This window comes from Nocardioides terrae (genome assembly GCF_900112345.1).
Taxonomy (GTDB): domain Bacteria; phylum Actinomycetota; class Actinomycetes; order Propionibacteriales; family Nocardioidaceae; genus Nocardioides; species Nocardioides terrae.
The window spans coordinates 171,957-228,873 of the sequence record NZ_FOLB01000008.1; the positions used below are offsets into that span (position 1 = coordinate 171,957).

Consider the following 56,917-nt stretch of genomic DNA (forward strand, 5'->3'; position numbering starts at 1 on the left):
GGGAAGGCGTAGAACGCGCCCTCGGGGGTCGGGCAGACCACGCCGTCGATCTCGTTGAGCATCGAGACGATCGTCCGGCGCCGCCGGTCGAAGGCGGTGCGCATCTCGTCGACGGCCGACAGGTCGCCCTCGAGTGCGGCGATCGCGGCGCGCTGGGAGACGTTGGCGACGTTGGAGGTCGCGTGCGACTGCAGGTTGGTCGCGGCCTTGACGATGTCGGCCGGGCCGATCATCCAGCCGACCCGCCAGCCGGTCATCGCGTAGGTCTTCGCGACGCCGTTGAGGACGACGGTGTAGTCGGCGATCTCCGGGCACAGCGTCGCGATCGAGCCGGTCTGGACGCCGTCGTAGAGCAGGTGCTCGTAGATCTCGTCGGTGACCACCCACAGGCCGTGCTCGGCGACCCAGGTGCCGATCGCGCGGATCTCCTCGGTGGTGTAGACCGCGCCCGTCGGGTTGGAGGGCGAGACGAAGAGCAGGATCTTGGTGCGCTCGGTGCGCGCTGCCTCGAGCTGCTCGACGGTGACCTTGTAGTCCTGGGTCTCGTCGGCGAAGACCTCGACGGCGACACCGCCGGCCAGCTGGATGCACTCCGGGTACGTCGTCCAGTACGGCGCCGGCAGCAGCACCTCGTCGCCCGGGTCGAGCATCGCCGCGAACGACTCGTAGACCGCCTGCTTGCCGCCGTTGGTCACCAGCACGTTGGCCGGGGTGACCTCCCAGCCGGAGTCGCGCTTCGTCTTCGCGACGATGGCCGCCTTCAGCTCGGGCAGGCCGCCGGCCGGGGTGTAGCGGTGGTTCTTCGGGTCGTGCGCCGCCGCTGCGGCCGCCTCCACGATGTAGTCCGGGGTCGGGAAGTCCGGCTCGCCGGCGCCGAAGCCGATCACCGGGCGGCCCTCCGCCTTGAGCGCCTTCGCCTTCGCGTCCACCTTCAGGGTCGCCGACTCGGCGATGGCACCGATCCGCTGGGACACACGACGGTCACGAGGGGAGGTCATGAGGGCAACTCTATCGGCCGTCCCGGGGCTCCCGGCCACCCGTTTCGAGCCGTGACGGCCCGGGTGGATCCCGGCCTGAGCCGTTGTCGGAGACCCGATTGGTGCTGTGCCCGACGGACCCGTAGACTCCCTGGACTGGTGGATCTCCCACATGCTGTCGCGCGCCTCCAACCGTGCGGGACGAGCGGGAGGCCATCGGAGGGCACTAGCTCAACTGGCAGAGCATCGGTCTCCAAAACCGAAGGTTGGGGGTTCAAGTCCCTCGTGCCCTGCAGGACGGAATGACGAGGAGAGGCATGTCCGAGAGCACCACGGCTCCGGCCCCGAAGAAGCGGGACCGGTCCGAGAAGCGCACAGGCCCCTTCCTGTTCTACCGACAGGTCGTCGCCGAGCTGCGCAAGGTCGTCTGGCCGACGCAGCAGCAGCTCACGACCTACTTCATCGTCGTGCTCGTGTTCGTGCTGATCATGATGGCGATCGTCTCGCTCCTGGACCTCGGTCTGGGCAAGGCGTTCTTCACCATCTTCGGCGGACGAGCCTGACGGTCCGGATCACCAGCAGTTTGGAGCGAAGCGTGTCTGAGCAGGAGTTCGAGGCGGTCACCGCCGAGGCCACCGAGGTCGACGAGACCGTGGCCGACGAGGTGGTCGACGTCGAGGCGTCCGCCGAGCCCGATGCCGAGCCCGGTACCGAGCTTGCGGAGGAGCCTGCCGAGGACGCTGCCGCCGAGCCCGACGAGGACGACCCGCTCGAGGCCTTCCGCCGCGAGCTGTGGGCCAAGCCGGGCGACTGGTACGTCGTGCACACCTACTCCGGCATGGAGAACCGGGTGAAGTCCAACCTCGAGCAGCGCAAGGTCGCGCTCAACATGGAGGACTACATCCACGAGATCGTCGTACCGACCGAAGAGGTCGCCGAGATCAAGAACGGCCAGCGCAAGCTCGTCAAGCGCACCGTCCTGCCCGGCTACGTCCTCGTCCGGATGGACCTCACCGACGAGTCGTGGGCGGCCGTGCGCCACACCCCCAGCGTCACCGGCTTCGTCGGCCACCAGCACCAGCCGGTGCCGCTGTCGATGTCCGAGGTCGAGAACATGCTGGCGCCCGCCGTGGTCGCCGCCGCGGAGGCCGAGGCCGCCGCCGCCGGCACGCAGACCTCCGGTGGCCGCTCGGCCACCACCCCGGCGAAGAAGCCGATCGAGGTCGCCGACTTCTCCGAGGGCGACTCGGTCATGGTGGTCGACGGTCCGTTCGCGACGCTGCACGCCACGATCACCGAGCTCAACGCTGAGTCGCAGCGCGTCAAGGCGCTCGTCGAGATCTTCGGCCGGGAGACCCCGGTCGAGCTCAGCTTCTCGCAGATCCAGAAGGTCTGAGGCGCGCCGGAGCCTGCTCCGGCACGGGACCGAAGAGGTCGTATCGGGACCCTGCTTCCCTGGATTTCGCAGTCCGCGGGGATCCGCGGACAATAGTCAGGTTGCAAGTGGCAGAGGGCGTCCTACGTCTTCGTCATGACCACGAGAAAGAAAGAGATAGAGCATGCCTCCCAAGAAGAAGATCGCCGCGCTGGTCAAGGTCCAGCTCCAGGCCGGCTCCGCGACCCCGGCCCCGCCGGTCGGTACCGCGCTCGGTCCGCACGGCGTCAACATCATGGACTTCTGCAAGGCCTACAACGCCCAGACCGAGTCCATGCGCGGCAACGTCGTCCCCGTCGAGATCACGATCTACGAGGACCGCACGTTCACCTTCATCACGAAGACCCCGCCGGCCGCTGAGCTCATCAAGAAGGCCGCCGGCCTCGCCAAGGGCTCCTCGGTCCCGCACAAGGACAAGGTCGGCAAGCTGACCAAGGACCAGGTGCGCGAGATCGCGACCACCAAGCTTCCCGACCTCAACGCCAACGACATCGAGGCCGCGATGAAGATCGTCGAGGGCACCGCCCGCTCCATGGGCATCACCACCGACTGAAACGTGGGAGAGCCGCGCTGGCTCGCTGACCACATCTCCTCTTAGACCGAAGGAACCACCATGCAGCGCAGCAAGACCTACCGCGCGGCCGCCGAGGCGTTCGACAAGAACGAGCTCTACGCGCCGCTCGCCGCGATCAAGATCGCGAAGGACAACTCCAAGAAGAAGTTCGACGAGACCGTCGACGTCGTCATGCGTCTGGGTGTCGACCCGCGCAAGGCCGACCAGATGGTCCGCGGCACCGTCAACCTGCCGCACGGCACGGGCAAGACCGCCCGTGTGCTCGTGTTCGCGCAGGCCGACAAGGCCGATGCCGCCCGCGAGGCCGGCGCCGACTTCGTCGGTGCTGACGACCTCATCGAGAAGGTCGCCGGCGGCTGGCTCGACTTCGACGCCGTGGTCGCGACCCCGGACATGATGGGCAAGGTCGGTCGACTCGGCCGCGTGCTCGGTCCGCGCTCGCTCATGCCGAACCCGAAGACCGGCACCGTGACGCCGGACGTGGCCAAGGCCGTGTCCGACATCAAGGGCGGCAAGATCGAGTTCCGCGTGGACCGTCACGCGAACCTCCACTTCATCATCGGCAAGGCCTCCTTCTCCGAGGTCCAGCTCGCGGAGAACTACGCCGCGGCGCTCGAGGAGGTCCTCCGTCTGAAGCCGGCCAGCTCCAAGGGCCGCTACGTCAAGAAGATCACCGTCTCCACGACGATGGGCCCGGGCGTCCAGGTCGACCCGAACCGCACCAAGAACGTCGCGGCTGAGGACGAGGCCTGATCGTCACCTGACGAACAGCAGAACCGGCCGCCACCCCACGGGGTGGCGGCCGGTTCCGCGTTTCCAGGGCTTCCGGGGTTTCGGAGCCGTCAGGCGACGTCCGGCCCCTGGGCGCGGACCTCCTGGACGTGGGCGAGCGACTCCTTGAGGTCCGTCAGCCACTCGTCGCTGTTGCGCTGCACCAGCCGGACGCACCAGCCCAGCGCCTCGCTGCGGCTGCGGGCCACGCCGCCGTCGATGAGCAGGTCGAGCACCTGCCGCTCGCGCTGCCGCAGGCGCGTCATCACGGGCGCCGAGACGTTCGTGAAGACGAAGCGCCGTCCCTCGCACTCGACGCCCCACGAGACCTTCCGCTCGAAGCGGTGCTCCGCCTCGCGGGCCACCGCCATCCTGTCCTCGCGGGTGCGCTCACGGAATTCGCTGACCCTGCCCTCGACGGCGGCGGCCCGCTCGGCCTCCGACGCCTCGGACGTGTCCGTCGGGCCGGGGATCCGACCGACGACCGTGATCTCCTCGCGGTCGACCGCGACGTCGACCAGCTCCTCGAAGAGCCCTTCGGGGAGGCGCCCGGAGAACCAGCCCCGGACGGCTTCCAACTCGGATGTAATCATGTAATCAAACGTACGCCGGCGGTCAAGGCACGTCGAGTGATGGTCTCGATACGCTCGCTGGCGCTCGCTACTCGACCACCGAAGTATCGCCGGAATCGCTGGTCGAGTAGCCCGAGCCGCTAGGCGACGGCGTATCGAGACCACCGATGGTCTCGATACGCTCGCTGGCGCTCGCTACTCGACCACCGACGTGTCGCCGGAATCGCTGGTCGAGTAGCCCGAGCCGCTAGGCGAGGGCGTATCGAGACCACGATGGTCTCGGTACGCTCGCTGGCGCTCGCTACTCGACCATCGAACGACACCGAGAAGTGCGGCTACTCCAGGACGAGGCGCTCGTCGACCAGCTGCTCGCGGACCAGGCCGCCGTCGGGGTCGAAGCGGTTCTGCTCGAAGTGCTTGCGGAACTCCAGCTCGAGCCCGGCGCGACCGTTGCGGTTCTTCTCGACGCTGAGCACGGTCCACTGACGGAACGTCTCGGCGTTGGCGGCGTAGACGAGGTGCTGGCGCGAGACGATGTCGTACTTGCTGTTGAGGATGAGCAGCACGTCGCACTCGTAGGCGAGCGCCGTCGAGCCGCGCAGGTGGTGGGCGCGCATCCGCTTGCCCGCGAGCAGGCCGCCCTTGTCCGAGGCGCTGATCGCGAACACCGGGACCTGGTGCATGATCGCGAGGTCCTTGAGGTCCTCGACGACCTCCGCCGCGCGCTCGGCCTCGTTGACCGAGTCCGACTTGACCTTCTGCAGGTAGTCGACGATGACGAGCGGGGACTGGCCGGTCTCCCGGCGGACCTGCTCGACCGCCTCGGCGATCACCTTGATGCTGGTGGTGGTGCCCGTCGAGCGGTGCAGGTGGAAGTGCTCCTGGTAGGACAGCACGGTCTGCAGCGCCTCGGTCGCCGTCGGGAGCGTCTGGAGCCGCCCGACGAGCCCGTCCGGGTTCGGGGAGGGGTCCTCGAAGAGGTGCCGGAAGCGGTCCTGGTTGGGCGCGTGGCTCTGGTAGAGCAGCCCGGCCTCGAGCGAGACCAGCCGACTGAGGAGCACCTCGGGGTCGTGCTCGTAGCAGAAGTAGACGACCGCGTGGCCAGCGGCCGCGGCGTTGCGGGCCATCTGGAGCGCCATGGTCGTCTTGCCCTGGCCCTGGGGGCCGGCGAGCAGGATGAGGTTGCCGCCGCGCAGTCCGCCGTCGAGGACGTCGTCGAGGGCGGGGAAGCCGGTCGGCCACAGGTGGGTCGTCCCGGTGCCGAGGCGCGCGCGCTCATCGACGCGCTCGAGCACGTCGGCGAGGGAGTGAAGCTCCGGGTCCACGCAGCCATCAGAGCAAGGTTCGCCGGCCTGGGCCCCCAGAATCGGCAGGACTGCCCGATCGGGCCGGGTCGGACTGCCGAACGGGTGGTCGCGACCTGACCCGAACGGGCCATCCGGGACCGGTCTCGCCGGGATCCCGGGTCGTGGGGCCGTCGGGACCGCCTCGATTTGGGGCGGCCGCCCGGACGGCGTACCGTTCCGTCTGAAACCAGAGACCGCCGGTTGTGACTCCGCCAGGAGTGACCGAAGGTGCCGCGACAGCGGACGGCCAGCGTAGGTGATGAGCAGAGACGGATGTCGACGCCCTGAGCCTGCGCTCAGGGCGTTTGTTGTTCCGGACGATCGCGGTGGTCTCGTTCCACGGAAGAAGGAGACCCATGGCGCGGGCAGACAAGCAGGCCGCCGTCGCCGAGATCGCTGACGAGTTCAGCGTCTCGGTCGGTGCCGTGCTGACCGAGTACCGCGGTCTCACCGTCAAGGAGCTGAAGGACCTCCGACGCTCCCTCGGTGCGAACGCCGACTATGCCGTGGTCAAGAACACGCTGGCCAAGATCGCCGCCAAGAACAGCGGCATCGAGGGCTTCGACGACCTGCTGACCGGCCCGACCGCGATCGCCTTCATCAAGGGCGACGTCGTCGAGACGGCCAAGGGTCTGCGTGACTTTGCCAAGGCGAACCCGAACCTTGTCATCAAGGGCGGGGTCTACGAGGGCAAGACGCTCGACGCTGCCGAGGTGGCCAAGCTGGCCGACCTCGAGTCGCGCGAGGTCCTGCTGGCCAAGCTGGCCGGCGCGATGACCGCGTCGCTCTCGCAGGCGCTCTACGTCTTCAACGCCCTGCCCCAGAAGGCCGCGCAGCTCGCTGCCGCGTTGGCGGAGAAGGCCGCGAACGACCCCACGATCCTCGCAGGTGGTGCTGGTACGCCGGCCGCCGCCGAGGAGGCTGCAACCGAGGCTGCTGCCGAGGTTGAGGTTCCCGAGACCGAGGACTCCGCCGACAGCGGGGCCGCGGTCGAGGAGACCACGACCGAGGCCTGACGGCTGAGGCTCACCACCACCTGAAACCCGGCCGACGGTCTCCGACCGAAAGGCCACACTGAAAGGACAAGCCATCATGGCGAAGCTCACCACCGACGAGCTGCTCGACGCGTTCAAGGAGCTCACCCTCATCGAGCTCTCCGAGTTCGTGAAGGCCTTCGAGGACACCTTCGGCGTCACCGCCGCTGCTCCGGTCGCCGTTGCCGCCGCCCCGGCCGCCGGCGGCGCCGGTGCCGCTGAGGAGGCCGCTGCCCAGGACGAGTTCGACGTCGTCCTCGAGGCCGCTGGTGACAAGAAGATCAACGTCATCAAGGAGGTGCGCGCGCTCACCAACCTCGGCCTGAAGGAGGCCAAGGACCTGGTCGAGGCCGCTCCGAAGACCCTCCTCGAGAAGGTCACCAAGGAGGCCGCTGACAAGGCCAAGGAGTCCCTCGAGGCTGCTGGCGCCACCGTCACGCTCAAGTGATCACCGCGGGGCTCGTCCCCGCGATGCCTCACCGATCCGCCCGGCGTGCGTCGCCGGTCTGATCATCCGCCCAGGGGCGGCCACCTTCGTGGCCGCCCCTGGTGCGATTTTCGGAGCCAACCGCCGGTTCGCCGCGTCCCGGGTTCGGGTACTCCCGCGTCAGGGCGTGTGGTCTTCGCCTCAACCTCCCCGTAACCTCGTCGCCGCGGCCGCGTTGTTACTCGCGAGTGACAAGCCGGTCGGAGCCTGCTTGCGGACCGGCAACGATGGAGGGGAGATCCCAGCCCATGGGCGTGGACATCAAGATCGAGCACCTGACGAAGAGCTTCGGCAAGCAGCTCATCTGGGGTGACGTCTCCCTCACCGTCCCCGCCGGCGAGATCTGCGTGATGCTCGGCCCGTCCGGAACCGGCAAGTCGGTCCTGCTCAAGACCCTCATCGGCCTGCTCAAGCCCGACGAGGGCTCGGTGATCATCGAGGGCACCGATCTCGTCTCCTGCTCGGAGAAGGACCTCTACGAGATCCGCAAGCTCTTCGGGGTGCTGTTCCAGGACGGCGCGATGTTCGGCTCCATGAACCTCTACGACAACGTCGCCTTCCCGCTGCGCGAGCACACGAAGAAGTCCGAGAGCCAGATCCGCGACATCGTCATGGAGAAGATGGACCTCGTCGGCCTCATCGGCGCCGAGGACAAGCTGCCCGGCGAGATCTCCGGCGGCATGCGCAAGCGGGCCGGCCTGGCTCGGGCCCTCGTGCTCGACCCCGAGATCGTGCTCTTCGACGAGCCCGACTCCGGCCTGGACCCGGTCCGCACGGCGTTCCTCAACCAGCTGATCGTCGACCTCAACGCCCAGATCGACGCGACCTTCCTCATCGTCACCCACGACATCAACACCTCGCGGACGGTGCCGGACAACATCGGGCTGCTCTACCACAAGCACCTGGCGATGTTCGGCCCCCGCGAGATGCTCCTCTCCAGCGAGGAGCCGGTCGTCCGTCAGTTCCTCAACGCCCAGCGGGTGGGGCCGATCGGGATGTCGGAGGAGAAGGACGCCGACCAGCTCGCCGCCGAGAAGGACATGGACCTGCCTCCGCTGCCGCCGATCCCGCTCCAGCTCGAGCCGTCCAACGGCATCCCCCGCCGCAGCCAGCGCCCGCCGGGCGAGTGGTGCCGCACCAACGGCGTGACACCGCCCCCGGGATCCTTCCTTCCGGATTCGGTGCTCGCGGGCGGCGTGAAGGCCTAGGACATGTCCTCGTCGTCACTGACCGCGACGAAGGCATTGAAGCCGATCGGGACCGCAGGCAACTTCTTCGCCTTCGCCCTTGACGTCTTCATCGCCTTGTTCCGGCGGCCCTTCCAGCTCCGTGAGTTCATCCAGCAGGCGTGGTTCATCGCCTCGGTGACCATCATCCCGACCGCGCTCGTCGCGATCCCGTTCGGCGCCGTCATCGCCCTCCAGGTCGGTGGCCTGATCAAGCAGTTCGGCGCCCAGTCGTTCGTCGGCTCGGCGAGCGTCCTGGCCGTCGTCCGGGAGGCCGGGCCGATCGCCACCGCCCTGCTCATCGCCGGGGCCGGTGGCTCGGCGATCGCCGCGGACCTCGGCGCCCGCAAGATCCGCGAGGAGCTCGACGCGATGATGGTGCTGGGCATCGATCCGATCCAGCGCCTCGTCGTCCCGCGCGTCCTCGCCTGCATGCTCGTCTCGGTCTTCCTCAACGGGCTGGTCAGCGTCGTCGGCGTCGCCGGTGGCTACGTCTTCAACGTCCTGCTGCAAGGCGGTACGCCGGGCTCCTACCTGGCCAGCTTCACCGCGCTCGCCCAGTTGCCGGACGTGTGGCAGGGCTTGGCGAAGGCGCTGGTGTTCGGGCTGATCGCCGCGGTCGTGGCGTCCTACATGGGCATGAACGCCGGCGGCGGCCCGAAGGGCGTCGGTGACGCCGTCAACCAGTCGGTCGTGGTCACCTTCCTGCTGCTCTTCATCGTCAACTTCGTGATGACCGCGATCTACTTCCAGGTCGTTCCGCCGAAGACAGGATGACCGCGATGTCCAGGCAGTACCTGACCCGGGGGCGGGCGGTCTACGAGCGCCCCCTCAAGACTCTCGACAAGCTCGGTGAGGAGCTGTCGTTCTACGTGCGCGCCCTCGGGTGGGCGCCGCGCACGGTGCGCCGCTACAAGAAGGAGATCCTGCGCCTGCTGGCCGAGGTCGCCCTCGGGACCGGGGCCCTGGCCGTCATCGGCGGCACCGTCGGCGTGATCGCGGCGTTGACCTTCTTCACCGGCACCGAGGTGGGCCTGCAGGGGTACGCCGCGCTCAACCAGCTGGGCACGTCGACCTTCTCCGGCTTCGTGTCGGCCTACTTCAACACCCGCGAGATCGCGCCGCTCGTCTCCTCGATCGCGCTGGCGGCCACCGTCGGCTGCGGCTTCACCGCGCAGCTGGGCGCGATGCGCATCTCCGAGGAGGTCGACGCCCTCGAGGTGATGGCGGTGCCGTCGGTGCCGTTCCTCGTGACGACGCGGATCATCGCGGGGATCATCGCCATCGTCCCGCTCTACGTGATCGGCCTGCTGGCCTCCTACGCGGCGACGCGGTTCACCGTCACCACGGTGTTCGGGCAGAGCGCGGGCACCTACGACCACTACTTCACGACGTTCCTTCCGCCGGGCGACGTGCTGTGGTCCTTCGGCAAGGTGATCGTCTTCGCCGTCGTGATCATCCTGATCCACTGCTACCACGGCTACACCGCCTCGGGCGGCCCTGCGGGCGTCGGCATCGCGGTCGGCCGCGCGGTGCGCACCAGCATCGTCGCCGTCAGCGTGCTCGACCTGTTCCTCTCGATGGCGATCTGGGGCGCCGCCACGACGGTCAGGCTGGCGGGCTAGGCATGGCATCGGTCCTGCGCACGCGCGCGCTCGGCATCTGCTTCCTCGCCCTCGTGGTGGGCGGGGTGTGGATGACCTACGCCGTCTTCACCCAGAAGTTCACCGACTTCGACAGGGTCACCCTCGAGACCACGAGCGTCGGGCTGCAGCTGCCCGACCGCGCCGACGTCAAGGTGCGCGGCGTGATCGTCGGCGAGGTGCTGAAGCAGCAGGCCACCGGCGGCGGCGCGAAGCTGACCCTGGGCATCAAGCCCGACGAGATCGACACCATCCCCGCCAACGTGACCGGCTCGATCCTGCCCAAGACGCTCTTCGGCGAGAAGTACGTCTCCCTGGTGGTGCCCGACGAGCCGAAGCCGACGGCGATCAAGCCGGGGGCGACCATCGCCCGTACGGCGGTCGCGACCGAGCTCGACAGCGTGCTCTCCGACCTCTACCCGCTGCTGCGGGCGGTGCAGCCGGCGGACCTCAACATGACCCTCAACGCGCTGGCGACCGCGCTCGAGGGGCGCGGCGAGGAGCTCGGCAGCACGATCGAGACCGCCGACGCCTACCTCAAGCGGCTCAACCCGCAGATCCCCGCGCTGGTCGAGGACCTCAAGAAGTCGGTCACCGTCGCCGACACCTACAACAGCGTCATCCCGGAGCTGAGCAGCATCCTCCGCAACACGATCACCACGACCGGCACGCTCGAGGACAACAGCGCCCAGCTGCACGCCCTGCTCACCAACGTGACCACGGTGTCCGGCACGGCGCGCGAGTTCCTCGCCACCAACGAGAACAACCTCATCCGCCTCGCCGACATCAACGACGGCCTGCTCAAGACGGCGGCCCGCTACTCCACGGAGTTCCCGTGCCTGCTCGGCGGCCTGGAGAACCTCGGCAAGCGCGAGGCCGACGCGTTCCGGAACTACACCCTCCACATCGTCCTCGAGACGCTGCCGCAGGAGCCGCGGCGCTACACACCCGCCGACCAGCCCCACTACGGCGAGGACCGCGGTCCCGCCTGCGGGCACCTGCCCAGCCCGCCGTGGAGCCAGAAGAACCCGCTCTCGGTGGTGCCGTCGGTGAACGACGGCGTCTCCGGACCCGTCCGCCGCGCCCCGCTCGGCGCGGACTTCTTCCGCAACGGCTTCGGGTACGCCGGCAGCCCGGCCGAGTCCGAGGTCTACGACCAGCTCCTCGCCCCGGGTCTCGGGGTCGCCCCGACCCAGGTCCCCGACCTCGGCGGCCTGCTCGTCGGCCCGATGGCGCGCGGCGCCACCGTCGGCCTCGCCCCCGCCTCCGGCACCGACGCCGGCACCGAGGGGAGCGCGCGATGAAGCTCCTCCTGGACAAGCGGACCCGCGCCGACCTGCTCAAGCTGATCGCCTTCGTGGTGGTCACCACCTTGGCCACCGGCCTGCTGGTGATCACGATCGGCAACATCTCCTTCGGCGGCACTAAGGACTACAAGGCCGTGTTCTCCGACGCGACCGGTGTCAACAAGGGCGACGACGTCCGCATCGCGGGCGTCAAGGTCGGCACCGTCCGCCACGTCGAGATCACCGACCGGACCCGGGCGCTGGTGACCTTCTCGGTCAGCGACGACGAGGCGCTGAGCACGACCACCCACGCGGCGATCCGCTACCGCAACCTCGTCGGACAGCGCTACATCGCCCTCTCGGGCGAGTCCGGTGACGGGGGACAGCTCCACCAGGGCCAGACCATCCCGGTGAGCCAGACCAGCCCGGCGCTGGACCTCACCGTGCTCTTCAACGGGTTCAAGCCGCTCTTCCAGGCGCTGTCGCCCAGCGACATCAACAAGCTCTCCTACGAGATCGTGCAGGTCTTCCAGGGGGAGGGCAGCACGCTCGACAGCCTGCTCGCCCACACCGCCTCGGTGACTCAGACCCTCGCCGACCGCGACGCCGTCATCGACTCGCTGATCGACAACCTCAACCAGGTGCTCGACCACCTCGGTGACCGCGACCAGCAGCTGTCGACGCTGATCACGACCTTCCGGACGTTCGTGCACGGGCTGACCGGCGACCGCAAGGCGATCCTCGACTCGCTCGACCAGATCACCGGGCTCTCGGTGCAGACCGCCGACCTGCTGAAGGGCATCCGGTCGCCGTTCGTGCAGGACATCAAGCAGCTGCGGAAGGTGGCCGGCAACATCGACTCCAACAAGGCGGAGCTCGACCGTGTGATCCAGGTGCTGCCGATCAAGCTCAACAAGGTCGGCAACACCGCGACGTACGGCTCGTTCTTCAACTTCTACCTGTGCAACTTCACCGGGACGGTGAAGCTGCCGGCCGGCCAGGAGCTCCCCGTGAGCTACAAGACCGGCGGAGCGAGGTGCAACCTCTCGTGATCCCCTTCCGTGAGCGCAACCCCGTCAAGATCGGCGCGATCTCCATCGCCGTGCTGGCGTTGGTCATGCTGGCTGCCTTCAAGGCCCAGGACCTGCCGCTGATCGGCGGCGGCGACACCTACTACGCCGACTTCAGCGAGGCCGGTGGCCTCAAGGCCGACGACGAGGTCAGGATCGCGGGCGTCCGCGTCGGCAAGGTGACCGACGTCGGCCTCGACCACGGCCACGTGAAGGTCACCTTCAAGCTCAAGAGCGACGCCGACTTCGGCTCCCAGACCCGCGCCAGCATCAAGGTCAAGACGCTGCTCGGCGCGATGTTCCTCGCGCTCGAGCCGGCCGGGCCGGGCCAGCTGGCCGAGGGCGCGGAGATCCCGGTCGAGCGCACCCAGTCGCCGTACGACGTCGTGCAGGCCTTCACCGGGCTGGCCGACACCGCCGGCGACATCGACACCGACCAGCTCGCCAGCGCGCTGACCACGCTCTCGGACCTGACCCGGACCACCCCGGCCTCGTTCCGGGCCGCCCTGACCGGCGTCTCGGCACTGTCGAGGAACGTCGCGGCGAAGAACGAGCGGATCGGCACGCTGCTCTCCAACCTGCAGCGCGTCTCGGCGGTGCTCGACCGGCGCGACGGCGACATCGTCGGGCTGATGGAGGACGCCGACGTCCTCTTCGACGCGCTCGTGCAGCGCCGCCAGGCGATCCACGACCTGCTGACCTCGACCTCGACCCTGTCGAAGGAGCTGAGCGCGCTGATCGACCAGAGCCGCGAGGACCTCAAGCCGGCCCTCTCGCACCTGCAGAACGTGCTCGCCGTGCTGACCAAGAACGAGGACAACCTCGACGAGAGCCTGCGGCTGATGGCTCCGTTCTACCGGGTCTTCGCGTCCACGCTCGGCAACGGGCCGTGGTTCGACACCTACATCCAGAACATGCCGCCGGCTCCTGCGATCGGAGGTGCCGGATGACGACCCGGATCCTCAGGTGGCTGGTCCCCGGCGTCATCGCGATCCTCGTGGTGACCGCGGGTGTCACGATGTTCACCGGCGGCGGCGAGCGGACGCTGGTCGCGCACTTCCCGCGGACCGTCTCGATCTACGAGGGCAGCGACGTCCGGGTGCTCGGGGTGCCGGTCGGCAAGGTCGACGAGGTCACGCCCAACGGCACCGACGTCAAGGTGACCATGCACTACGCCGACGACGTGCAGGTGCCGGCCGACGCGAAGGCGGTCATCGTCGCGCCCTCGGTCGTCGGCGACCGGTTCGTCCAGCTCACGCCCGCCTACACGCGCGGTCCGGTGCTCGAGGACGGGGCGGTGCTGGACACCAGCCGGACCGCCGTACCGCTGGAGCTCGACGACATCTACGGCAGCCTCGACAAGCTCGTCGTCGCGCTCGGGCCGACCGGCGCCAACAAGAACGGGGCGCTGTCGGACCTGCTCGACCAGACCGCGAAGAACTTCGGCGGCGAGGGCACCCAGGTCCGCCAGACCATCGGCGACTTCGGCAAGCTCAGCAAGACGCTCGACGACAACAAGGACGCCCTGTTCGGATCGGCCGCCCAGCTGCAGAGCTTCGTCAGCACGCTGGCCCAGAACGACTCGACGGTGCGCGGCTTCAACACCTCGCTGTCCCGCGTCTCGACCATGCTGGAGGGGGAGCGGGGCGACCTCGCCGCCTCGCTGCGCAACCTGGCCACGGCGCTGGGCGACGTGACGACGTTCGTGCGGACCAACAAGGACGCGCTGCACTCCGACATCGGTGGTCTCAACCGGGTCGCGAAGGTGCTCGTCAAGCGTCGCAACGAGCTCAACGAGGTCCTCGACGACGCCCCGCTCGCGCTCGACAACCTCTTCCACGCCTACGACCCGAACGCCGGGACGCTCGACACCAGTGCGAACCTGCAGTCGACGGTGGGCAACGTGGTCAACGACCCGTCGCTGACGATGTGCACCATCCTCAACCAGGCCGACAAGAGCGGCTCGCTGTGCAACCTCGTCGACAGCGTGCTACCGCGCGGCAGCGTCTTCGGCGCCGGCACCGGCTCCGCGGTCGGCAAGCACAGCGACCCGACGCTCGGCGGCCTGGTCCGTACGCCGGCCCGTGGAGGCGCCCGATGAGGCGCCCGATGTGGCGCCCGATGTGGCGCCCGGCCCGCCTCGAGCGCCTGGTCGCCCTCCTGGCCATGGTGTGCCTGACGCTCACCGCCTGCGACTTCGACGTCTACGACCTGCCGCTGCCCGGCGGCGCCGACACCGGGTCGAACCCGATGACCCTGCACGTCGAGTTCGCCGACGTCCTCGACCTGGTCCCGGACTCCGCGGTGAAGGTGGACGAGGTCTCCGTCGGCCGGGTCAAGGACGTCGAGCTCGTCGACGGCCACGCCGACGTGACCGTCGAGGTGCGTCGCGACACGAAGCTGCCGGCCAACGCGACCGCGCAGATCCGGCAGACCAGCCTGCTCGGCGAGAAGTTCGTCTCCCTGGTCGCGCCAGCGACCGACCCGAGCCCCACCCGGCTCAGGAGCGGCGACACGATCCCGCTCGAGCGCAGCGGCCGCAACCCGGAGATCGAGGAGGTTCTCGGCGCCCTCAGCCTGGTGCTCAACGGCGGCGGTGTCGCCCAGCTCAAGACGATCTCGACCGAGCTCAACAAGGCGCTGGCCGGTCACGAGGACGCCGCGAGGTCGGTCCTCACGCAGGTCCAGGTGCTGATGGGCCACCTCGACGACAACAAGGCGTCGATCGTGCAGGCGCTGGAGTCGATCGACCGGCTGTCCCAGTCGGTCCGCTCCCAGGAGAAGACGATCGACGCGGCGCTCGGCGAGCTGCCCAGCGCGCTGCAGAGCATCGACGCGCAGCGCAAGGACCTCGTCACGATGCTGCAGGCGCTCAGCCACCTCGGCGACGTGGGCGTCCGGGTCATCAACGCCTCCAAGACCGCGACCATCAACGTCGTCCAGAACCTCGAGCCGACGCTGACCCAGCTCGCCAACGCCGGCGACAGCCTGGTCAACTCGATCGGGACCGCACTGACCTACCCGTTCGTCGACGAGGTCGTCGGACGCGACCCGCAGGTCGCCCGCAACCTGCACATGGGCGACTACGTCAACCTCTCCATCGACCTGCAGGTCGACGTCGGCGGCCCGCTCGAGGACGCCCTGACCAACCCGGTCCCGTCCGCGATCCACCCGACCGTGATCGTCGGCAACCTCACCAAGTGCCTCGCGTCGCTCAACCTGCAGAGCGCCGCCTGCCAGGCCGTGCTCGCGACGCCCGGCGCGCTGCTCAACATCATCAACGAGTGCAAGAAGCCGGCCAACAAGGACGCCGCGCTCTGCCAGACCCTCAACCAGCTGCCCGGACTCGGCGGCGTGCTGCCCGGGCTGCCGGGCCCGGCGGCACCGGGCGGCACCGGTTCAGCCGGCAACCCGCTCGGCGACCTGCTCGGCAGCATCGGGCTGAACCGGGCGGCACCCGGCGGCCACGTGGTGACCCAGCCCGGCCCGGTGTCCTACGACGCGCTCACCAGGCTCTACGACCCGACCCTGGTCAAGCTGCTCGTCCCCGGACTGGCCAGCGGTCCGGCCCAGGGGAAGGAGGCGGCGAAGTGATCACCCGTCGCACGAAGCTGCAGCTGCTCGTCTTCGCGATCATCACGCTGCTCGGCGTGTCCTTCGCCGGCGCGAAGTACGCCCGCCTGGACCGGCTCTTCATCGACGACCACTACACCGTCGTCGCCCACTTCACGTCCTCCGGCGGCATCTACACGGGCGGTGAGGTGTCCTACCGCGGGGTCAAGATCGGCCAGGTCGGGGACATGAGGCTGACCCACGCCGGGGTCGACGTCTACCTCGACATCGACAACTCCTACGACAGCATCCCGGCCGACACGCTCGCCGTGGTCGGCAACCGGTCGGCCGTCGGCGAGCAGTACGTCGAGCTGCAGCCGCAGTCCGACAAGAAGCCCTACCTGCGGGAGAGCTCCGAGATCGCGCCGACCGACACCCGCACCCCGCTGCCCACCGAGCAGCTGCTGGCCGACGCCGCCTCCACCGTGCAGTCGGTCGACACCGCCGACCTCTCCACCACCGTCGGCGAGCTCGGCCGGGCGTTCGGCGGCGCCGGTGAGGACCTCCAGCAGATCCTGGACACCAGCACGTCGTTCGTGAAGACCGCCAACGACAACTTCGACGTGACGAGTGCGCTGATCCGGGACGGCAACACCGTGCTCAGCGGCCAGGTGGCCACCGAGGGCGCCATCCGGTCCTTCGCCAGGGACCTCTCGCTCTTCAGCGGCACCCTGGCCGGCAGCGACAAGGACCTGCGCCGGCTCATCGTCAACGGCGCCGCGGGCGCCCAGGAGCTGCAGGCCTTCCTGATCGCCAACAAGGTCGACCTCACCGAGCTGCTCAGCGAGTCGGTCACCACCGGCGACATCGTGCTCAAGCACCTGCCCGGGCTGCGCCAGATCCTGGTGATCTACCCCTACGTCGTCGAGGGCGGCTTCACCGTGCTCGACAAGAACAAGGCGGGCCACTACGACGCCCACTTCGGCCTGGTGCTGACCCCGGCGAAGCTGTGCAAGCAGGGCTACGAGGGCACGGTCAAGCGCCCGCCGCAGGACGGCTCCAACAAGCCGATGAACACCGCCGCCCGCTGCGCGGAGTCGGCGAGCCAGAGCAACGCACGTGGCGCGCAGAACCTGCGACGGGCCGCGCCGGCCGGCTCCGGTGCGAAGGCACCGGTCGTGGCGGCGTACGACGGCACGACGGGGAGCCTGCAGTGGGGCGATCCCAGGGACCGCTCAGGTTCGGCCGGTAGCGTGGCGCCGCAGACGCCAGGGAAGGACTCATGGACGTGGCTCTACCTCCAACCCTCGACCGCGAAGGAGTGACGACCCCCGAGAACCCGTCGGCCGCTCCCGCTCCCGCCCTGTTGAGGTGGGGGGTGCTGGCCGTGCTGGGGGTGCTCATCGTGGGCTCGCTCGTCGCGCTCGGCATCCAGGCCGCGCACCGCGGCGGCAACCCGTTCTCGACCACCGACGAGACGCAGAGCGCGCGCGACCGGGTGATGTCGCAGGCGCGTCAGTTCATGCTGCGCGTCAACACCTACGGGCCCGACCTGCTCGAGGGCCAGAGGATGCCGACGTACCGCGACCGGATCGCCGAGGTGGTGACCGCGAAGTTCAAGGCCGACTTCGAGAAGAACGTCCCCTACGCGGAGGCCACGGTCGTCCAGGCCGGGCTGGCCCGCACCACCGAGGTGTACGCCGCCGGGGTCGGTGACCTCGACCTCGACCGTGGCCGGGCGACCGCGCTGGTGGCCGGCTCCTTCACCAACTCGTTCCCGGACGCCAAGGACAAGACCAAGCGCGTCCCCGCCGACCCGCAGCCCTACCGCGTCGAGGTGACCCTCGTGCGACAGGGCGGGACCTGGAAGGTCGACGCATTCGCGCCGGTCGGCGCCGACGCCGCCCAGCAGGCACCCGGCGCGGCGCCCAGCCCCAACGCCGGCGCCACGCCCGACGTGCCGGCGCCCACCGGAGACGGGAGCGCCCAGTGAGCACCAGCCCCACGTGGTACGACCTGCTCGACGTCGACCCCACCGCGTCCACCGACGAGATCCGGGCCGCCTGGAAGACCGCCGTCGCGGACCTCGACCCGACCGACCGCCGCTTCCGGCGGTTCTCGGAGGCCGCCGCGGTGCTGCTCGACGAGCAGCGCCGGGCCGACTACGACGCGTCGCTGCCCTCCGCGGCCGTCGCCGACACGCGACCGCTGCCCGAGGAGCTGTCGCCCGGCGCCGCCGCGTCCTCGGTCGGCGACCTGCCCGAGACCGAGCCCGGGATCAGCGACATCGAGCCGGCGCCAGTGAGCGTCGAGCACGACCCGGCGATCGCCGGGAGGACTGGTCGCAGCCGGCTCGCCGACCTCCGGCCCGTGCCGCTGTGGCTCATCGCCGTCGCCGCCGCGCTCGCGGTCGTGCTCGTCGCAGCGGCGGCCTTCTCGTGGACCCGCCCGGACCCGAAGGCGATCGAGAGCAACGCCGACTCCGCCCGGTCGGCGGCCGAGCGGGCCGTCGTACCCGTGCTGTCCTACGACTACCGCTCGCTGGACGAGGGCCAGAAGGAGGCGGAGTCGTGGCTGACGCCGCGCTACCGCGACAAGGACTACCGCCCGCTCTTCGCGACGATCAAGCAGAACGCCCCGGGCACGCAGACCGTCGTGGCGACCAAGGTCGTCGAGTCGGCGATCGTGCGGGCGGGGGAGGACCGCGTCGAGGTGATGGTGCTGCTCGACCGGCCCACCACCAACAAGCAGCAGACCTCGCCGGTCACCTACGAGGACCACGTCAGGGTCACCATGCAGCGCAGCGGTGACGACTGGCTGGTCGACGACATGACCACCTGACCGGGCCCCGGAGCAGGACACCGCCGGGACTGCCTACGCCGTCCGAACGGATGATCCTCGGCGGTGGTGCTTGACCGGCGGACGACGGAGGCGCATCATCGTCGCGCAGGGTGGCAGGGACCGATTCGGATCCTCGCGCCGAGGTTGTGTTGTCCCCAACTTTCGGCTAATGTTGCGCTTTGCGCGTGCCCTCAGATGCCCTTCAGCCTGCCCGGTGGCTGATCGTGTGGGGGGTATCGACGCTCACCACCTGCGAAACCTGTCGAAGGATTCCTCTTGGCCGCGCGCAGCACCTCCGCTGACTCCACGTCTCGCCGCATCTCTTTCGCTAAGATCACCGAACCCCTCGAGGTTCCCCAGCTCCTCTCCCTCCAAACCGACAGCTTCGACTGGCTGATCGGCAACGAGATCCATCAGGAGCGCATCGCCGCCCGCAAGGCCGCCGGCGAGGACGTCTCCGAGAAGTCCGGTCTCCAGGAGATCTTCGAGGAGATCTCTCCCATCGAGGACTTCTCCGAGACGATGTCGCTCTCGTTCGAGAACCCGGTGTTCTACGACCCGAAGTACACCGTCGACGAGTGCAAGGAGAAGGACTTCACCTACTCCGCGCCTCTCTACGTCTCGGCGGAGTTCACCAACAACGACACCGGTGAGATCAAGGGCCAGACGGTCTTCATGGGCGACTTCCCGCTCATGACCGACAAGGGCACGTTCATCATCAACGGCACCGAGCGTGTCGTCGTGTCCCAGCTCGTCCGCTCGCCCGGCGTCTACTTCGAGCGCACCGCCGACAAGACGTCCGACAAGGACATCTACACCGCCAAGCTGATCCCGAGCCGCGGCGCCTGGCTGGAGTTCGAGATCGACAAGCGCGACATGGTCGGCGTACGCCTCGACCGCAAGCGCAAGCAGAACGTCACGGTGCTGCTCAAGGCCCTCGGCATGACCGCCGAGCAGATCCGCGAGGAGTTCCGCCGTCCCGACGGCACGACCTACGAGTCCATCGAGCTCACCCTCGAGAAGGACCACACGGTCGGCGAGGACGACGCGCTGCTCGACATCTACCGCAAGCTGCGCCCGGGCGAGCCGCCGACGCGCGAGGCCGCGCAGACGCTGCTCAACAACTACTACTTCAACCCCAAGCGCTACGACCTGGCCAAGGTCGGTCGCTACAAGATCAACAAGAAGCTCGGCCTGGTCGAGGCCTTCGACCAGCAGACGCTGACGACCGGCGACATCGTCGCCGCGATCAAGTACATCGTGGCCCTGCACGACGGCCAGACCGAGCTCGAGGCGCCGGCCGGCGTCCACGAGATCGCCGCCGACGACATCGACCACTTCGGCAACCGCCGCATGCGGACCGTGGGCGAGCTGATCCAGAACCAGCTCCGCACCGGCCTGGCCCGCATGGAGCGCGTCGTCCGCGAGCGGATGACGACGCAGGACGTCGAGGCGATCACGCCGCAGTCGCTGATCAACATCCGCCCCGTCGTGGCGGCGCTGAAGGAGTTCTTCGGCACCTCCCAGCTGTCGCAGTTCATGGACCAGACCAACCCGATCGCCGGCCTGACGCACAAGCGTCGCCTCTCGGCGCTCGGGCCGGGCGGTCTGTCCCGTGACCGCGCCGGCATGGAGGTCCGTGACGTCCACCCGTCGCACTACGGCCGGATGTGCCCGATCGAGACGCCGGAAGGCCCGAACATCGGTCTGATCGGCTCGCTGGCGTCGTACGGCCGGATCAACCCGTTCGGCTTCGTCGAGACGCCCTACCGTCGCGTCGTCAAGGGTCAGGTCACCGACCAGGTCGACTACCTCACCGCCGACGACGAGGACCGCTTCGTCATCGCGCAGGCCAACGCCGCGCTCGACGACAAGGGTCGCTTCGCCACCGAGCGCGTGCTGGTCCGCCAGCGCGACGGCGAGGTCGCGGAGATCTCGGCCGACGAGGTCGACTACATGGATGTCTCGCCGCGCCAGATGGTGTCGGTCGCGACCGCGCTGATCCCGTTCCTCGAGCACGACGACGCCAACCGTGCCCTCATGGGCGCCAACATGCAGCGTCAGGCGGTTCCGCTGGTCCGCAGCCAGTCGCCGCTCGTCGGCACCGGCATGGAGTACCGGGCCGCCGTCGACGCCGGTGACGTCGTCACCGCGACGAAGGCTGGCGTCGTCAAGGAGGTCTCGGCCGACATCATCGAGACCCTCAACGACGACGGCACCTACTCGACCTACCGGCTCGCGAAGTTCAAGCGCTCCAACCAGGGCACCTGCATCAACCAGCGCCCGCTGGTGAGCGAGGGCGACCGGCTCGAGGTCGGCAGCCCGATCGCCGACGGTCCGTGCACCGACCAGGCGGAGATGGCCCTCGGCCAGAACCTCCTGGTGGCGTTCATGCCGTGGCAGGGCCACAACTACGAGGACGCGATCATCCTGTCGCAGCGCCTCGTCCAGCAGGACTACCTCACCTCGATCCACATCGAGGAGCACGAGGTCGACGCCCGCGACACCAAGCTGGGTCCGGAGGAGATCACCCGGGACATCCCCAACGTCTCCGAGGAGATGCTGGCCGACCTCGACGAGCGCGGCATCATCCGCATCGGCGCCGAGGTCACCACCGGTGACATCCTCGTCGGCAAGGTCACCCCCAAGGGCGAGACCGAGCTGACCCCGGAGGAGCGCCTGCTCCGCGCGATCTTCGGTGAGAAGGCGCGCGAGGTCCGCGACACCTCGATGAAGGTGCCGCACGGCGAGGAGGGCACCGTCATCGGTGTCCGCGTCTTCGACCGCGAGGAGGGCGACGAGCTGCCGCCGGGCGTCAACCAGCTGGTGCGCGTCTACGTCGCGCAGAAGCGGAAGATCTCCGTCGGTGACAAGCTCGCCGGCCGCCACGGCAACAAGGGCGTCATCGCGAAGATCCTGCCGATCGAGGACATGCCGTTCATGGAGGACGGCACCCCGGTCGACGTGATCCTCAACCCGCTCGGTGTTCCGCGTCGGATGAACATCGGACAGATCCTGGAGCTCCACCTCGGCTGGCTCGCCAAGCAGGGCTGGGACCTCAACCTGTCCGCCGACAAGGACGACGCCGAGTGGAAGCAGCGCCTGATCAAGATCCACGCGGACAAGGCCGAGCCTGACACCAAGGTCGCCACGCCGGTCTTCGACGGCGCCCGCGAGGACGAGATCACCGGCCTGCTCGGCGCGACGATCCCCAACCGCGACGGCTTCCGCGTCGTCGGCGAGGACGGCAAGGCCCGCCTCTTCGACGGCCGCTCCGGCGAGCCGTTCCCGGAGCCGGTCTCGGTCGGCTACATGTACATCCTCAAGCTCCACCACCTGGTCGACGACAAGATCCACGCCCGCTCGACCGGCCCCTACTCGATGATCACGCAGCAGCCCCTGGGCGGTAAGGCCCAGTTCGGTGGCCAGCGGTTCGGCGAGATGGAGGTCTGGGCGATGGAGGCCTACGGCGCCGCCTACGCCCTCCAGGAGCTGCTCACGATCAAGTCCGACGACGTGCCGGGTCGCGTGAAGGTGTACGAGGCGATCGTCAAGGGCGAGAACATCCCCGACTCGGGCATCCCGGAGTTGTTCAAGGTCCTCGTCAAGGAGATGCAGTCCCTGTGCCTCAACGTCGAGGTGCTCAGCCAGGACGGCTCGAGCATCGAGCTCCGTGACGCGGAGGAGGACGTCTTCCGCGCCGCCGAGGAGCTCGGCATCGACCTGTCCCGGCGCGAGCCCAGCTCGGTCGAAGAAGTCTGAGTCGCGGCGGGGTACGCCGGCCCGCCGGCGTACCCCGCCCCTCAGTCCACCTGCTTGAAATTCGAGAACTAACGAAGGACTAGAAGCCACCGTGCTCGATGTGAACTTCTTCGACCAGCTTCGGATCGGCCTGGCCACCGCGGATGAGATCCGCGCGTGGAGCCACGGCGAGGTCAAGAAGCCGGAGACCATCAACTACCGCACGCTCAAGCCCGAGCGTGACGGCCTCTTCTGCGAGAAGATCTTCGGTCCCACCCGGGACTGGGAGTGCTACTGCGGCAAGTACAAGCGTGTCCGCTTCAAGGGCATCATCTGCGAGCGCTGCGGCGTCGAGGTGACCCGTTCCAAGGTGCGTCGTGAGCGCATGGGCCACATCGAGCTCGCCGCTCCGGTGACCCACATCTGGTACTTCAAGGGCGTGCCGTCGCGGCTGGGCTACCTGCTCGACCTGGCGCCGAAGGACCTCGAGAAGGTCATCTACTTCGCCGCCTACATGATCACCTCCGTCGACGAGGACGCGCGTCACCGCGACCTGTCCTCGCTCGAGGGCAAGGTCGGCCTGGAGCGCGACCGGCTCACCAACCGCATGGAGACGGCGCTCGCCGACCGCCAGAAGAAGCTCGAGGAGGACCTCGCGTCCCTCGAGGCCGAGGGTGCCAAGGCCGACCAGAAGCGCAAGGTGCGCGACGGTGCCGAGCGTGAGCTCGCCGCCATCCGCAAGCGCGGCGAGGCCGAGATCGCCCGCCTCGAGGAGGTGTGGGACACCTTCAAGAGCCTCAAGGTCCAAGACCTCATGGGCGACGAGCTGCTCTACCGCGAGATGAAGAACTGGTTCGGCAAGTACTTCGAGGGCCACATGGGCGCCACGGCGATCCAGAAGCGCCTCCAGGACTTCGACATCGCCGCCGAGGTGGAGTCGCTGCGCGAGACCATCGCGACCGGCAAGGGCCAGCGCAAGGTCCGCGCCCTCAAGCGGCTCAAGGTCGTCGACGCGTTCCGCAAGACCGGCAACCAGCCGATCGGCATGGTGCTCGACGCCGTCCCGGTCATCCCGCCGGACCTGCGCCCGATGGTGCAGCTCGACGGTGGCCGGTTCGCCACGTCGGACCTCAACGACCTCTACCGCCGGGTCATCAACCGCAACAACCGGCTCAAGCGGCTGCTCGACCTCGGCGCGCCGGAGATCATCGTCAACAACGAGAAGCGGATGCTGCAGGAGGCCGTCGACTCGCTGTTCGACAACGGCCGCCGTGGGCGTCCCGTCACCGGCCCGGGCAACCGGCCGCTGAAGTCGCTGTCCGACATGCTCAAGGGCAAGCAGGGCCGCTTCCGTCAGAACCTGCTCGGCAAGCGCGTCGACTACTCGGGCCGTTCGGTCATCGTGTCGGGTCCGCAGCTGAAGCTGCACCAGTGCGGTCTGCCCAAGCAGATGGCGCTGGAGCTCTTCAAGCCGTTCGTGATGAAGCGCCTCGTCGACCTGTCGCACGCGCAGAACATCAAGTCCGCCAAGCGGATGGTCGAGCGTGCCCGGCCGGTCGTGTGGGACGTCCTCGAAGAGGTCATCACCGAGCACCCGGTGCTGCTCAACCGTGCGCCCACGCTGCACCGTCTCGGCATCCAGGCGTTCGAGCCCCAGCTGATCGAGGGCAAGGCCATCCAGCTGCACCCGCTCGTGTGTGGCGCCTTCAACGCCGACTTCGACGGTGACCAGATGGCTGTCCACCTGCCGCTGTCGGCCGAGGCGCAGGCCGAGGCCCGCGTGCTGATGCTGTCGACCAACAACATCCTGAAGCCGTCCGACGGCCGTCCGGTGACGATGCCGTCGCAGGACATGATCATCGGTCTGTTCTTCCTGACCTCCGACCGTGACGGGGAGCCCGGCGAGGGCCGCCTGTTCTCGTCGCCGGCCGAGGCCATCATGGCGTTCGACCGTGGCGAGATCACGCTGCAGTCGAAGGTCAAGATCCGGCTCGACGACATCGTCCCGCCGGAGGACTGGGAGGCCAGCGAGGGCTTCGCCGAGGGTGACGCGATCATCCTCGACACCACCCTGGGCCGGACGATCTTCAACGACACGCTCCCGGCGGACTACCCCTACGTCAACGAGGAGGTCGGCAAGAAGCGCCTCGGCGCCATCGTCAACGCCCTCGCTGAGCGGTACCCGAAGGTCGTCGTGGCCGCGTCGCTCGACGCGCTGAAGGACAACGGCTTCCACTGGGCCACCCGTTCGGGTGTCACGGTCTCGATCGACGACGTCACCACGCCGTCGGACAAGATCGAGATCCTCAAGGGCTACGAGGACAAGGCCACCAAGATCCAGAAGCAGTTCGAGCGTGGTCTCGTGACTGACGAGGAGCGCCGCCAGGAGCTCGTCGAGATCTGGACCGAGGCCGCCAAGGAGGTCGGCGAGGCCATGGAGAAGGCCTTCGACCGCCGCAACCCGATCTACATGCAGGTCATCTCGGGCGCCTCCGGTAACTTCAACCAGATCCGCCAGGTCGGCGCCATGCGTGGCCTCGTGGCCAACCCGAAGGGCGAGATCATCCCGCGGCCGATCAAGGCCAACTTCCGCGAGGGTCTCTCCGTGCTCGAGTACTTCATCTCGACCCACGGCGCCCGCAAGGGTCTGGCCGACACCGCGCTGCGTACCGCCGACTCGGGCTACCTGACCCGTCGTCTGGTGGACGTCTCGCAGGACGTCATCATCCGCGAGGAGGACTGCGGCACCGAGCGTGGCTTCGTCGTCGCGATCGACGACGAGGACGTCGAGACGACGGCGTACGCCCGGACCTCGGCGGAGGAGATCCTGCACCCGGAGACGGGCGAGGTCATCGCGACCGCCGGCGAGGACATCGGCGACGTCAAGATCGCCGAGCTCGTCGCCGCCGGCATCACCGAGATCAAGATCCGCTCGGTGCTCACCTGCGAGGCCGTGACCGGTACCTGCGCGAAGTGCTACGGCCGGTCGCTGGCCACCGGCAAGCTGGTCGACATCGGTGAGGCCGTCGGCATCATCGCGGCCCAGTCCATCGGCGAGCCCGGCACGCAGCTGACCATGCGTACCTTCCACACCGGTGGTGTGGCGTCGGCCGACGACATCACGCAGGGTCTGCCCCGCGTCGTCGAGCTCTTCGAGGCGCGCACCCCGAAGGGTGTCGCCCCGATCAGCGAGGCCGCCGGCCGCGTCGAGATCGAGGAGACCGACAAGGCCCGCAAGGTCCTGGTCACCCCGGACAACGGCGACGAGGTCGTCGAGTACGTCGTGTCGCGTCGTGCCCGGCTCAACGTCGCCGACGGCGAGCACATCGAGGTCGGTCGCACCCTGACGGTCGGCACCCCCGACCCGAAGGAGGTCCTCCGCATCCTCGGTGTCCGCAGCACCCAGAAGCACCTCGTCGACGAGGTCCAGGGCGTCTACAAGAGCCAGGGTGTGGCGATCCACGCCAAGCACATCGAGATCATCGTGCGGCAGATGCTGCGCCGGATCACCGTGCTGGAGTCGGGTGACACCAACCTGCTCCCGTCCGACCTGGTCGACCGGGCGCTGTTCGAGGTCGAGAACCGTCGCGTCGTCTCCGAGGGCGGCAAGCCGGCCTCGGGTCGTCCCGAGCTCATGGGCATCACCAAGGCCTCGCTCGCGACCGAGTCGTGGCTGTCGGCCGCGTCCTTCCAGGAGACCACCCGCGTCCTCACCGACGCGGCGATCAACGGTCGCTCGGACTCGCTGCGCGGTCTGAAGGAGAACGTGATCATCGGAAAGCTGATCCCGGCTGGTACCGGCCTCGAGCGGTACCGCAACATCCGGGTGGAGCCCACCGAGGAGGCCCGCGCCGCGGCGTACTCCGTCACCGGCTACGACTCCTACGACTACGAGTTCGGCAACGCGGGCGGCCAGGCCGTCGCCCTCGACGACTTCGACTTTGGCTCGTACCAGAGCTGAGCGCAGCGAAGCTCTGGTGTAAGAGCCAGATCGAGTAGACGAAGCCCCGCCCGAGCGTGCTCGGGCGGGGCTTCGGCGTATCGAGATCCAGTCGTGTCGGCAGATCTTCTGCCGACTCGCCGCTCAGGGGACGAGCAGCCACCGGCCCCGCTGACCACCGCCGGCGACCTTGTCGTACGCCGTCGCCGCGTCGCTCAGCGGCACGGTCCCGGCCACCCTGACCGCGAGCGTCCCGTCGACGTGGAGCGCGAGCAGCTCGGCGAGGCGAGCGCCGTCGGCGTGGGACTGGACGGCCGCCGTCGTGATCTCCCGCTCCGGCGGCAGCGGATCGCCGCCGACGACGCCGACGAAGCGGCCGCCGTCGCGCACCGCGCCGAGGGCGTCCGCCTGCAGCGCGGCGGCGTCGAGGACGGCGTCGTACGCCCGTGACGGCACCTGGGTGACGACGTCGACCGCGCCGGCGCCGGTCACGAACCCGCGGTCGCTGTCCCGGGCCAGGCCGGTGACCAGCCAGCCGGCCCGGCGGGCGAGCGGCACGGCGTAGCCGCCGACGGCACCGGCGGCGCCGGTGACCAGGAGGGTCCGGCCCTCGCCGGCGCCCAGGAGGTCGACGGCCTGGGCGGCGGCGATCGCGTTGAGCGGGATCGACGCCGCGGCGACGGGGTCGAGCCCCTCGGGCACCAGGGCGGCGGCCGCCGCGGAGAGGACGGTCTCGGTGGCGTGGGCGCCGACCGGCGCAGCGGGGTTGCTGAGGTCCGCCGCGACGACGTCGCCCACGTGGAAGCCGTCGACCTCGGTGCCCACCTCGCGGACGACGCCGGTCAGGTCCCAGCCGAGACCGACGGGGCCGGTCAGGCCGAAGATGTCACGGCCGAAGCCGGCGGCGACCCAGGTGTCGATGGGGTTCACGCCGGCGGCGATCACCTCGACGCGGAGGTCACCGGAGCCCACCGGCGGCAGGTCGACCTCCTCGAGGACGGGGCCGGCGATACCAGGGTGGCTGAGAAGTGCGGACATGGGATTCCTCCTGTGGGACGGGGTTGTCACCCAACTGTCAGTGACCTACTCTCTGATGGGAAGTAGGCACTTCAAAGTCGGGTACACACCTGGAGGTAAGCCATGACCGCAACGCAGGAGTCCCTCGGGGCGCCACGGGGGTTCGACGCGTTCGACGCGTCCTGCCCGAGCCGGCGCCTGCTCGACGCCATCGGCGACAAGTGGGTGAGCCTCGTCGTGGTGGCGCTCGGGCTGCGCGGGCCACTGCGCTACTCCCAGCTGTCCGCCCAGATCGCCGGTGTCAGCCAGAAGATGCTCACCCAGACGCTGCGCGGCATGGAGCGCGACGGCCTGCTCCTGCGGACCGTGACGCCGTCGGTCCCGGTCCGGGTCGACTACGAGCTCACACCGCTCGGTGCCTCGCTGCTCGACGTGCTGCGCCACGTCAAGGAGTGGGCCGAGGCGCACATGGGCGAGGTCGACGCCGCGCGGGCGGCGTACGACGCGCGGCCGCCCGCCTCGTGAGGGCGGGAGTGACCCCTGGGTCACCCTGGCACTCACCAGGCGGTCTGGGAGGATGACCCCATGAGCGACCCGCTGCCCCTCGCGACCGACGTCCTGGTCGTGGGTGCGGGCCCCGCGGGCTCTGCGGCGGCCGCCTGGCTGGCCCGGGCCGGCGTCGACGTGCTGCTGACCGACATGGCGGTCTTCCCGCGCGACAAGACGTGCGGTGACGGGCTGACCCCGCGAGCGGTGGACGAGCTGATCCGGCTCGGACTCGAGGACTGGCTGCGTGCGCACCCGGTCAACCACGGCCTGCGGGCGCACGGCTTCGGCCAGACGCTCGAGCTGCCCTGGCCCGGAGGCTCGCTGCCGGCCTGGGGCTCGGCGGTCGCGCGCACCGAGCTCGACGACCACCTGCTGACCACCGCGATCAAGTCGGGCGCGACGGCCGTCGACGGCGTCAAGGCGGTCGACGTACGCCGCGAGGGCGACCGCGTCGCGGCGGTGGTGTTCAAGACCGGTGACGACCTGGTCGAGGTCGCCTGCCGTCGGCTGATCGTGGCGGACGGCGTGCGCTCCCCGCTCGGGAAGGTGCTCGGGCGCGAGTGGCACCGCGACACCGTCTACGGCGTCGCCGGCCGGTCCTACGTGACGTCGTCGATGAGCGACGACGCCTGGATCTCCTCCCACCTCGAGCTGCGTGGCGAGCAGGGCGAGGTCCTCTCCGGCTACGGCTGGGTCTTCCCGCTGGGCACGGGTGAGGTCAACCTGGGCGCCGGGACCCTCGCGACCGCGAAGCGGCCGGCCGACGTGGCGATCAAGCCCTTGATGCGGCTCTACGCCGAGTCGATCCGCGAGTCCTTCGGACTGTCCGGCGACCTGCGGGCCGAGGCCTCGGCGCTGCTGCCGATGGGCGGCGCCGTCACGAGCGTGGCCGGCCCGAACTGGGCGCTGATCGGCGACGCGGCCGGATGCGTGAACCCGCTCAACGGCGAGGGCATCGACTACGGGCTCGAGACCGGTCGGCTGGTCGCCGAGGTGCTCCAGGAGCACGACGACGTGTCAGACGTCTGGCCGGCCCTCCTGCGCGAGCACTACGGCGAGGCCTTCTCCGTCGCCCGCCGGCTCGCGGGCATCGCCACCAACCCCCGCCTGGTCGCCGCGCTCGGTCCGGTCGGGATGCGCTCCAACCTGCTGATGACGCTCGCGCTGCGCTGGATGGGCAACCTGGTCACCGACGAGGACCGCGACACCGCGGCCCGGCTGTGGCGCTGGGCGGGTCGGCGCTCGATCACCCGCGACCACCGACCGCCGTTCTCATGACGCCACCACCTCCGCGGCGGCGTCGGCTGCCGCAGGTGCAGCGCGTCGCCGCCTACGCCATCATCTTGCGCGAGGGCCCCGAGGCGACGGGGCCGGACCACCTCCAGATCCTGCTCAGCCGGCTCTCGGACACGCTGACCCAGACGCCCCTGTGGACGCTGCCCGGCGGAGGGCTCGAGCACGGCGAGGACCCGCGCGCCGCGGTCGTGCGTGAGGTCTACGAGGAGACCGGCCTCGACGTCACCGTCGGCGAGACCGCCTGGGTGTTCTCCTCGCACCGCGCCAACACCTGGCGTCGCGGGCGCAACGTCGACGCGCACGCGGTCCGGATCGTGTACGACGGCTGGGTGCCGCTCGACTCACCGGAGCCGAGCACGGTCGAGGTCGGCGGCTCGACGGCGGAGGCGGCCTGGCTGCCGCTGGCCGACGTGCGTGCCGGCCGGGTGCCGACGCTCCCGCTCGTGCTCGAGGCGCTGGACGAGCACCGCGTCGCCCGGGTGCAGCGCGTGGCGTCCTACGCCCTCGTCCTTCGCGGCCCGGCCGGGGCCCAGGAGGTCCTGCTCACCCGGATCGCGCCGCACGCCGTGCACGGCGGCCGCTGGCACCTGCCGGGCGGCGGGCTCGACTTCCAGGAGGACCCGCGCGCGGGGCTCGTCCGCGAGGTCGCGGAGGAGACCGGGCTCGCCGTCACGCTGGGGCAGCCGCTCGAGGTGCATGACATCGCGCTCACCGGGGTCGCGCCCACCGGCCGGCTGGAGGAGTTCCACGGGATCCACCTGATCTTCGTCGGCACCGTCGACTCCGACGAGGAGCCGCGCGTCGTCGAGGTCGACGGCACCACCGACGCCGTCGCCTGGGTGCCGCTCGCATCGCTCGGCGAGCTGCCGGTCACCTCGACGGTCACGGCCGCCCTGGCGGCGTACCGGCGCTGACGTGTCCCGACCCTGGACGGGCGTCCGGACGGCCGGGCGTGGTCTGGGAGAATGCGGCGCGTGACCGCCGTTGCCCTCGACCTCGCCGCCGAGCTCCGGGGCCGCGGCATCAGCGGGGTCGACGACTCCACGCTGGCGCGGGCGCTCTACAGCTCCGACGCGTCGCTCTACCGCGTCGTCCCGCAGGTCGTGGTCAAGCCGCGGCACACCGACGAGCTGCTCGCGGTCCACGACGCCTCCCGCGCGCTCGGCGTCCCCGTCACCCTCCGCGGCGCGGGCACGAGCATCGCCGGCAACGCGGTCGGCCCGGGCATCGTGGTCGACACCCGGCTGCTCGGCACGGTCCTCGAGATCGACCCGGAGGCACGGACCGCCCGGGTCGAGCCCGGCCTGGTCCACGCCGACCTGCAGCGGGCGGCAGCGCCGTACGGCCTGCGCTTCGGGCCCGACCCGTCCACCCACCCGCGCTGCACGATCGGCGGCATGATCGGCAACAACGCCTGTGGCTCGCGGGCGCTGGGCTACGGCCGCACCGTCGACAACATCGAGGCGCTGACGGTCGTGTGGGGGACCGGCGAGGTGGCGACGTACGACGCCTCGGCGCCGTCCGGCCAGGCCGCCGGCGCGCTGCTCGGGATCGCCGATGCCGATCTGGCGCACCTGCGCACCGAGTTCGGCCGGTTCGGCAGGCAGGTGAGCGGCTACTCGCTCGAGCACCTGCTGCCCGAGAAGGGCCGCCGCATCGACCGCTTCCTCGCCGGCACCGAGGGCACCCTCGCGACCGTCCTGGAGGCGACCGTGCGGCTGGTCGCCGACGAGCCGGGCCGGCTGCTGCTCGTCCTCGGCTACCCGACCATGCACGAGGCGGCCGACGCGGTCCCCGCGCTGCTCGCCGCCGTGCCCGGCCGACTCATCGCCTGCGAGGGCATGGACGCGCGGATCGTCGAGCTGGTGCGGGCCCGTGGCGGCGCGGTGCCCGACCTGCCGCGCGGCGGCGGATGGCTGATGGCCGAGGTCGCCGGGCCCGACGCCCCGGACCTGGTCGAGCGGCTGCGCGCGGCGGGCGGGGCGCTCGACGAGCGCCTGGTCGCCGACACCGCCGAGGCCGCGACGCTGTGGCGGATCCGGGAGGACGGCGCCGGTCTCGCGGGCCGCTCGCTGCCCACCCCTGCCCACTCGGGCTGGGAGGACGCCGCGGTCCCGCCCGAGCACCTGGGTGCCTGGCTGCGCGACTTCGACGACATCCTGGCCGGCCACGGGCTCCAGGGCGTGCCCTACGGCCACTTCGGCGACGGCTGCATCCACTGCCGCATCGACTTCCCGTTCGCTGCGGGCGACCCGGCATCGGCGCAGGTCTTCCGCGAGTTCATGACCGCCTGCGCACACCGGCTCCGCGACTACGGCGGCTCCCTGTCGGGCGAGCACGGCGACGGCCGGGTGCGCTCGGAGCTGCTCCCGCTGATGTACGACGAGCACTCGATCGCCCTCTTCGGCGCGGTCAAGGACGTCGGTGACCCCGACGGTCTGATGAACCCCGGCAACATCGTCGACCCGGCCTCGATCACCTCCGACCTGCGCCCGGTCCGCCCGCGTGCGACGGTGCGCTCGGCGCTCCGGCTCGTCCACGACGACGGTGACCTCGGGGCGGCGGTCCACCGCTGCACCGGCGTCGGCAAGTGCGTGGCGCCGCACACGAACGGCGTCATGTGCCCGTCCTACCTCGCGACGGGCCACGAGAAGGACGCCACCCGCGGCCGGGCGCGGGTGCTGCAGGAGGCGCTCGACGGCGAGCTCGTGCACGGGCTCGCCGATCCCGCCGTGCACGAGGCGCTCGACCTGTGCCTCTCCTGCAAGGGCTGCGCCTCGGACTGCCCCACGGGCATCGACATGGCGACCTACAAGGCCGAGGTGCTGCACCAGACCTACTCGGGCCGCCCGTTCGGATGGGGCCGTCCGCGCTCGCACTACCTGCTCGGCCGGCTGCCGTTCTGGGCCCGGCTGGGCGCACCCTTCGCCCGGCTCACCAACGCGATGCTGCGACTGGGTCCGCTCGCCCGGCTGGCCAAGTGGGCCGCCGGGATCGACCAGCGACGGTCGGTGCCCCGCTTCGCGCCGGTGACCCTGAAGCGGTCCGCCACCGTGGCGTCGCTCGCCACCGGGACGCCCGACGTGTGGATCTGGGCCGACTCGTTCACCGACCACTTCTTCACCCAGTCGGGGCGGGCCGCGATCGGCTACCTCGAGGCCCAGGGGCTGACCGTGCGGGTCATCTCCGACCGCGCCTGCTGCGGGCTGACCTGGATCACCACCGGCCAGCTCGACGCGGCCCGCTCGATCATGGACCGGACGGTCCGCACGCTCGCGCCCTACGTCGCCTCCGGCGTGCCCGTCGTCGGCCTGGAGCCCTCCTGCCTGGCCACCCTGCGCTCGGACTCGGTGGAGCTGTCGGCACTGCCCGAGGCGCGGACGGTGGCGTCGGGCATGCTCACCTTCGCCGAGCTGGTCACCCGGCTCGACCTGCCGCTGCCCGACCTGTCCGGCGTCGAGGTGGTCGCCCAGCCGCACTGCCATCAGCACGCGGTGCTCGGCTGGGCGGCCGACCAGAGGCTGCTCGAGCGGGCGGGTGCGTCGGTCACCAAGGTGGCGGGATGCTGCGGCCTGGCGGGCAACTTCGGCGTCGAGCAGGGGCACTACGAGGTGTCGGTCGCCGTCGCGGAGACGCACCTGCTGCCCGCCGTACGCTCCCACCCGGACGCAGTCGTCCTCGCCGACGGCATGTCGTGCCGGGTCCAGCTCGACGACCTGGCGCACGTCCCGACGATGCACCTGGCCGAGCTGTTCGCCTCCCGGCTGTGAGGAGTGGGTGATTCGGGCCACTTCCGGCCCACCGGCACCACCCGATCGGGTGGTTTCCACAGGACCTGCGTCGTTTCTCCCACCGATGTCGGTGGCCGGGCGCACTCTGGAGTCATGACCGAGCAGACCATCCAGCCGACGCTGCTGCACAGCCAGGCTGACGTCGAGAAGTTCTGGACCACGATCTGCCAGCCGCAAGGCTGGCGGACCCCCGAGCTCTGGGTCGTCCTCGTCGACGCGGAGGGCGAGCCGTTCCCCTCCGTGCACCACGTCCCTGAGCTGCCCGAGTCTCCCGACCGCACCACGATCGACCACCTCGTCCACGGCTGCCGCCGGCTCCTCGACGAGCTGGACGCGGGCGGGCGGGTGGCCATGCTGCTGTGCCGCCCGGGGGCGTCCGCGGTGACCCCGTTCGACAAGGCCTGGACCCGCGCGCTCGTCCATGGCGCCCACCGGGTCGGCGTCGAGCTCGAGGTCGTCCACGTCGCGAGCGACGCGACCATCCGCCCGCTGCCGCTGGACGAGGTCGCCTGACCGCTCCCGCAGCGATGCGGGCGCGACGGGGGCACCCTCCTAGAATCGAGGGGTGAACCCGCGCCACCGCCGACTCATCATCCCGCTGGCGCTGGTGGCACTGCTCGTCATCGTCGTGATCGCGCAGGTGCTGAAGTGAGCGAACCGCTGCTGCGGGCCCTCAATCGGATGCGCGGCCTGATCCTGGACCCCGACGTCCTGGTGAAGGCCGTCGCCTCGGGGCGACAGAAGGGCGAGGAGCCCCCGCCGTGGCGCCGGGTCGAGCTGCGCTACGTCGACCTCAAGGCCGGGAGGCACCTGCAGGTCACGAAGTACGACGCCACCCAGGCGTTCACGTCCAACCACTCGATCTCCTCCGACTCCGACGACGCCCGCGCCGCGGTCGACGAGCTCATCGACCTCGCCTTCGGCCACTGGAACGTCTCGACGACGACCGAGGACCACGCCCTGCGGGTGACCAAGAGGCTCGAGGCGGTCGTCGCCACGACCCCGCCGGCGGCCCCGCGCGAGGTCACCCGCGGCCACGACCAGCCCAAGGCGCGGCTGCTGCCCGAGGACGACCCGGTCTTCGTCGAGCTCGGCATCTCCGACGGCGACGGCAGGCTGAAGCCGAGCCGGCAGGCGAAGTACCGCCAGGTCGAGGAGTTCCTGCGGCTGCTCGACGCCTCCGTCACCGAGGCGCTCGTGAAGGGCCACCTGCGGCGGCCGACCGCCGAGGAGCCGCTCCGGATCGTCGACCTCGGCTGCGGCAACGGCTACCTCACCTTCGCCGCCCAGCGCTACCTCACCAGCGTGCGCGGGCTGCCGGTCGTGGTGACCGGCGTCGACGTCAAGGAGCAGTCGCGCGACCACAACAGCGCGGTCGCGGCGCGGCTCGGCATGAGTGCCGAGTTCGTCGCCGGGACGATCTCGGACGCCGAGCTCGCCGAGCGCCCCGAGGTCGTGCTCGCGCTGCACGCCTGTGACACCGCCACCGACGACGCGCTGGCCCGTGCGGTCGAGTGGGAGGTCCCGCTCGTCCTGGCCGCGCCCTGCTGCCACCACGACATCGCGGCGCAGCTCCGCAAGACGCCGACCCCGTCGCCGTACGCGATGCTGACCCGGCACGGCATCCTCCGCGAGCGGCTCGCCGACACGCTCACCGACGCCCTGCGGGCGTCGCTGATGCGACTGCAGGGCTATCGCGTCGACGTCGTGCAGTTCGTCGAGAGCCAGCACACCCCGCGCAACACCATGCTCCGTGCGGTCCGCACGGGCGGCCCGGTCAAGGGCGGCGCCGTCCGCAAGGAGTACGACGACCTGGTGACCACCTGGGGGCTCGAGCCGCGGCTGGGGGAGCTGCTGGGTGCCTAGCGCGCGCCTGCCGGGAGGCTCCGCGGAGAGAGCCCTGCTGATCCTCGTGCTGGTGCCGTTCCTGCTCGGCGCCGCCGCGGCTCCGAGCGAGGACGAGCACGTCGTCTTCGCGTTCAAGGACAAGCAGATCACCGAGTCCAGCGGGCTCGTCGCCCTGCCCGACGGACTCTTCGTCACGACGAACGACTCCGGCGACGACGCCCGCGTCTTCACCGTCGACGACCACGGCCGCACGGTCGGGGTGACGACCTGGGCCGACGACGCGACCGACGTGGAGGCGCTCGCGCCGGCGTCGGCCGACGAGGTCTGGGTCGGCGACACCGGCGACAACCGCAGCTCGCGCGACTCCGTCCAGGTCGCCCGGGTCCCCGTCGGCCGCGGTGATCGCACCTCCCACGCGCCGGTCTACGACCTGACCTACCCCGACGGCGCCCACGACGCCGAGACGCTCCTAGCCGGGCCGGACGGACGGCTCTACCTCGTCACCAAGGGCTTCCTCGGCGGCACCGTCTACGCGGCACCGACCCACCTCGACCCGGACGCCGACAACCGGCTCGTGCGGCTCGGGACGGCCGGTGCGATCCTCCCGATGGCCACCGACGGCACCTTCCTCCCCGACGGCGGGCACGTGCTGATCCGCGGCTACGGCAGCGCCGCCGTCTACGACTTCCCGTCCCTCGACCGCGTCACCGGGTTCGGCCTGCCCGCCCAGCCCCAGGGCGAGGGCCTGGCGGTCGCCGCCGACGGCACGCTCTACACGAGCAGCGAGGGCATCTTCTCGAAGGTGCTGCGCCTGCCCCAGTCGGGCCGCTGCTCGGCCGACGCGGGCATCTGCGCGCTCGACCGCGCCGCCACGGCGCAGCCGCCCCCCACGCCGCCCGCCGAACCGCACGTGGCCCCCCGGACCGACCGTCAGTGGTGGCCGTGGCTGCTCGTGGGGGGCGTGGGCGTCGCGGTGATCTGGCTGCAGGCCCGCCTGCTGCGGCGTCGCTGACCGGTCCGGGCATGCCGCCGGGCCGCGGTGGCAACCGAGCGGCATGGTCCGGCTCCGTCGTACGTCCCCTGAACAGCCGGGCTGGACCCGTCGCCGCTCGGGGAAGGGCTTCGTCTACCTCGACGAGAACGGCGAGCGGCTGGCCTCGGAGGACGTCGAGCGGGTCAAGGCGCTCGTGATCCCCCCGGCCTGGCAGGACGTCTGGGTCACGCCGCACGCGAACGGTCACCTGCAGGCGGTCGGGACCGACGAGGCGGGGCGGCGGCAGTACCTCTACCACCCCGACTGGCGCACCCGTCGCGACGCGGAGAAGTTCGACCGGGTGCTCCTCTTCGGGGAGGCGCTGATGCGGGCGCGGGAACGGGTGCTGCTCGACCTGGGCGCCGACGGCATGCCGCTCGAGCGGGCCTGCGCCTGCGCTGTGCGGCTGCTCGACATCGGCTACTTCCGCATCGGCAACGACGTCTACGCCGACACCAACGGCAGCTTCGGGCTGACCACGCTGCAGCGCCAGCACGTCCGCCGGCGCCAGGACCGGCTCGTCTTCAGCTTCACCGGCAAGTCGGGCGTCGACCACCGCATCGAGATCGACGACGCCATGGTCTCCGAGGCGATCGAGGTGATGCGTCGCCGCCGGTCGGGCGACCCGCGGCTGCTCGCCTACCGGGAGGGCCGCAGCTGGCGGTCGATGCTCCCCTCCCTCGTCAACGACTACGTGCGCCTGGTGACCGGTGTCGACGCCACGGCCAAGGACTTCCGCACCTGGCACGCGACGGTGCTGGCGGCTGCGGCCCTCGCCGCCCGGCTCGACGAGGCCGGCGGCAAGGTCTCCGCCACCCGGGGGAGGCGGATGGTCAGTGACTCGATGAGGGAGGTCGCCGACTTCCTCGGCAACACCCCCACCCTCGCGCGCAAGTCGTACGTCGACCCGCGGGTCGTGTCGGCGTTCGAGGAGGGTCGCACGATCGCGTCGGCGGTCCGTCGCGAGTTCGACTCCGTGGACGAGCGCCAGGTGGCGCTGGAGCGGGCGGCGCTGCGGCTCATCAGGAACGAGGCGGACTGATGAACGTCACCGTCGTCCAGGGCGACATCACCGAGCAGCAGGTCGACGCCGTCGTCAACGCCGCCAACAACGCCATGCGCGGGGGCGGCGGGGTCGACGGGGCCATCCACCGGGCCGGTGGCCCGGCCGTGCTCGAGGACTGCGTGCGCCGCTTCCCCGACGGGCTCGCGACGGGCGACGCGGGCTGGACCACGGCCGGTGACCTTCCGGCGACGTGGGTCATCCACGTGGTCGGGCCGATCCACGGCCGCGGCAGCCGTGACCAGCTCAGCTCGTGCTACCGACGGGCGCTGGAGGTCGCCGACGAGCTCGGCGCGAGGACCGTCGCCTTCCCGCTCGTCAGCGCCGGCGTCTACGGCTGGCCGAAGGACGACGCCGTCGACGCGGCGCTCGAGGTGTTCGCCTCCGCACGGACGGCGGTGACCGAGGCGCGGATGGTGGCGTTCGGCCGGTCGACGTACGACCTGATCGCGGCGCGGCTCCGGGCGCGGACCCAGGCGGGGACCCCGGCGGGCTAGAGGCGCTCGACCACCCAGTCGATGCAGTGCGTGAGCGCCTCGACGTCGACGGGGTCGACGGCGGGGTACATCGCGACGCGCAGCTGGTTGGTGCCGATGCCGCGGTAGGCGTCGACATCGACGACGCCGTTCCGGCGCAGGACGTCCATCACCGCGACGCGGTCGATGGCCTCGTCCAGCTCGACGGTGCCGACGACCAGCGACCGGTGGGCGGGGTCGGTGACGAACGGCCGAGCGTAGGACGACCTCTCGGCCCAGCCGTAGAGCGCCTCGGCGCTGGCCGCAGTGCGGGTGACCATCCCGGTCAGTCCGCCGTGGGCGTTCATCCAGTCCAGCTGCTCGGCCATGAGGAAGAGCGTCGCGACGGCCGGGGTGTTGACGGTCTGGTCCAGCCGCGACTGCGCGACCGCCTCGGTGAGCCCGAAGAAGGCCGGGATGTGCCGACCGCTCGCCGCGACCTCCTCGGCGCGGGCGATCGCGGCCGGTGACAGGAGCGCGATCCACAGGCCGCCGTCGGAGGCGAAGGACTTCTGCGGCGCGAAGAAGTAGACGTCGGACTGGGCGGCGTCGAGCGGCAGCCCGCCCGCGGCGGAGGTCGCGTCGACGACCATCAGCGCGTCGCCGGCGACCCGCTCGACGGGTGCCATCACGCCGGTGGAGGTCTCGTTGTGGGTGATCGCGTAGACGTCGACGCCGTCCTCGGGCAGCAGCAGCACCCGGCCGCCGGGCGCCGCCCGCAGCACCGTCGGCGAGGCGAGCCACGGGGCGCTCTCGACGGCCTTCGCGAACTTCGCGCCGAACGCCCCGAAGACGGCGTGCTGGCTGCGCTGACGGATCAGGGCGTGGGTGACCACGTCGAAGAAGGCGACCGACCCGCCGTTACCGAGGACGACCTCGTAGCCCTCGGGCAGCGCGAAGAGCTCGGACAGCCCCCGACGTACGCGTCCGACGAGCTCCTTGACCGGCGCCTGACGGTGCGACGTGCCCATCAGCGTCGACCCCGACGCCGCCAGCGCCTGGAGCCGCCCGTCGGGCACCTTGGACGGACCGGAGCCGAACCGGCCGTCGCCCGGGAGCAGGTCGGCAGGGATCCGTAGCGTCATCGCGGCAACTTTCGGGTTTTGATGGGCTCGTCAGGGGGAATTGTTCCAGCATCTCGGAACCGCACCGCCCAGGAGTCCTCATGGCGAACGTCGGCCTTCCCGCACCCGCCCGCGGTCGCACCACTCTGCGGGTCGTCGGTGTCGTCCTGCTGCTGCTCGGCGCGGCGGCCGTCGTGGCCGGCGCCGTGCTCTTCGGCAAGGGCGCCCTGTCTGACGACATGGACGCGATGGGGCGCTTCGCCCTCATCGGCGTCCTCCTCTTCGGCGGCGGAGGCGTGCTCGCCATCGCCGGCCTGGGCATGGTCAGCGCGGGCTTCCACAGCACCGCCTACGTCCCCGGCGAGACCCTCGTCACCGACCCCACCGCCCTGTTCACCGACGACCGGCGGCTTCAATGACGCCTTGTGAGTGACCTGCAGATCCGCCGCGTCCCCCTCCACCACCCGGACGTCGCCGCTCTGGTCGAGCGCGTCCAGGAGTTCTACGTCGAGCGCTACGGCAGCCGCGACGACGACCCGACCGACGAGGCCGACTTCGAGGCGCCTCTGGGCGCCTTCTTCGTGGGCTACGTCGACGGCGCGCCGGCCGTCAGCGGCGCGTGGCGGGTGGTCGACGACCGGCGGCTCGGCGCGACCCGCCTCGCCGAGGTCAAGCGCATGTACGTCGTCCCCGAGCTGCAGCGGCGCGGCCTGGCCCGGCGGATGCTGGCCCACCTGGAGACCACCGCCGCGGCCGCCGGGATGGAGGCCCTGCTCCTGTCGACAGCGGTGAAGCAGCCCGAGGCCATCGCGCTCTACGAGTCGTCCGGCTACGAGCCGGTCGAGGGGTTCGGGTACTACGGCGGCGGGCCGCTGAACCGCTGCTACGGCAAGCGTCTGGATCGCCGCTGAGCCCGACCGGACCGACCGGACCGACCGGGCCTGCCGGGCCTGACCGTCAGGCGGACCAGGCGTCCGACCAGCCGTCGACCGAGCTGGCCGGACGGGTGGCGGGGCCGGCGTAGACGGCCGACGGCCGGATCAGCCGGCCGGTCCGCTTCTGCTCGAGGATGTGCGCCGACCAGCCGCCGGTGCGGGCGCAGGTGAACATCGAGGTGAACATGTGCGCCGGGACCTGGGCGAAGTCGAGGACGATCGCCGCCCAGAACTCCACGTTGGTCTCGAGGACGCGATCGGGCCGGCGCTCGCGCAGCTCGGCCAGCGCGGCCTGCTCGAGCGCCTCGGCGACCTCGTAGCGTGGGGCGCCGAGCTCGCGGGCGGTGCGGCGCAGCACGCGGGCGCGCGGGTCCTCGGCGCGGTAGACGCGGTGACCGAAGCCCATCAGCCGCTCGCCGGAGTCGAGCAGGCCCTTGACGTAGGCGCGGGCGTCGCCGGACCGCTCGACGTCCTCGATCATGCCGAGGACGCGGGACGGGGCGCCGCCGTGCAGCGGGCCGCTCATCGCGCCGATGGCGCCCGAGAACGCGGCGGCGACGTCGGCACCGGTCGAGGTGATGACCCTCGCGGTGAAGGTGGAGGCGTTCATGCCGTGCTCGGCGGCGGACGACCAGTAGGCGTCGATCGCGTGCGCGTGCTTGGGGTCGGCCTCGCCGCGCCAGCGGATGAGGAACTTCTCGGCCAGGGTCCTGCCCTCGTCGACCGTGCGCTGCGGGACGACGGGCAGGTGGATGTCGCGGGCCGACTGGCCGGCGTACGACAAGACCATGACCGCCACTCGCGCCAGGTCGGCGCGGGCCTGCTCGTCGGAGATGTCGTAGGTCTGGCCGAAGCCGAAGGCCGGTGCGAGCATCGCGATCGCGGCCTGGACGTCGACGCGGACGTCACCGGTGTGCACCGGCAGGTTGTAGGCCTCGGCGGGCGGCAGGCCGGGGGAGTAGGCGCCGTCGATCAGCAGGCCCCAGACGTTCTCGAACGGGACCCGGCCGGCGAGCTCCTCGATGTCGACACCGCGGTAGCGCAGCGCAGAGCCTTCCTTGTCGGGCTCGGCGATCTGGGTCTCGAACGCGACGACGCCCTCGAGCCCGTGCTGTACCTCGGTCATTGCTGCTCCTCACGCATCAGGTCCCCGGGCATTCTGCACCAGGCGGCACGACACCCCCGGCTAGGGTGCCGACATGACCTCGGACGGATCGGTGGACGACCTCGCCTCGCGTCGCGAGGACTACGCGCGCGGCGGTCTGGCGGAGGCCGACCTGGCCGCCGACCCGATCACCATGTTCGAGCGGTGGTACGCCGACGCGGTCGCTGCCCGGCTGCACGAGCCCAACGCCGTCGCGGTCGCCACGGCGTCCCCGGACGGTGCGCCGTCGGTGCGGTTCGTCCTGCTCAAGGGCGTCGGTCCCGACGGGTTCGTCTTCTACACCAACCTCCTCTCCCGCAAGGGCAAGGAGCTGCTCGCCAACCCGCGGTGCGCGCTGCTCTTCCCCTGGCATCCCCTGGAGCGCCAGGTGCGCGTCGAGGGTCACGCCACCGAGCTCTCGCGGACCGAGGTCGCCGACTACTTCACGGCCCGGCCGCGGGGCTCCCAGCTCGGCGCCTGGGCGTCGCACCAGTCCGCGGTCGTCGACGGCCGCGAGGAGCTCGACCGGGCGTACGCCGACGTGGCGGCCCGGTTCGAGGGCGCCGAGGTGCCCGTGCCGGACGAGTGGGGCGGCTTCCGGGTCAGGCCCGAGCGCGTCGAGTTCTGGCAGGGCCGCACCAGCCGCATGCACGACCGACTCGTCTACCGGCGTACCGACGGCGGCTGGATCACCGAACGGCTGGCCCCCTGACCCGTTAATCGAGTTGTGAGTGAGCGCTCACTCACTTACAGTGGCCCGCTGTGGAAGGACGACGGGAGCGCGCGCGGCCGCTGACCCCCGACGAGCGCCGTGAGGCGCTGGTCGCGGCGACGCTGCCCCTGCTCTACATGCACGGGCGGGCGGTGACGACGCGGCTGATCGCCGAGGCGGCTGGCGTCGCCGAGGGAACGATCTTCCGGGTCTTCGACTCCAAGGAGGAGCTCATCGAGGCCGCCATGGCCAAGGCGTTCTCCCCAGGCCAGGTCGCCGACCGGGTCGCCGAGATCGACCCCGCCGAGCCGCTGCGGGAGAAGCTGCTCAAGATGGCGAGCATCCTGCAGCAGCGCTTCCGGGCCACCTTCGGGCTGATGCGCGCGATGGGCGAGGTCGGTCCGCCCAAGCCTGAGCGGGCGAACCGCCACCGCGACATGCACGCCGAGATGGTCGCGATCCGCGAGGTGATGGCGACCCTCCTCGAGCCCGACGCCGACTCGCTGTCGGTGGACCCTCCGATGCTCGTGCACATGCTGCGCCTTTTCACCCTGGCCGGCAGCAACGAACAGATCGCCGACGGTCAGATGCTCACGCCCGAGCAGATCGTCGACACCATCCTGCACGGCGTGATGAAGAGAGAGGACTGACGTGCTCCTGCGTCTCCTGCGGACCTACCTGAGTCCTTACAAGCGCTGGCTCGCCGCGATCGTGGTGCTGCAGTTCGTGAGCACCGGCGCGATGCTCTACCTGCCCACCCTCAACGCCGACATCATCGACCGAGGCATCGCCCAGGGCGACACCGGCTACATCGCAACCACGGGCGCCTGGATGCTCGCGGTCAGCGTCGCGCAGATCATCTGCTCGATCTGCTCCTCGTTCTTCGCCTCCAGGTCTGCGACCGCCTTCGGGCGCGACCTGCGCCGCGAGCTCTTCCACAAGATCGGCGGCTTCGGCGCCTTCGAGGTCGGCCGGTTCGGGGCACCGAGCCTGATCACCCGCACGACCAACGACGCCCAGCAGGTGCAGATGCTGGGCTACGTGCTCTGCGCGATGGCGGTGCAGATCCCGATCATGATGATCGGCGCCGTGTTCATGGCGCTGCGCCAGGACACCCATCTGGCCTGGCTCTTCGCCGTGCTCATCCCCGCCCTCTTCCTGACGGTCGCGCTCATCGCTACCCGGATGATCCCGAACTTCTCCCGGCTCCAGGCCCGGCTCGACAACGTCAACCGGGTGCTGCGCGAGCAGATCACCGGGATCCGCGTGGTGCGCGCCTTCGTCCGTGAGCCGCAGGAGCGGGCCCGGTTCGAGGCCGCCAACGACGAGCTCACCGACGTCTCCATCCGCGCAGGCCGCTGGCTGGTGACGTTCTTCCCGCTGATGATGCTGATCGTCAACATCGCCTCGGTCGGCGTCATCTGGTTCGGCGGCCACCGCGTCGACGCCGGCGAGATGCAGGTCGGCCCGCTCACCGCCTTCCTCGCCTATCTCATGCAGGTGATGATGAGCGTGATGATGGGGACGTTCGTCTTCATGCAGGTCCCGCGCTCCTCCGTCTGCGCCGACCGGATCAGCGAGGTCCTCGCCACCGAGGCGTCGATCGTCCCGCCGGCCGACGGCATCTCGACGTCCGCGCTGCACGGCGAGCTCGCCTTCCAGGGCGTCGACTTCACCTACCCGGGCGCCGAGCAGCCGGTGCTCACCGACATCACCTTCACGGCCGGCCGCGGACAGACGATCGCGATCATCGGCTCGACGGGTGCAGGCAAGTCGACGCTGGTCAACCTCGTCCCGCGACTCTTCGACGCCACGGCGGGCAGCGTCCTGGTCGACGGCGTGGACGTGCGGGCCTGGGAGCCCGACGCGCTCGGTGGTCGCCTCGGCCTGGTGCCGCAGAAGGCGTTCCTCTTCTCGGGGACGATCCGCTCCAACCTGCGCTACGGCCGGCCCGACGCGACCGACGAGGAGATATGGCACGCCCTCGACGTCGCCCAGGCGGGCGACTTCGTCCGCGCGCTGGAGGACGGGCTGGACGCGCCGGTCGTGCAGGGCGGCACCAACTTCTCCGGTGGCCAGCGCCAGCGGCTCGCCATCGCCCGCGCGGTCGTACGCCGACCCGAGATCTACCTCTTCGACGACTCCTTCTCGGCCCTCGACCTCGCGACCGACGCCCGGCTGCGCGCCGCGCTGAAGCCGGAGACCGCCGAGGCGTGCGTGGTGATCGTGGCCCAGCGGGTCTCCACCATCCGCGACGCCGACCTGATCGTCGTGCTCGACGACGGCAGGATCGTCGGCCGCGGCACCCATCCGGAGCTGCTCGCCGACAACCCGACCTACCAGGAGATCGTCGGGTCGCAGCTGAGCGCCGAGGAGGCAGCATGATCCTCACCCCACGAAGTTCTTCGCTCCCCCGCTTCGCTCCTCCGCGAACAACTTCGCGGGGGCCCCGAGGTCGCAGGAAGGACGCGGCATGAGCACACCTGCCGCCAAGGGCGGCCAGCAGATGAAGGTGACCGAGCGGATCCAGATGGGCGGCGGCCCCGGCCGCGGCCCGGGCGGCATGGTCGGCCAGAAGGCGTCGGACTTCGGTCCGTCGGCCAAGCGGCTGATCCGCCGGCTCGCGCCCCAGCGGGTCAAGCTGATCGGTCTGATGGTGCTCGCCGTGGTGAGCGTCGTGCTCAGCGCGCTCGCGCCGCGCTTCCTCGGCCACGCGACCGACCGCGTCTTCGCGGGTGCGCTCGGCCGGCAGCTGCCGGCCGGCTCGACCGTCGACCAGGTCGTGGCCGGGATGCGCGCCAACGGCCAGGACCGGCTCGCCGACGTGGTCCAGGGCATGGACCACCTGGTGCCGGGCAGGGGCGTCGACTTCACCGCCGTCGGCCACATCCTGCTGCTCGTGCTGGCGCTCTACGTCGCCTCCAACGTCTTCTCGTTCCTCCAGGGCCTGATGCTCAACGGCCTGGTCAACCGGACGGTCAAGGGGCTGCGCGCCGACGTCGAGGAGAAGCTCAACGTGCTGCCCCTGGAGTACTTCGACTCCCAGCCGCGCGGCGAGATCCTCTCCCGAGTCACCAACGACATCGACAACATCAGCCAGTCGCTGCAGCAGACCATGTCGCAGCTGCTGACCTCCGTGGTCAGCGTGGTCACGATCCTGGCGATGATGTTCTGGATCAGCCCGCTGCTGGCCCTGATCGCGCTGGTCTCCGTCCCGATCTCGATGACGGTCGCCCGGCAGGTGATGAAGCGGTCGCAGGGTCAGTTCGTCAACCAGTGGCGCTCGACCGGCCGCCTCAACGCCCACATCGAGGAGACCTTCTCCGGCCACGAGCTGGTCCGGGTCTTCGGCCGCCAGGCCGACGCCGAGGCGACCTTCGCCGAGCGCAACGAGGAGCTCCACGACGCCGGCTTCAAGGCGCAGTTCCTGTCCGGCCTGGTGATGCCGGTGATGATGTTCATCGGCAACCTCAACTTCGTGGCCGTCGCCGTCGTGGGTGGCCTCCGCGTCGCGCACGGCGCGCTCTCGGTCGGCGACGTGCAGGCGTTCATCCAGTACTCCCGCCAGTTCAACATGCCGCTGACCCAGATCGCGTCGATGATGAACCTGCTGCAGTCGGGCGTCGCGAGCGCCGAGCGTGTCTTCGAGCTCCTCGACGCCCCCGAGCAGATCCCCGACCGGGGCGGGTCGCTGCCGGACGTGTCGCACGGCGAGCACAGCGGCGAGGTGCGCTTCGAGAACGTCTCGTTCTCCTACGACCCCGACAAGCCGCTCATCGAGGACCTCTCCCTCGTCGCCAAGCCGGGCCAGACCGTCGCGATCGTCGGACCCACCGGCGCGGGCAAGACCACGCTGGTCAACCTGATCATGCGGTTCTACGAGCTCGACGGTGGCCGGATCACCCTCGACGGTGTCGACATCACCGAGATCCCGCGCTCGGCGCTGCGCGCCCAGACGGGCATGGTGCTGCAGGACACCTGGCTCTTCGAGGGCACCATCCGCGACAACCTGCTCTACGGCCGGCCCGACGCGACCGAGGAGGAGCTGCTCGAGGCGGCCCGGGCGACGTTCGTCGACCGGTTCGTCCACTCGCTGCCCGACGGCTACGACTCGATCGTCGACGCGGAGGGCGGGTCCCTGTCGGCGGGCGAGAGACAGCTGCTGACCATCTGCCGGGCCTTCCTGGCCGAGCCGTCGCTGCTGATCCTCGACGAGGCCACCTCGTCGGTCGACACCCGGACGGAGCTGCTCCTCCAGCACGCGATGGCGGCGCTGCGCACGGACCGCACCTCGTTCGTCATCGCCCACCGGCTCTCCACGATCCGCGACGCCGACCTGATCCTGGTGATGGAGGACGGCGCGATCGTCGAGCAGGGCAACCACGACGAGCTGCTCGCCGCCGAGGGCGCCTACGCGCGGCTCTACGCGTCGCAGTTCGCCGCACCGGCGGACGAGGAGCAGGTCGCCTGACCGGGTCGTTAACCCGTTGAGTCGGGCGATCGGCCGGCGTACGGTCGACGTACACGGGAAAGGAGGTGGTCCAAGAGATGATTTCTTCTAGGACGCGTGAGGTGGCTGCCCGCTAGCAGCCCCAGCAGGGACGTCGGGTGGAACCACCCGCGATGCTGCTGGCGAATCCCAGGCAGCTACCCGACCCGCAGACGACCGGGACCACGTCCCCCGGTGCGGTGCCTCTCAGGCGCCACGTCTGCGGGTCGCTGCATGTCCGGGGCGCGTCGGAAAGTTGTTGATGTCAACCAACCGGGAATATAGTTGAGGAAAGCAACCTTTTACCCGGTACGCAACAACACCGTCCGCACCTAACGAAGTGAGAAGCATGTCCCAGGACGTCACCGCCGCTCCCGCCGCCCCGGCCGCGGAATCGGCACCGATGAGCCACAAGGAGATCCTCGAGGCGCTCTCGGGTCTCCTGATCGCGATGTTCGTCGCGATCCTCTCGAGCACCGTCGTCACGACGGCGCTTCCGACCATCGTCACCGACCTGCACGGCACCCAGACCGGCTATACCTGGGTCCTCGTGGCCACCATGCTGGCGATGACCGCGACCACCCCGATCTGGGGCAAGCTCGCCGACCTGTTCTCCAAGAAGCTGCTGATGCAGGTCGCCCTCATCGTATACGTCTCCGGCTCCGCGCTGGCCGGCCTGGCGCAGTCCATGAGCTGGCTCATCGGCGCTCGCGTCATCACGGGTCTCGGCGTCGGCGGCGTGATGGCGCTGATCCAGATCATCATCGGCTCGATGGTTTCGCCCCGTGAGCGCGGCCGCTACTCCGGCTACATCGGCGCCTCGTTCGGCCTCGCCACCCTGCTCGGCCCCCTTGTCGGTGGCCTCATCGTCGACAGCGCCCTCGGCTGGCGCGGCTGCTTCTACGTCGGTCTGCCGTTCGCGATCGTCGCCTTCTTCGTGCTCCAGCTCAAGCTGCACCTGCCCACCGTCAAGCGCGAGGTGAAGATCGACTACCTCGGCGCGACGCTGCTCATGGGTGGCGTCAGCCTCCTGCTCATCTGGGTCTCGCTCGCCGGGCAGCAGTTCGACTGGGTGTCGGGCACGAGCGCACTGATGCTGGTCGGCGGCCTCGTCGTGCTCGCCGTCGCCTTGCTCGTGGAGGCCAAGCACGCGGTCGAGCCGATCATCCCGCTACAGCTCTTCAAGGACCGCACCATCTCGCTGGCGACGTTCGCCGCGGTCATGGTCGGTGTCGCCATGCTCTCCGCGACCACCTTCATGGCGGAGTACTTCCAGACCGCCCGCGGCATGAGCCCGACCCACGCCGGCCTCATGTCGCTGTCGATGGTCGTCGGCCTGATGGGCACCAGCATCGTCTCCGGCCGGATGATCAGCAGCACCGGTCGCTGGAAGGCCTGGCTGGTCGGCGGCATGGTCGCGGTCGTGATCGGCACCGGACTGCTCGGCACCATCGACCACGCCACCCCGCTGTGGGTGATCGGCGCCTACATGCTCATCCTCGGCGCCGGTCTCGGCTCCACCCAGCAGAACCTGATCCTCGCGGTCCAGAACAACGTCGACCAGGCCAACATCGGCGCCGCCAGCTCGGTGGTGGCCTTCTTCCGCACGCTCGGCGGTGCGATCGGCGTCAGTGTCTTCGGCGCGATCCTTTCCCACCAGGTCATCGGCCAGGTCACCGACGGCATCCGCCCCCTCGTCGCGAGCGGCGACGTCACCCCCGCCCAGGCCACGGCTCTCGGCGATGGCGGGCTGCAGAGCGCGGCCGTCCTGCCGGCTCCGCTGCGCATGCTCATCGAGGCCGCCAACGGTGACGCGACGGGCCACATCTTCCTGTTCGCCGTGCCGTTCGCCCTGATGGCCCTGATCGCCGTCCTCTTCGTCAAGGAGGGCCGCCTGCGGACCACCCTCGACAGGATCGAGGAGCCCGAGGTCAACATGGATCTCGCCGCGGAGCTGGAGGTCGGGGAGCTGGGTCGCCGATGACGACCACAGTCAGCCCGACGCGTGCGGACGCGCTGCGTCAGCTCGAGGACGAGGTGACGGTGCTGTTCCACCGCATCAAGCGCGTCCTGGTCGAGCGGGCGCACGCCGTCCACCCGGAGCTGAGCGGCCTCGGCCTGCCGATGCTGATGCGCATCGCGGCCGGGCCGGTCAGGGCCAGCGCCCTGGTCGAGGAGTTCCAGGTCGACAAGGGCGCGGTCAGCCGGCACCTCCAGCACCTCGAGGAGCTGGGGCTGATCGAACGCACCCCCGACCCCGACGACGGACGGGCGACGCTGCTCTCGGTGACGCCCGACGCCGCCCGTCGGCTCGGTGACATCGACGCCGACCGGCGTACCCGGCTCAAGGACCGGCTCGCCGACTGGTCGGCATCCGACCTGGCCGCCCTCGCTGAGCAGCTCGGCCGCTACAACCACTCCCTCGACCGCCAGGCCGAGTCGGCAGAGGTTCGCGCCTGAGACAGCTCGAGTCGGCAGAAGTTCGCGTGAGCCTTGCGAGCTTCTGCCGACTCGGCGTCAGTGGAGCCAGACGGAGGCGTTCGGGGGGAGGGTGGTCCCGGTGAGCGGCTGACTGGCGATGACGACCTCGCCTGCGGGGAGCTCGACGGGGGTCGTCCCGCAGTTGACGATGACGGTCAGGTCGTCGCGGCGGAAGGCCAGCACGTCGGCACCGTCACCCGCACCGGCAGCGGCGCCGCCGAGGTCGAAGAGCTCCACGGTCTCGCCGAGCTCGGCGCCGGCGTGCTCACGTCGAGCCGCCAGCGCCCGCCGGTAGAACTCCAGCGTCGAGTCCGGGTCGCCGGTCTCGGCCTCCACGGTGAGCGGCGCCCACGAGTCGGGCTGGGGGAGCCACGGCTCGGAGCCGTCCGCCCCGAAGCCGTACGGCGGCTTTGAGCCGCTCCACGGGATCGGCACGCGGCAGCCGTCGCGGCCGACCTCCGGATGGTCGGTGTTGCGGGTCCGGAGCCAGGTGGGGTCCTGCCGGTCCTCGGGTGCCACCTCGACCTGCTCGAGGCCGAGCTCCTCGCCCTGGTAGACGTAGGCGGACCCGGGGAGGGCGAGCATGGCCAGCGTCGCCGCGCGGCCCCGGGCGAGGCCGACCGCGCCGCCGCCGTACCGCGTGACGTGGCGGACCACGTCGTGGTTGGAGAGCACCCAGGTCGGGGCTGCCGCGACGGGCAGCAGCTCCTCCAGGGTGCCGCTGATGACCTTGGCGAACGCCGAGGCCGACCAGGGCGCCTGCAGCCAGGCGAAGTTGAAGGCCTGGTGCATCTCGTCCGCCCGGACGTAGCGGGCCAGCGCCTCGGCGGTCTGGGCCCAGGCCTCGGCCACGAGCATGCGGTCGCCGGGGTACTCCTCGAGCACCCGCCGCCAGCGACGGTAGATGTCGTGCACCTCCGGCTGGTCCCACATGGGCTGGTCCACGACCTCGTCGGCCGCCGGGCCGTTGACGTCGACGCCCGACTGCGGCCGCTCGCCCTGCGGCAGGACCTGGTCCCGCAGGGACGCCTCCTTGACCAGCCCGTGCGCCACGTCGACCCGGAACCCGTCGACCCCGCGGTCGAGCCAGAACCGCAGCACGCCCTCGAACATGTCGCCGACCTCTGGGTTGCGCCAGTCGAGGTCGGGCTGGCTGGAGTCGAAGAGGTGCAGGTACCACTGGCCGTCGGGCACGCGCGTCCAGGCCGAGCCGCCGAACACCGACGCCCAGTTGTTGGGCGGCTCGTCGCCGTTCGGTCCGCGCCCCTCGCGGAACATGTAGCGCGCACGCTCGGGGGAGCCGGGCGCGGCGGCGAGGGCGGCCCGGAACCACGGGTGCTCGCTCGAGGTGTGGTTGGGCACGAGGTCGACGATGAGCCGCAGCCCGAGCTCGTGGGCCCGGGCGACGAGCGCGTCGGCATCGGTCAGGGTGCCGAACAGCGGGTCGATGTCGCAGTAGTCGGCGACGTCGTACCCGTGGTCGTGCTGCGGCGAGGTGTAGAACGGCGAGATCCAGATCGCGTCGACGCCGAGGTCGCGCAGGTAGGGCAGCCGCGAGGTGATGCCGGGGATGTCGCCGACGCCGTTGCCGTCACCGTCGGCGAAGCTGCGCGGATAGACCTGGTAGGTCACCGCGTGGCGCCACCAGGGCGGCCTCGAGGTGATCGTCGTCTCGCCCGACGGGACGCTGGAGCTCGTAGCGGCGGTCTCGCTCATGCTGGCCACCCTAGGATGGACCGGTGAGCGATCTGATCGACACCACCGAGATGTATCTCCGGACCATCTACGAGTTGGTCGAGGAGGGCATCGTCCCGTTGCGTGCGCGGATCGCGGAGCGGCTGCACCAGAGCGGCCCCACGGTCTCCCAGACCGTGGCCCGGATGGAGCGTGACGGCCTCCTCACGATCGAGGGCGACCGCCACCTGCAGCTCACCGAGGCCGGCAACCGGCTCGCCACCCGGGTGATGCGCAAGCACCGGCTCGCCGAGCGGCTGCTCATCGACGTCATCGGCCTGGACTGGGAGCTGGTGCACGAGGAGGCGTGCCGCTGGGAGCACGTCATGTCCGAGACCGTCGAGAAGCGACTGCTCGAGCTGCTCGACCACCCGACGGAGTCGCCGTACGGCAACCCGATCCCGGGCCTCGACGAGCTCGGCGGGGACGCCTCCAGGGAGGCGTTCATGGAGGGTGTCGAGTCGCTCGCGCGCGTCGCCACCGCCGAGAAGGGCACCGTGCTCGTGCGGCGCATCTCCGAGGAGATGCAGAAGGACGAGGTCCTGATGAGCGCGCTGCGTCGGGTCGGCGCACTGCCGGACCGCTCGGTCACCGTCGTCGCCACCGGGCAGGGCGTGCTGGTGGGCGCCGGCGGAGAGAGTGCCGAGATCTTCCCCGAAGCCGCGGAACACATCTTCGTTCGGCGGATCTGACACCGGATCCGACGGTATTCTTTGCCCCACACCACGGATCCAGGGCTCACCGACCGTTTCCTGTAGTGATTGAATCGTCTCGGGTACCGACCCCGTCCATGCGCGCCGGGGCTTCGCGCGGACGGTAGGGGAAGAGGGAGTCCAGATGGAGCTCATCCACGTCGAGCTCTCCTCGGCGGAGGTGGTCGCGGGGACCGGTCCGATCATGGTCCGGCACCGGTCCACCGGCTTGGCGAGCGTCCTGGACGACGGCGAGGAGGTCGTCGTGACCGACAGCGACGGGGAGTTCCACGCGGGCATCGTGCTGTCGGTGGACCCGGTGCAGTCGGGCGACGACGACCCGACCTATGCGCTGCACGTCGGTGCCCGGCTGCCGATGGAGATGGCGGCCCAGCGGCTCGCCGACGTCGACCTGCTGCCTGAGAACCAGGGCCTGCACGACATCGTCGACCTGCTCGGCGAGCTGCGCCGCTCGCCCGACCTCAGGCAACAGCCGTAGGGCTCGCCAGCTCGGCCAGGAACTCGCTGCACCCGGTCGCGACCTTGCAGGTCGCCAGGTCGTCGCCGCGCGTGGCGCCGCGGTTCACGATCACCACGGGCGTGCCGTTGCGCGCCGCCCGGCGCACGAAGCGCAGGCCGCTCATCACGGTGAGGCTGGACCCCGCGACGAGCAGCGTCCCGTCCGTGCCGAGCGCGTCGACCGCGGCGTAGCACCGCTCGACCCGTTCGCGCGGCACGTTCTCGCCGAAGAAGACGACGTCCGGCTTGAGGATGCCGCCGCACTCCTCGCACGCGGGTACGACGAACCCGACGGTCTCGTCGAGGTCGACGTCCCCGTCGGGGCGGACGGCCGCGTCCGCGTGGGCGCTCGTCCAACCCGGGTTGTGTTCCTCCAGGCGCTCCTGCAGGGCGGTTCGCGTCGTCACCCTGCGGCAGCCGAGGCAGACGACGTCGGCGATGCGGCCGTGCAGCGCCACGACGTCGCGGCTGCCGGCCAGCTCGTGCAGTCCGTCGACGTTCTGGGTGATCAGCAGGGTCGGGTCGAGCTCGGCCAGCGCGCGGTGTCCGGCGTTGGGCGCGGCCGCCCGCATGCGGCCCCACCCGAGGTGGCTGCGCGCCCAGTAGCGCTGGCGGGCCGCCGGTCCGGACACGAACTCCTGGAACGTCATGGGTGTGCGGTCCGGAGCACCCGGCCCGCGGTAGTCGGGGATGCCCGAGTCCGTCGAGAGGCCGGCGCCGGTCAGCACCACGAGCGGCCGTCCGCGCAGCAGGGTGACGGCCGCGGCCCCGGTCGGCTCAGCGGGCATACCGGGTCTCGGCCCGCGCGCGCCGCTTCGCCGCCTCCACCTCGCGGTTCTTCGGCGGCGCCGTCGTGACCAGGTCCTCGAGCAGGTGACGCGTCGCGTGCGCGACCTCCGCCACCGCCCGGTCGAACGCGGCCTGGTTGACCGTCGCCGGCCGGGTCGTCCCAGCCACCTTTCGGACGAACTGCAGCGCCGCTGCGGTCACCTCGTCCTCGGTCGCCGGCGGCTCGAAGTTGTTGAGCGGGCGGATGTTGCGGCACATGCGGTCAGGGTACGTCGCCGGGCGCGGCGCGTGGAGGGGTCGAGACCCGGTCCTGCACTCCCTGGCCCGGACGGGTCACTTTTCCCGGCGTCCGGTCGGGACCGTCCCCTGCGGGCACCGCCGTTCGGTGTCTCGGCCTAGGGTGGTCCGGTGCACGGACGCCACCGGGCAGCCGAGACGGCCACCCCCGACGACGCCGCGACAGCCCAAGCGTTGCTGGACGCACTCGAGCTCATCGGGTCCGCCGAGGACCTCGATGGGACGCTGCGCCGCCTCGCTGCGGTCGGTCGCGCCCTGGCGCAGGCGTCGTACGCCGTCGTGGAGCTGTGCGGATCGGACGCACCCGACCTCCGCGTCGCGGAGGGAACGGTCGTCGAGGGCGGCCACGAGCGGCTGCACGCCGACCTGCGCACCCGCGGCGTCCTGCTCGGCCGGATCGTCGTCGGCCGGCCCGAGGAGGCGTTCGTCGACGAGGACCGCCGGCTCGTCGACCGGCTCGCCGGACTCAGCGGGTCGCTGGTCGTCGAGGCGATGGCCCTCGAGGACCGCGACAGCACCCGCGAGCGGATGCTGACCGCGGACCGCGGCCGGATCGCCCGCGACCTGCACGACCTCGTCATCCAACGGCTCTACGCCACGGGGCTGCACCTGCAGGCCGCGAAGGCCGGCGACCACGACTCGGTGGGGTCGGCGATCTCGACCGCCGTGCGCGACATCGACACGGCGATCAGGGACGTGCGGGCCACGATCTTCGAGCTGAGCCGCGGCCCGGCCCGCTCGCTGGCTGCCGAGGCGAGGGCCCTCGTCGAGGAGTACGCCCCCGCGCTCGGGTTCACGCCGGCCCTGCGGATCAGCGGTCCCGTCGACACCGTCCTCGTCGAGTCGGTGGCCGACGAGGCGCTGCTGGTGCTGCGCGAGGCACTGTCCAACGTCGCGCGGCACGCACAGGCGTCGACGGTCCAGGTCGAGCTGACCGCCTCGCCGGCGTGGTTCATGCTGCGGGTCACCGACGACGGGGTCGGGATCCCGCCGCGCGCGGGCATCGCCAGCGGCCTGCGCAACGCCGGCCGCCGCGCTGCGACGCGCGGTGGCGTGATGCGCACCGGCGACGTCACGCCGCACGGCACCAGCCTGGTCTGGCTGGTGCCGGCGAGCAGCTGAGGCGCACATCTTCCGGCCCGGAGGCCCACGGCCCATCAGATCTGCGGACGCGCTCCGCCTCGCAGAAAATCCGGCGCTGATGCGTGACGGGAGGCACTCGGCGGGTGTTAGGTGTCTTCCTGACGACGCGGCCCATTCGGGGGTCGCTCGACTCTCGGGAGGTCCCACGCATGAGACGAGTCCTGTCCGTCGTGGCCGGAGCGGTTCTGGTGAGCTCAGGGCTCGCCACCGCAACGGCCCAAGCCCAGCCCGCCGGCCACCCCGGCAAGGGCGGTCACGGACACCACACACCCGCGACGCCGGCGTACACCCCGCCGCCGATCGACTGGGGCACCTGCCCGACCGCGAGCCTGCAGAACGCCGGTGCGCAGTGTGGCTACGTCACGGTCCCGTTGGACTACGCCCACCCGCGCGGCCAGAAGATCCAGCTCTACGTGTCCCGGATCGAGCACAAGACCAGCGACGCCGACGCCCAGGGCCCGATGCTGACCAACCCGGGCGGACCCGGCGGCTCCGGACTCGGCCTGTCCCGGCTGGGCGCCTCGGTGCCCGACCACGGTGGTGACCCGTTCGACTGGATCGGCTTCGACCCGCGTGGTGTCGGTCGCAGCATCCCGTCGCTGAGCTGCGACCCGTCGTACTTCAAGGCGGGGCGGCCGGCCTACGAGCCGGGGCCCGGCATCGAGAAGTTCTGGCTCGACAAGGCCGCCGGCTATGCCGCCGACTGCGACGAGGCGGGCGGCGCGCTGCTCGACCACGACCGGACCACCGACTGGGTCAACGACATGGAGAGCATCCGCAAGGCCCTGGGTGCGAGGAAGATCAACTACTACGGGTTCTCCTACGGCACCTACCTCGGCCAGGTCTACGCCACGCTCCACCCCGACCGGGTCGGGAAGTTCGTCCTCGACGGCGTCATCGGCGCCAGCCAGGCGTGGTACGAGCTCAACCTCGAGCAGGAGAAGCAGTTCGACCCCAACATCGACACCTTCTTCGACTGGATCGCCGACAACGACGCGTCCTACAGGCTCGGCACCGACGGCAAGGCCGTGCGGCAGATCTACTACGACACGCTCGCCGACCTGACCGCCCACCCGCAGGCCGACTTCGGCCCGTCGGACTGGAACGACATCTTCGTGGGCGCCGCCTACTACGTCTACGACTGGGACTTCTACGCCCACGTCCTCGCGGCCGCCGCCGGCGGTGACCTGGCACCTGCCAAGGAGGCCTACGGCGCGCCGGACGACGCCACCTACGCGACCTACATGGCGGTCGAGTGCAGCGACGCCCCCTGGCCGAGCTGGAGGACGCAGCGCCGCGACGCCTTCAAGGTCGCGGCACAGGCGCCGTTCCTGGCCTGGAACAACACCTGGTACAACGCGCCGTGCCTCACCTGGCCGGCTCCGTCGACCAGGCCGGTCAGGGTCGACGGCAGGAAGGTCCCGCCGATCCTGCTGATCGAGGAGACCAACGACGCCGCAACGCCGATGGAGGGCGCACTCGAGGCCCGGCGTACGTTCCCGAGGTCGGTCATGATCGAGGGCGTCGGTGGTACGACGCACGCGGGCTCGCTCTCAGGCGTGAGCTGCACCGACGACAAGATCGCGGACTACCTGCTGACGGGTCACCTGCCGAGGCGTAAGCCGGGCAACCGCTCCGACGCGCAGTGCGACCCGGTGCCCCCGCCGGCCGCCACGCCGGTCGAGGGAGCAGCAGCGTCGGCGAAGGCCGGGGCCGCCGCTCACCAGCGGGTCGGCGGCCTGCGCCGGCAGATCATGGAGGCGGCGATGCCGCAGCCGTGACCCTGTCGTCCGGTCAGGAATGAGCGAAGGCCCTCGAGGAATCCTCGAGGGCCTTCGTCTGCCTGTGGCCAGGGGCGGGGTCGAACCGCCGACCTACCGATTTTCAGTCGGTCGCTCGTACCAACTGAGCTACCTGGCCGGGCGATGGGAGAGACTACCGGACTCTCCGACGGCCCCACGAATCGGGCCGCGCCGGTGACCACACTAGACTGACCGCGCTTGGAGCCCCCTTCGTCTAGCGGCCCAGGACCCCGCCCTTTCACGGCGGTAGCGCCGGTTCGAATCCGGTAGGGGGTGCGAGCGTGAAAGAGGCCCCGACCAGCGGCGACGCTGGTCGGGGCCTCTCGCGCCGTGTCCGGCTGTGTCCGGCGTCGGACGGGGTTCTACGGGTGGCTGTGCCAAATCCGTGTCAAAGCTCGCCGCCGCCCCGCGCGGCTGGTTCACTTCCACCCGCGCAGTTAGCCCAACCAAAGTGGATGCCCCACTCCGTAGCCCAGAATGACGCGAGCCCGCACTCCACGCCGAAACCCGACGATTCCTGTGACGGCAATGGCTCGAACGGTTGCCGACGCAATAGCCGCCGTTCGACGCTCGCAATCCGAGGCGGCGCGGCCGCTTTGCGATCGGTGGTCAGTACATGCTGCGTCTGGCGCGCAGCTTGGCGCCCAAAGGGGGCTGCCGGCTCGACGCGAGAACCGCGAGGGCGCAGCAGACGGGTACCTGCCCGGCTGCTCATTTGAACCGAGGACCGGGGGTGGTTGTGTAACCGCAGCCGCGCCTGGCCTCTACGCCGCCGAGCCGAGACGTCGATAACTACCGCGCCATGTCGGTGCAGGGTGAGACCATTGCGGCGCTACCGGGCACCTGGCCCAGCGGAGGGTTGATGACTGACGAAGGAATGTTTGTTCGCGTCCGGGACATCGACCCCATAAGCGGGCTCGTGTTCTGCACGACCGAACGCGGCAATGTCACTTGGTTCACGCCTGACGATCCCACAATTTGGAAGACTGGCCAGGTCGCGTACGTCAGTAACGCTGGCAATGTGGTGCTGATTGACGACTCGTTCTGGAGCGTTGGCAATTCCGTCGGTGAGGTAACCCATGCCGACGAGCACGATGCAGTCATCAGGCTCGACGGACAGCCGCGCAGCTTTCCTCAACGGGACCCAAACCCGTTCGAGGTCGGTCAGCTCATCGAGTTGAATCGCGCTGGGTTTCGTTCCTATGCGTTCCCTTGGCCAGCAAGTGCCGGCCGGGATGATTCATGGGCAGCGTAGTACGCCGCCTCGACCTCGAGCGGGGTCCTCATGTCGAGCTCCCCGTGCAGGCGCTGGTTGTTCCACCACCACACGTACTCCAAGGTCGCGAGCTCGACCTGCTCGATCGTGCGCCACGGTCCTCGTCGCCGGATCAGCTCGGTCTTGTAGAGCCCGTTGACCGCCTCGGCGAGCGCGTTATCAAAGGAGTCACCGACGGTCCCGGTCGACGGCCTCGCGCCGAGCTCGCCGATCCGGTCCGTGTAAACGATCGA

Annotated in this window: 50 protein-coding genes and 3 tRNA genes (1 of these 53 running past the window's edge); 42 read left to right on the forward strand and 11 right to left on the reverse strand. The window is 70.4% G+C overall.

From position 1 onward, the window contains the following. On the reverse strand, window positions 1–998 hold the 5' portion of the coding sequence (locus tag BM236_RS12320) for a pyridoxal phosphate-dependent aminotransferase (RefSeq protein WP_091124159.1). It extends 196 nt beyond the left edge of the window; 998 of the gene's 1,194 nt are visible here — the first part of the coding sequence; its start codon is at window positions 996–998; its stop codon lies beyond the left edge, outside the window. Between the two features lie 199 nt (window positions 999–1,197). On the opposite strand from BM236_RS12320, the gene BM236_RS12325 reads away from it, so the two are divergent. The 5 genes from BM236_RS12325 to rplA all read left to right on the forward strand — a co-directional run bounded on the left by BM236_RS12325 (window position 1,198) and on the right by rplA (window position 3,739). Next, a tRNA-Trp gene (locus BM236_RS12325) sits at window positions 1,198–1,270 on the forward strand. A gap of 24 nt (window positions 1,271–1,294) precedes the next feature. Next, window positions 1,295–1,540: a preprotein translocase subunit SecE gene (gene secE / locus BM236_RS12330; protein ID WP_091124161.1), complete on the forward strand. Its 246-nt coding sequence runs from the start codon at window positions 1,295–1,297 to the stop codon at window positions 1,538–1,540. Between the two features lie 32 nt (window positions 1,541–1,572). Continuing rightward, a complete protein-coding gene (gene nusG, locus BM236_RS12335; protein WP_175507670.1) occupies window positions 1,573–2,373 on the forward strand; it encodes a transcription termination/antitermination protein NusG in 801 nt (266 codons plus the stop codon). A 163-nt stretch (window positions 2,374–2,536) separates the two neighbouring features. After that, window positions 2,537–2,965 (forward strand): 50S ribosomal protein L11, encoded by a 429-nt coding sequence (gene rplK / locus BM236_RS12340; protein ID WP_091124167.1) that lies wholly within the window; start codon window positions 2,537–2,539, stop codon window positions 2,963–2,965. Window positions 2,966–3,025: 60 nt separating this feature from the next. Continuing rightward, window positions 3,026–3,739, forward strand: coding sequence for a 50S ribosomal protein L1 (gene rplA / locus BM236_RS12345; protein WP_091124168.1), 714 nt, complete (start codon window positions 3,026–3,028; stop codon window positions 3,737–3,739). 89 nt (window positions 3,740–3,828) lie between these two features. On the opposite strand, the gene BM236_RS12350 is transcribed toward rplA, so the two are convergent. Further along, window positions 3,829–4,350 carry a hypothetical protein gene (locus tag BM236_RS12350; RefSeq protein WP_091124171.1) on the reverse strand — a complete coding sequence of 174 codons (522 nt, stop codon included), beginning with the start codon at window positions 4,348–4,350 and terminating at the stop codon, window positions 3,829–3,831. A gap of 314 nt (window positions 4,351–4,664) precedes the next feature. Continuing rightward, window positions 4,665–5,654 carry a DnaB-like helicase C-terminal domain-containing protein gene (locus tag BM236_RS12355; RefSeq protein ID WP_175507671.1) on the reverse strand — a complete coding sequence of 330 codons (990 nt, stop codon included), beginning with the start codon at window positions 5,652–5,654 and terminating at the stop codon, window positions 4,665–4,667. Between the two features lie 377 nt (window positions 5,655–6,031). Here BM236_RS12355 and rplJ point away from each other — a divergent pair, with 377 nt between their 5' ends. The 15 genes from rplJ (at window position 6,032) to BM236_RS12430 (ending at window position 26,516) form a co-directional block, all read left to right on the forward strand. Next, complete coding sequence (gene rplJ, locus BM236_RS12360) at window positions 6,032–6,691, forward strand: 50S ribosomal protein L10 (RefSeq protein ID WP_091124175.1); 660 nt, start codon at window positions 6,032–6,034, stop codon at window positions 6,689–6,691. A gap of 76 nt (window positions 6,692–6,767) precedes the next feature. Beyond that, window positions 6,768–7,157, forward strand: coding sequence for a 50S ribosomal protein L7/L12 (gene rplL, locus BM236_RS12365; protein WP_091124178.1), 390 nt, complete (start codon window positions 6,768–6,770; stop codon window positions 7,155–7,157). Between the two features lie 287 nt (window positions 7,158–7,444). After that, window positions 7,445–8,404, forward strand: coding sequence for an ABC transporter ATP-binding protein (locus BM236_RS12370; protein WP_091124180.1), 960 nt, complete (start codon window positions 7,445–7,447; stop codon window positions 8,402–8,404). Between the two features lie 3 nt (window positions 8,405–8,407). Continuing rightward, window positions 8,408–9,199, forward strand: a complete 792-nt coding sequence (locus tag BM236_RS12375; RefSeq protein ID WP_091124182.1) for an MlaE family ABC transporter permease — start codon at window positions 8,408–8,410, stop codon at window positions 9,197–9,199. A gap of 5 nt (window positions 9,200–9,204) precedes the next feature. After that, window positions 9,205–10,047, forward strand: coding sequence for an MlaE family ABC transporter permease (locus BM236_RS12380; protein ID WP_091124184.1), 843 nt, complete (start codon window positions 9,205–9,207; stop codon window positions 10,045–10,047). Between the two features lie 2 nt (window positions 10,048–10,049). Continuing rightward, window positions 10,050–11,369 carry an MCE family protein gene (locus tag BM236_RS12385; protein WP_091124186.1) on the forward strand — a complete coding sequence of 440 codons (1,320 nt, stop codon included), beginning with the start codon at window positions 10,050–10,052 and terminating at the stop codon, window positions 11,367–11,369. Further along, entirely contained in the window at window positions 11,366–12,403 is a 1,038-nt protein-coding gene (locus tag BM236_RS12390; RefSeq protein ID WP_091124188.1) for an MCE family protein, read from the forward strand. Before BM236_RS12385 ends, BM236_RS12390 begins: the two co-directional genes overlap by 4 nt. Continuing rightward, complete coding sequence (locus BM236_RS12395) at window positions 12,400–13,371, forward strand: MCE family protein (protein WP_091124190.1); 972 nt, start codon at window positions 12,400–12,402, stop codon at window positions 13,369–13,371. Before BM236_RS12390 ends, BM236_RS12395 begins: the two co-directional genes overlap by 4 nt. Then, window positions 13,368–14,522 carry an MCE family protein gene (locus BM236_RS12400; protein WP_091124193.1) on the forward strand — a complete coding sequence of 385 codons (1,155 nt, stop codon included), beginning with the start codon at window positions 13,368–13,370 and terminating at the stop codon, window positions 14,520–14,522. Before BM236_RS12395 ends, BM236_RS12400 begins: the two co-directional genes overlap by 4 nt. After that, window positions 14,519–16,015 (forward strand): MCE family protein, encoded by a 1,497-nt coding sequence (locus tag BM236_RS12405; RefSeq protein WP_091124194.1) that lies wholly within the window; start codon window positions 14,519–14,521, stop codon window positions 16,013–16,015. The genes BM236_RS12400 and BM236_RS12405 overlap by 4 nt, the downstream gene beginning before the upstream one ends. Next, window positions 16,012–17,298 carry an MCE family protein gene (locus tag BM236_RS12410; protein WP_091124197.1) on the forward strand — a complete coding sequence of 429 codons (1,287 nt, stop codon included), beginning with the start codon at window positions 16,012–16,014 and terminating at the stop codon, window positions 17,296–17,298. The genes BM236_RS12405 and BM236_RS12410 overlap by 4 nt, the downstream gene beginning before the upstream one ends. Continuing rightward, complete coding sequence (locus BM236_RS19010) at window positions 17,295–17,966, forward strand: hypothetical protein (RefSeq protein ID WP_175507672.1); 672 nt, start codon at window positions 17,295–17,297, stop codon at window positions 17,964–17,966. Before BM236_RS12410 ends, BM236_RS19010 begins: the two co-directional genes overlap by 4 nt. Next, window positions 17,963–18,814 carry a J domain-containing protein gene (locus BM236_RS12420; protein ID WP_091124199.1) on the forward strand — a complete coding sequence of 284 codons (852 nt, stop codon included), beginning with the start codon at window positions 17,963–17,965 and terminating at the stop codon, window positions 18,812–18,814. The genes BM236_RS19010 and BM236_RS12420 overlap by 4 nt, the downstream gene beginning before the upstream one ends. A 276-nt stretch (window positions 18,815–19,090) precedes the next feature. Next, window positions 19,091–22,576: a DNA-directed RNA polymerase subunit beta gene (rpoB, locus tag BM236_RS12425; protein WP_091124202.1), complete on the forward strand. Its 3,486-nt coding sequence runs from the start codon at window positions 19,091–19,093 to the stop codon at window positions 22,574–22,576. Window positions 22,577–22,667: 91 nt separating this feature from the next. Then, a complete protein-coding gene (locus tag BM236_RS12430; RefSeq protein ID WP_091124204.1) occupies window positions 22,668–26,516 on the forward strand; it encodes a DNA-directed RNA polymerase subunit beta' in 3,849 nt (1,282 codons plus the stop codon). Between the two features lie 123 nt (window positions 26,517–26,639). On the opposite strand, the gene BM236_RS12435 is transcribed toward BM236_RS12430, so the two are convergent. Beyond that, window positions 26,640–27,533: a zinc-binding dehydrogenase gene (locus BM236_RS12435; protein ID WP_091124207.1), complete on the reverse strand. Its 894-nt coding sequence runs from the start codon at window positions 27,531–27,533 to the stop codon at window positions 26,640–26,642. Between the two features lie 102 nt (window positions 27,534–27,635). Between BM236_RS12435 and BM236_RS12440 the strand changes: the two genes are divergently transcribed. The 9 genes from BM236_RS12440 (at window position 27,636) to BM236_RS12480 (ending at window position 37,589) form a co-directional block, all read left to right on the forward strand. Then, window positions 27,636–28,037 (forward strand): winged helix-turn-helix transcriptional regulator, encoded by a 402-nt coding sequence (locus tag BM236_RS12440; protein ID WP_091124209.1) that lies wholly within the window; start codon window positions 27,636–27,638, stop codon window positions 28,035–28,037. 60 nt (window positions 28,038–28,097) lie between these two features. Continuing rightward, window positions 28,098–29,339, forward strand: coding sequence for a geranylgeranyl reductase family protein (locus BM236_RS12445; protein WP_091124211.1), 1,242 nt, complete (start codon window positions 28,098–28,100; stop codon window positions 29,337–29,339). Window positions 29,340–29,374: 35 nt separating this feature from the next. Beyond that, a complete protein-coding gene (locus BM236_RS12450; RefSeq protein ID WP_245750305.1) occupies window positions 29,375–30,271 on the forward strand; it encodes an NUDIX hydrolase in 897 nt (298 codons plus the stop codon). A 51-nt stretch (window positions 30,272–30,322) separates the two neighbouring features. Further along, entirely contained in the window at window positions 30,323–33,127 is a 2,805-nt protein-coding gene (locus BM236_RS12455) for an FAD-binding and (Fe-S)-binding domain-containing protein (protein ID WP_091124213.1), read from the forward strand. A 114-nt stretch (window positions 33,128–33,241) separates the two neighbouring features. Then, window positions 33,242–33,661: a hypothetical protein gene (locus BM236_RS12460; protein WP_091124215.1), complete on the forward strand. Its 420-nt coding sequence runs from the start codon at window positions 33,242–33,244 to the stop codon at window positions 33,659–33,661. A gap of 135 nt (window positions 33,662–33,796) precedes the next feature. After that, window positions 33,797–35,014: a class I SAM-dependent methyltransferase gene (locus tag BM236_RS12465; protein ID WP_245750306.1), complete on the forward strand. Its 1,218-nt coding sequence runs from the start codon at window positions 33,797–33,799 to the stop codon at window positions 35,012–35,014. Further along, a complete protein-coding gene (locus BM236_RS12470) occupies window positions 35,007–36,008 on the forward strand; it encodes a hypothetical protein (RefSeq protein WP_139230101.1) in 1,002 nt (333 codons plus the stop codon). The genes BM236_RS12465 and BM236_RS12470 overlap by 8 nt, the downstream gene beginning before the upstream one ends. Before the next feature lie 43 nt (window positions 36,009–36,051). Continuing rightward, the gene (locus tag BM236_RS12475) at window positions 36,052–37,071 is read left to right on the forward strand and encodes a DNA topoisomerase IB (protein ID WP_091124219.1); all 1,020 of its coding nucleotides are present in this window, start codon (window positions 36,052–36,054) and stop codon (window positions 37,069–37,071) included. Beyond that, complete coding sequence (locus tag BM236_RS12480) at window positions 37,068–37,589, forward strand: O-acetyl-ADP-ribose deacetylase (protein ID WP_091124221.1); 522 nt, start codon at window positions 37,068–37,070, stop codon at window positions 37,587–37,589. The genes BM236_RS12475 and BM236_RS12480 overlap by 4 nt, the downstream gene beginning before the upstream one ends. On the opposite strand, the gene serC is transcribed toward BM236_RS12480, so the two are convergent. Continuing rightward, entirely contained in the window at window positions 37,586–38,692 is a 1,107-nt protein-coding gene (serC, locus tag BM236_RS12485) for a phosphoserine transaminase (RefSeq protein ID WP_091124223.1), read from the reverse strand. The two genes, BM236_RS12480 and serC, sit on opposite strands and share 4 nt — an antisense overlap. Before the next feature lie 80 nt (window positions 38,693–38,772). Between serC and BM236_RS12490 the strand changes: the two genes are divergently transcribed. Beyond that, entirely contained in the window at window positions 38,773–39,090 is a 318-nt protein-coding gene (locus tag BM236_RS12490; protein WP_091124225.1) for a hypothetical protein, read from the forward strand. A gap of 6 nt (window positions 39,091–39,096) precedes the next feature. Next, the gene (locus BM236_RS12495; RefSeq protein WP_217645318.1) at window positions 39,097–39,582 is read left to right on the forward strand and encodes a GNAT family N-acetyltransferase; all 486 of its coding nucleotides are present in this window, start codon (window positions 39,097–39,099) and stop codon (window positions 39,580–39,582) included. Between the two features lie 46 nt (window positions 39,583–39,628). Here BM236_RS12495 and BM236_RS12500 read toward each other — a convergent pair whose 3' ends face one another. Continuing rightward, window positions 39,629–40,732: a citrate synthase 2 gene (locus BM236_RS12500; protein WP_091124229.1), complete on the reverse strand. Its 1,104-nt coding sequence runs from the start codon at window positions 40,730–40,732 to the stop codon at window positions 39,629–39,631. 73 nt (window positions 40,733–40,805) lie between these two features. Between BM236_RS12500 and pdxH the strand changes: the two genes are divergently transcribed. From pdxH to BM236_RS12530, 6 genes are all read left to right on the forward strand, one after another. Next, complete coding sequence (gene pdxH, locus BM236_RS12505; RefSeq protein WP_091124231.1) at window positions 40,806–41,462, forward strand: pyridoxamine 5'-phosphate oxidase; 657 nt, start codon at window positions 40,806–40,808, stop codon at window positions 41,460–41,462. Between the two features lie 50 nt (window positions 41,463–41,512). Continuing rightward, window positions 41,513–42,112, forward strand: a complete 600-nt coding sequence (locus BM236_RS12510; protein ID WP_091124232.1) for a TetR/AcrR family transcriptional regulator — start codon at window positions 41,513–41,515, stop codon at window positions 42,110–42,112. Window position 42,113: 1 nt separating this feature from the next. Next, entirely contained in the window at window positions 42,114–43,847 is a 1,734-nt protein-coding gene (locus tag BM236_RS12515; RefSeq protein ID WP_091124235.1) for an ABC transporter ATP-binding protein, read from the forward strand. Between the two features lie 88 nt (window positions 43,848–43,935). After that, a complete protein-coding gene (locus tag BM236_RS12520) occupies window positions 43,936–45,933 on the forward strand; it encodes an ABC transporter ATP-binding protein (protein ID WP_091124237.1) in 1,998 nt (665 codons plus the stop codon). Between the two features lie 367 nt (window positions 45,934–46,300). Continuing rightward, on the forward strand, window positions 46,301–47,935 hold the full coding sequence (locus BM236_RS12525; protein ID WP_245750307.1) for an MDR family MFS transporter: 1,635 nt from the start codon (window positions 46,301–46,303) through the stop codon (window positions 47,933–47,935). Further along, entirely contained in the window at window positions 47,932–48,411 is a 480-nt protein-coding gene (locus BM236_RS12530) for a MarR family winged helix-turn-helix transcriptional regulator (RefSeq protein ID WP_091124239.1), read from the forward strand. The genes BM236_RS12525 and BM236_RS12530 overlap by 4 nt, the downstream gene beginning before the upstream one ends. Window positions 48,412–48,468: 57 nt before the next feature. Here BM236_RS12530 and BM236_RS12535 read toward each other — a convergent pair whose 3' ends face one another. Then, window positions 48,469–50,148 carry a glycoside hydrolase family 13 protein gene (locus BM236_RS12535; RefSeq protein ID WP_091124241.1) on the reverse strand — a complete coding sequence of 560 codons (1,680 nt, stop codon included), beginning with the start codon at window positions 50,146–50,148 and terminating at the stop codon, window positions 48,469–48,471. Window positions 50,149–50,171: 23 nt separating this feature from the next. Here BM236_RS12535 and BM236_RS12540 point away from each other — a divergent pair, with 23 nt between their 5' ends. Then, the gene (locus tag BM236_RS12540; RefSeq protein WP_091124243.1) at window positions 50,172–50,858 is read left to right on the forward strand and encodes an iron-dependent transcriptional repressor DtxR; all 687 of its coding nucleotides are present in this window, start codon (window positions 50,172–50,174) and stop codon (window positions 50,856–50,858) included. A 145-nt stretch (window positions 50,859–51,003) separates the two neighbouring features. Then, window positions 51,004–51,357 carry an LSm family protein gene (locus BM236_RS12545; protein WP_091124245.1) on the forward strand — a complete coding sequence of 118 codons (354 nt, stop codon included), beginning with the start codon at window positions 51,004–51,006 and terminating at the stop codon, window positions 51,355–51,357. Here BM236_RS12545 and BM236_RS12550 read toward each other — a convergent pair. Together BM236_RS12550 and BM236_RS12555 are read right to left on the reverse strand one after the other, a co-directional pair. Further along, window positions 51,341–52,165, reverse strand: a complete 825-nt coding sequence (locus tag BM236_RS12550) for an NAD-dependent protein deacetylase (RefSeq protein ID WP_091124248.1) — start codon at window positions 52,163–52,165, stop codon at window positions 51,341–51,343. The genes BM236_RS12545 and BM236_RS12550 overlap by 17 nt on opposite strands. After that, window positions 52,155–52,424 carry a DUF2277 domain-containing protein gene (locus BM236_RS12555; RefSeq protein ID WP_091124251.1) on the reverse strand — a complete coding sequence of 90 codons (270 nt, stop codon included), beginning with the start codon at window positions 52,422–52,424 and terminating at the stop codon, window positions 52,155–52,157. Before BM236_RS12555 ends, BM236_RS12550 begins: the two co-directional genes overlap by 11 nt. A 150-nt stretch (window positions 52,425–52,574) precedes the next feature. Between BM236_RS12555 and BM236_RS18710 the strand changes: the two genes are divergently transcribed. Beyond that, window positions 52,575–53,585, forward strand: a complete 1,011-nt coding sequence (locus BM236_RS18710) for a sensor histidine kinase (protein WP_139230102.1) — start codon at window positions 52,575–52,577, stop codon at window positions 53,583–53,585. 170 nt (window positions 53,586–53,755) lie between these two features. Then, window positions 53,756–55,387: an alpha/beta hydrolase gene (locus BM236_RS12565; protein WP_091124255.1), complete on the forward strand. Its 1,632-nt coding sequence runs from the start codon at window positions 53,756–53,758 to the stop codon at window positions 55,385–55,387. Window positions 55,388–55,452: 65 nt separating this feature from the next. Here BM236_RS12565 and BM236_RS12570 read toward each other — a convergent pair. Next, window positions 55,453–55,526 (reverse strand) — tRNA-Phe (locus BM236_RS12570). An 85-nt stretch (window positions 55,527–55,611) separates the two neighbouring features. Between BM236_RS12570 and BM236_RS12575 the strand changes: the two genes are divergently transcribed. Then, window positions 55,612–55,684 (forward strand) — tRNA-Glu (locus tag BM236_RS12575). Window positions 55,685–56,608: 924 nt separating this feature from the next. Here BM236_RS12575 and BM236_RS12580 read toward each other — a convergent pair. Next, on the reverse strand, window positions 56,609–56,917 hold a 309-nt coding region (locus BM236_RS12580; protein WP_139230103.1), incomplete at its 5' end, for an integrase core domain-containing protein.

What these genes read in the sequence shown, in the direction of transcription:
- BM236_RS12405 (WP_091124194.1), top strand. Translation starts at nt 14,519, where the DNA reads ATGAGGCGCCCGATGTGGCGCCCGATGTGGCGCCCGGCCCGCCTCGAG.
- BM236_RS12530 (WP_091124239.1), top strand. Translation starts at nt 47,932, where the DNA reads ATGACGACCACAGTCAGCCCGACGCGTGCGGACGCGCTGCGTCAGCTC.
- BM236_RS12445 (WP_091124211.1), top strand. Translation starts at nt 28,098, where the DNA reads ATGAGCGACCCGCTGCCCCTCGCGACCGACGTCCTGGTCGTGGGTGCG.
- BM236_RS12475 (WP_091124219.1), top strand. Translation starts at nt 36,052, where the DNA reads ATGGTCCGGCTCCGTCGTACGTCCCCTGAACAGCCGGGCTGGACCCGT.
- rplL (WP_091124178.1), top strand. Translation starts at nt 6,768, where the DNA reads ATGGCGAAGCTCACCACCGACGAGCTGCTCGACGCGTTCAAGGAGCTC.
- BM236_RS12500 (WP_091124229.1), bottom strand. Translation starts at nt 40,732, where the DNA reads ATGACCGAGGTACAGCACGGGCTCGAGGGCGTCGTCGCGTTCGAGACC.
- BM236_RS12545 (WP_091124245.1), top strand. Translation starts at nt 51,004, where the DNA reads ATGGAGCTCATCCACGTCGAGCTCTCCTCGGCGGAGGTGGTCGCGGGG.
- rplJ (WP_091124175.1), top strand. Translation starts at nt 6,032, where the DNA reads ATGGCGCGGGCAGACAAGCAGGCCGCCGTCGCCGAGATCGCTGACGAG.
- BM236_RS12350 (WP_091124171.1), bottom strand. Translation starts at nt 4,350, where the DNA reads ATGATTACATCCGAGTTGGAAGCCGTCCGGGGCTGGTTCTCCGGGCGC.
- rplK (WP_091124167.1), top strand. Translation starts at nt 2,537, where the DNA reads ATGCCTCCCAAGAAGAAGATCGCCGCGCTGGTCAAGGTCCAGCTCCAG.
- BM236_RS12565 (WP_091124255.1), top strand. Translation starts at nt 53,756, where the DNA reads ATGAGACGAGTCCTGTCCGTCGTGGCCGGAGCGGTTCTGGTGAGCTCA.
- BM236_RS12390 (WP_091124188.1), top strand. Translation starts at nt 11,366, where the DNA reads ATGAAGCTCCTCCTGGACAAGCGGACCCGCGCCGACCTGCTCAAGCTG.
- pdxH (WP_091124231.1), top strand. Translation starts at nt 40,806, where the DNA reads ATGACCTCGGACGGATCGGTGGACGACCTCGCCTCGCGTCGCGAGGAC.
- BM236_RS12375 (WP_091124182.1), top strand. Translation starts at nt 8,408, where the DNA reads ATGTCCTCGTCGTCACTGACCGCGACGAAGGCATTGAAGCCGATCGGG.
- BM236_RS12520 (WP_091124237.1), top strand. Translation starts at nt 43,936, where the DNA reads ATGAGCACACCTGCCGCCAAGGGCGGCCAGCAGATGAAGGTGACCGAG.
- BM236_RS12535 (WP_091124241.1), bottom strand. Translation starts at nt 50,148, where the DNA reads ATGAGCGAGACCGCCGCTACGAGCTCCAGCGTCCCGTCGGGCGAGACG.
- BM236_RS12385 (WP_091124186.1), top strand. Translation starts at nt 10,050, where the DNA reads ATGGCATCGGTCCTGCGCACGCGCGCGCTCGGCATCTGCTTCCTCGCC.
- BM236_RS12400 (WP_091124193.1), top strand. Translation starts at nt 13,368, where the DNA reads ATGACGACCCGGATCCTCAGGTGGCTGGTCCCCGGCGTCATCGCGATC.
- BM236_RS12490 (WP_091124225.1), top strand. Translation starts at nt 38,773, where the DNA reads ATGGCGAACGTCGGCCTTCCCGCACCCGCCCGCGGTCGCACCACTCTG.
- BM236_RS12380 (WP_091124184.1), top strand. Translation starts at nt 9,205, where the DNA reads ATGTCCAGGCAGTACCTGACCCGGGGGCGGGCGGTCTACGAGCGCCCC.
- BM236_RS12370 (WP_091124180.1), top strand. Translation starts at nt 7,445, where the DNA reads ATGGGCGTGGACATCAAGATCGAGCACCTGACGAAGAGCTTCGGCAAG.
- BM236_RS12440 (WP_091124209.1), top strand. Translation starts at nt 27,636, where the DNA reads ATGACCGCAACGCAGGAGTCCCTCGGGGCGCCACGGGGGTTCGACGCG.
- rplA (WP_091124168.1), top strand. Translation starts at nt 3,026, where the DNA reads ATGCAGCGCAGCAAGACCTACCGCGCGGCCGCCGAGGCGTTCGACAAG.
- BM236_RS12455 (WP_091124213.1), top strand. Translation starts at nt 30,323, where the DNA reads ATGCGGCGCGTGACCGCCGTTGCCCTCGACCTCGCCGCCGAGCTCCGG.
- BM236_RS12555 (WP_091124251.1), bottom strand. Translation starts at nt 52,424, where the DNA reads ATGTGCCGCAACATCCGCCCGCTCAACAACTTCGAGCCGCCGGCGACC.
- BM236_RS12435 (WP_091124207.1), bottom strand. Translation starts at nt 27,533, where the DNA reads ATGTCCGCACTTCTCAGCCACCCTGGTATCGCCGGCCCCGTCCTCGAG.
- secE (WP_091124161.1), top strand. Translation starts at nt 1,295, where the DNA reads ATGTCCGAGAGCACCACGGCTCCGGCCCCGAAGAAGCGGGACCGGTCC.
- BM236_RS12460 (WP_091124215.1), top strand. Translation starts at nt 33,242, where the DNA reads ATGACCGAGCAGACCATCCAGCCGACGCTGCTGCACAGCCAGGCTGAC.
- BM236_RS12525 (WP_245750307.1), top strand. Translation starts at nt 46,301, where the DNA reads ATGTCCCAGGACGTCACCGCCGCTCCCGCCGCCCCGGCCGCGGAATCG.
- BM236_RS12550 (WP_091124248.1), bottom strand. Translation starts at nt 52,165, where the DNA reads ATGCCCGCTGAGCCGACCGGGGCCGCGGCCGTCACCCTGCTGCGCGGA.
- serC (WP_091124223.1), bottom strand. Translation starts at nt 38,692, where the DNA reads ATGACGCTACGGATCCCTGCCGACCTGCTCCCGGGCGACGGCCGGTTC.